The sequence below is a fragment of the Mesorhizobium sp. M1C.F.Ca.ET.210.01.1.1 genome (assembly GCF_004791585.1).
Classification (GTDB): Bacteria; Pseudomonadota; Alphaproteobacteria; order Rhizobiales; family Rhizobiaceae; genus Mesorhizobium.
This window is the reverse complement of the sequence record NZ_SRUU01000035.1, coordinates 1-54,364: the sequence shown is the minus strand read 5'-3', so window position 1 is coordinate 54,364 and position 54,364 is coordinate 1. Positions and strand designations below refer to the sequence as shown.

Below are 54,364 nucleotides of genomic sequence, written 5' to 3'. Positions count from 1 at the left end.
TCGGCCTCGCGCCAGACGTTGCGCGGCGCGCCGTCAACACCGTGCTCACCGGAGCCGGCCGGTTGCTGGAGCTCAAAGACGCCTCGCCGGCCGATACGGTGAAAGCGTTCCTCGACTATCGCGGCACGACGGCGGCCGCGATCGAGACGATGCGCAAAGCGGGTTTCGACGAGGCGGTGGCGAAGGGGCTGGCGGCGGCGTTCGAGAAGTCGATCGCGATGGGCAAGGCGTGAGTGGTTGGCGGTCTTTCAGCACCACTATCGATTCGCCGATCTCCAACCGTCGGCCAGATTAGACGTTGCAGGAATGCGTTCATCCGCGGCCGCATGCCTAATAATTCAGCATAATTCAGACAATATTGTATAAAATTGACCAGGCTTCACGCCTCTAAATTGCATTAGCTATCCCTTATTCTATCTACTCTGAAGAGTTGATCGAGAAATGGAGATTTTCCTCTGTACTATATGGTTATTCCTTGGAACTATCATGTGAATTAGAAGTTGGTCGAAAGCGGCCGATGGAACCCGCATAGCGGGTTCCACGGGCCAGGCAGCACGGAGAGATTGTCCGATGACCTCCATCGTCAACGCAGTAGGCGTTCCTCTTCCCTATAGCGGCTCGTCCACCCATTGGTTCTCGGCATCGGGGTCTGGGCCGGACTTGTGGGGCACCTCCGGCAATGACTCCTTCTATGGAGCCTCCGGTGTCAACGTCACCATGCACGGTAGCTACGGGGATGACATCTATTACCTCTACGCCGCGGGCAACAAGGTGGCCGAGGGCTATGGGGCAGGCATCGACACCATCAGCACCTGGATGAGCTACAAGCTCCCCGACAATGTCGAGAACCTCATCGTCACCAATGCCAAGAACTTCGCGTTCGGAAACGGGTTGGACAACATCATCACCGCCAAAGCCGGCCACCAGACCTTGGACGGCGGCCTGGGAAACGATGTGCTGGTCGATGGCGGCGGCGGCTATGACACTTTCATCGTCTCGAAAGGCAACGGAAGCGACCTGATCGCGAATTTCGCAGCGACTGACACCGTCCGCCTCAACGGCTATGGCTTCACTTCGTTCGACGCCATCCACTCGAACATGATCCAGGCGGGATCGAACGTCATCCTGAACCTCGGATCCGGCGAGATCCTCCAGTTCAAGGACACGACCATCGACAAGCTGCAGCCCAGCCAGTTCGAGCTGCCGATCGACAAGTCCGGAATGACGCTGTCCTTCAGCGACGAGTTCAACACGCTGAACCTTCACAACAGCCAGGGCGGCACCTGGGACACAAACTTCTGGTGGGGCGCGCCGAACGGCAGCACGCTCACCCAGAACAACGAGCTGCAGTGGTATATCGACGCCAGCTACGCCCCGACGAGCTCCGTCCATCCATTCAGTGTGAACAATGGCGTGCTGACCATCACCGCGGCGCAGGCGCCCGCGGACATCAAGCCGCTGATCAACAATTACGAATACACGTCGGGCATCCTAACCACCCACGATAGTTTCTCGCAGACCTATGGCTATTTCGAAATGCGGGCCGACCTGCCGGAAAACGCCGGCGCCTGGCCGGCCTTCTGGCTGTTGCCCGAAGACGGCTCGTGGCCGCCGGAGCTGGACGTCGTGGAGATGTACGGCCAGAGCCCGAACTCGCTTCTGATGACCGCGCATACGAATGAGACGGGGACCCACACCACGGTCGGGTCGACAGTGAACGTCTCCGACACCGCGGGCTTCCATACCTATGGCCTCCTGTGGACGCCGGACAAGCTGGTGTGGACCTATGACGGCGTGCAGGTCGCCGAGGCGGCGACGCCGTCCGACATGAACAAGCCGATGTACATGCTGGTCGATCTCGCGGTCGGCGGTCAGGCGGGTGCGCCGCCGGACCATCTGGCGACCCCGGCCCAGATGAAGATCGACTACATCCACGCCTACACGCTGGACAGCGCGCCGGCGACCGCGCTGAACGTCACCAGCACCAGCACCCCGACATTCAGCACCCCGACAATCAGCACCGCGACATACAGCGCCGCCGGCAGCACGCTGCACGGCGGTTCCGAGTTTGGGGGCCACGCGTAAGGTCTCGGGATCATGCAGCGGGGAACGCGGGAATGACTGGACCGTCGGGCCTGCGGCCGGTCTTCCTGCGCGCCATCGCCGATGTCGGCGCCTTCTCAGTGCTGATCAACATCCTGTTGCTGGTGATCCCGCTCTACCTGCTGCAGGTCTATGACCGCGTGCTGCCGTCCTCCAGCGTCGAGACGCTGTTTTACCTCTCGCTCATCGCGGTGCTGGCTCTCGCCTTCCTCGGCTTCCTCGACGCGGTTCGCGCCATCTACACGCAGCGCGTCGCGGCGACCGTCGACCGGAAGCTGGGTGCCGGAACGTTCGCCCTTTCGCTTGCCGCCAAACATGCGGGCGGCCTGTCGCCGCTGCGCGACCTCGCCTCGATCTGCGCCTTCATCCGGTCGCGCGGCGTGGCGGTGCTGTTCGACCTGCCCTTCGCTCCGGTCTTCCTCGCCTTGCTCTATCTCATCCATCCCGTCCTGTTCTGGGTGACGCTCGCCGGCACGGTGCTGCTGGTTCTCCTGGTCGTCGCGAACCAGCTTGCCATCGGCCGAAACGATGCCTTGTCGGTGGAACGTTCGGCTCTGGCTGCCCAAGCGGAACAGGTCTTTGCCCGCAATGCCGAAACGCTGCGCGCCATGGGCATGGTCGACAACGCCGCGCGGGTCTGGGGGCGGCACGTGGGCGAAGCGCTCATCCTGCACGACCGCTCCGCGAGCGCCAACGCGATCTTCAGCGGTGCCTCGCGGGCGCTGCGCATGATGCTGCAGCTGGCGATCCTCGGCGCCGGTGCATGGCTGGTGGTCGAGGGGCAGATGACCGCCGGCATGATCTTCGCCTCCTCGCTGGTGTCGGCGCGGGCGCTGCAACCGCTCGACCAGCTGATCGGCGCCTGGCGGCAGATCACCGATGCCCGCCGAGCGTGGACACGGCTCGAAAGGGCGCTGGCGGCGCAACCGGCGCAAGCGCGCAAACTCGCCCTGCCCGACCCATCAGGCGCGATTGCCGTGCAGGACGTTTTCTTCATGGCGCCGAACGCCCAGCCCGGCACCGAGCCCATCCTCAAGCGCCTGAATTTCCAGATCGGCGCCGGCGAGGCGGTGGCGATCGTCGGCCCGAGCGGCGCCGGCAAATCCACGCTGGCGCGGCTGCTCGTGGGCGCCGCCCAGCCGACCGGCGGCTCGGTCAGGATCGACGGCGCCGACCTCAGGAGCTGGGACGAAAACCAGCTCGGCAGAAAGATCGGCTACCTGGCGCAGGAGGTGGAGCTCTTTCCCGGATCGATCGCGGAAAATGTCGCCCGCTTCGACCAGCAGGCGGACGACAGCGCGATCGTCGAGGCGGCGAGGCGCGCCGAGGCGCATGAGCTGATCCTTTCGCTGCGCGACGGCTACCAAACCGGGATCGGCCCGTCGGACAGGACGCTGTCGGGCGGCGAGCGCCAGCGGATCGGGCTGGCGCGCGCCTTCTACGGCAGTCCGCAGATCCTAGTGCTCGACGAGCCCAGCGCGCATCTCGACGGCAGCGGCGAAGCGGCGCTCGAGGCGGTGCTTGCCGCCGCACGCGCCGCGGGCGTGACGACGATCGTGATCACGCATCGCCCTTCGATTGCCGCCGCCTGCGACCGCGTGATGCTTTTGCGCGGCGGCATGATCGAGGCCTTCGGTCCAAGCAGCGAGGTGCTCCGGCAGCCGGCTGCCGGCAAGGGCGTGCCGGCGCAGCAGGGCACGGTGGTGACCGGGTCGTTCACGCCGACGATCCGCGCCCACGGCATCCGCTTCGGGTCCTAGGCGATGACAGCCGGGAGCCTCACCTTCGACGGCCAGCCACGCACCGACTTCCGGCGCGTGGCATTCGCCGGATATGTGGCAATCGCGATCTTCGCGGGCTGCTTCGGCTACTGGGCGGCGAGCGCGCCGCTCTCCGGCGCGGTGATCACGCAAGGCACGATCTCGGCGACCGGCGGCAACATCCTCGTCCAGCAGCCCGAAGGCGGCATCATCCAGCAATTGCTCGTCCATGAAGGCGACCGCGTGCGGCAGGGCGAGGACCTGATCCTGCTCGACCGGACAGCCGCGCAAGCCGACCTCAACCGGCTGACCAGGCAGTCGATCGCGCTCAAGGCAACCGCGGCGCGGCTGGAGGCCGAGCGCGACGGGCTGGACAGGCTGGCGCCGGTCGCCGAGCCGGCGCCCGCGCCGTTCCAGCAGGACTTCCAGAACCTCATCCGCGAACAGCAGAAGGAGTTCGACGCCAGGCTCGCCCGCTTCCGCTCCGAACAGTCGATCATGGCGCAGCGGGTCGCCATGCATCGCGAGTCGGTCGTCGGCCTGAACGCCCAGAAGCTCGCCATCGAGCAGCAGTCGGAAGTCGTCAAGAAGGAGCTCGGCATCAAGACCGGCCTGCTCGACAAGGGCCTCACCAACCGCACCGAATATTCGCAGCTGCTGCGCTCGGAGGCCGACCTCGTCGGCCAGGCCGGCGCGCTGGAGGCAAACCTCGCCGCGGCCAACTCGCAGATCGTCGAGGCGCAGGTGCAGGTCGAGCGGCTGACCACGCAGCGCGTCGAGGAAGCACTGACCAAGCTGGACGACGTCCGCACCAACCTCGCCGACATCGAGGAGCGGATGCGGGCGGCCGAAGCGGTACTTCAGCGCACGACGATCAAGGCGCCGGCCGCCGGCATCGTGGTGTCGTCGACCTATAATTCGAAGGGCAGCGTGATCGCGCCCGGCGAGAAGATCATTGAGATCCTGCCCACGGCTTCAGGCCTCAACGTCGACGCCAAGCTAAGGCCCAAGGACATCGACCAGGTCCGCGTCGGCCAGCCGGCGAAGCTCAGGCTTTCGGCGCTGAACATGCGCCTGACGCCGGAAGTGTCGGCGACGGTCAGCGAGATCTCCGCCGACCGGCTGATCGACCCGGCCACGCGCGAGCCCTATTTCCGCGCCAGGCTGAAGATCGCCGACGCCCTACCCCCCGGCGTGAAACCCGAGCAGATCTATCCCGGAACGCCGGTGGAGGCCTTCATCAGCACCGGCGACCGGACCTTCCTCGAATATCTGGCGCGGCCGATGATGGATTCCTTCGCGCGGGCGTTCGCGGAGAGGTAGGGCGGACGGCAGGCCGCCGACTGTTCCTGCCTGTCGCCGATGCCGGCTCTTCTGCAACGGCAAGCATATCGGCCGCTTCAATTGAACCCTTTCGATGATTGCTTCGAGCCAGGAGACAACTTGGGTCGGCGATCGCGCAATGTCACGTTTGGGCCGGAAGGAGACTGACCGCTATTGGAGCGAAGATACCAGCAAGCAGCCGTTTGACTGAACGTCTCCGCCTGGCGCAATTCGGCAAAGATGTTAGTGCCCCAGTTCCTTCGATCTACCTGCATATCTAACAGACGGTCGCTGCGGAAAGCCCTTTCAGCGTGCCCTAAAATCCAGTTACATCATTCGCCTAGCGGAGGCGCGGGTTGTTTTTGTAAGCAGGTTGCGATGCAAAACACGACCAAATCGCGGGCCGGAAACGGACAAGGGAGCGGACCGATTCGATGATCGCCGTCTCTGCCTCGAGGCTCTCTACTGCCGACCTCAATAACCTCATGCAGGCGCTTGAGATCGACGTCGTGGCGTTGACAGAAGTCCTCGTTCCTCGCGGCCACCGGGCCGAGATGGGAATGATCGATGTGCCCGCGATCCACTACAACCTCAAGGGTTCTGGACGGATATCGATTAATCGCGGCCCAAACATGCAGTTGATGCCGCATCTGCTCATCATCGTTCCCCCGAATACGCCCTTTTCGATCGAGGTCGATGACGGTGACGGCACTACCCGCCTGATCAACCGCGATTGCTGGAAGCGCGACGAAGACGGCCTGTTGCGCATCGCTGTTCCGAACGAAGAGCCCGAGGTCGTGCAAATTTGCGGCTTCTTCAATGCGTCCTTTGGTCAGTCGGTTGGTCTGTTTCGCGACCTGCGAGAACCAGTCGTCGAGCAATTCGAACCGTCGGACAAGATTGATGGCAAGCTCCGTGAGGCCATGAATGAACTCTTGTCGCAAGAGATTGGCACGGGAGCGATGACGGCGTCACTTCTGAAACAAGTCATCATTGCGTTGGCTCGGCGCTCGCTGAAATCATCGCAGAGCTGGACGGACCGTTTCTCCATCCTTGCTGACCGCCAGATCACGCGCGCGTTCGCCGACATGGTAGCCCGCCCTGGCGCTGCACACACCGTCCAAAGTCTTGCTCACAGCGCAAGCTTGAGCCGTTCAGCCTTCATGGCCCGCTTCTCCGAAATCTTTGGTCGGTCGCCCATGGCCATCCTTCGCGACCTCAGGATGCGGCAGGCTGCGCTCGATCTGACGACAACTACGACGCCCGTCGATGTTGTGGCCCATAACGCGGGATACGAGAGTCGCTCAAGCTTCGTGCGAGCATTCCGCAAAGCCTACACCGTTGATCCAAGCGAGTACCGGCAAAGTGTGAAGAATGATAAGGGCGCGTGAGCCAAATACCGCGCTCCGAGGTACCCCTCCCGCCAGCGGTGCGATCTTAAAGGGCGCGCGGTTGGCGACATCCGTCATCTGGTTCGTCGGGCTATCAACGCTAGCTAATCTCGCTGCGTGAGCTCGCGCACATCCGACGCTGCACCAAGTTCGCGCGCCTGGCGCACTGATCCTCGGCGCCGGCCAGCTCTGGATTCCGGAATGCGTGTCCGCTCGTCCAGAGATGCCTGGCGCGGGGTTTCATCGCGCCAGCAGCAGTGGCAACGTGGCGTCAGGATAACGCTCCCTTCGAAGTGAGAAGCAGGAATTGGATGATGACGACCGACGACACACAGGCAGGTGGACGATGAAGGCAATCGTTGTGACGAACCGGGCCGCGGGAACTGCCGGGATGAAGCTGGTGGAGCTGGCCGACCCGCCAACAGCGATAAATGACGTCATCGTTCAGATTCACGCGTCGGGATTCGTGCCGACCGAGATGGAGTGGCCCTCGACCTGGACCGACCGCCGGGACCGCGACCGAACACCGTCGATTCCTGGGCACGAGCTCGCCGGAGTGGTTAGCGCTCTCGGCTATGGCACGACAGGTCTGTCGGTTGGACAGCGGGTGTTCGGCCTCGCGGACTGGTATCGCGACGGTACTCTGGCCGAGTATGTGGCGATCGAGGCACGCAACCTTGCGCCGCTGCCGGGCGACGTCGACTTCACGGTGGGCGCGAGCCTGCCGATCTCGGGCCTCACCGCATGGCAAGGGCTGTTCCAGCACGGCCGCCTCCGAGCGGGCCAGAGCGTCCTCGCGCACGGCGCGGCCGGCGCAGTCGGGTCGATGGTGACACAACTCGCACGAGAGGCTGGCGCCCACGTCGTCGGCACCGGACGCGCCGCCGACCGCCAGAAGGCGCTCGACTTCGGCGCGCACGAGTTCATCGACCTCGACAACGACCTCCTGGAAGACGTCGGTGCAATCGATCTGGTGTTCGATGTCATCGGCGGGCACATCGGGGACCGGTCCGCGCGCCTGATTCGAGCCGGAGGAACACTGGTGTCCATCGTCGGGCCAAGCGAGACGCGGCCCGACGACGGCCTGTCGGTCGACTTCGTTGTCGAGTCCGATCGTGCCCAACTGAGTGAGATCGTCCAGCGGGTGCGGGACGGACGACTGCGGACGAACATCGGAACCGTCTCGACCCTTGAGGATGCCGTCGCCGCCTTCAACCCGACCGAGCGGATCAGCGGGAAGACGGTCATTCGCGTTCGTCCGTGAGCGGCACGCCTCCATCGATTCAAGCCGCTGGCCGCTGTTGTCAGATCGGCCGGCTGCGCCCTATCAGCCGTGCGCCGAAGGTAACCTGGGAAGCTACCCAGAGTCGGCGAGCACCACCGGTTGTATGGACTCGGCGGACGATAGGATCGCAGCGCAAGCGATTTTGGAAGGCACAAAGCGGTTGTCCGCGGCAGCTCGTCAAATCTCAGCCGCCTGTCAGGCCGCGCTGCCGCTTCGGGTACTGCGCAACGCCGGAGGATCGAAGACGGCGTCGGTCGCGGCAGAGCCGTCCAAGCGTCCGGCGTTGAAGGCAAGCGCGTCACGCGTCTGAAGCGCTGCCGAGAACAGATATCCTTGCGCGATCATGCAGCCGAGCGATCGCAGGATCAGGCGGTCGGCTTCCGTTTCGACCCCTTCAGCCATGACCTCGATGCCCAGCGTCCGTCCGAGATCGATGACCGCCTTGACGAGGGCCTGGTCGGCAACCGACTTGGCAAGGTCGCGCACGAAATCCTTGTCGATCTTGATCTTGCGAATGCGGCTGTCCTTCAGCGAGGCCAGGGTCGAGAACCCGGTGCCGAAATCGTCGAGCACGATCGATATGCCGGCATCCGCGAGGCGCCCGACCTTCTCGTCGACCCTGGCGCGATCGACCGGCGCTTCCTCGGTGATCTCGATCTCGAGCATCGCCGCCGGGACATTCCTCGCCTTCAGGATACCCAGGATCATGTCGTCGACATTGCCGACCTCGAGCTCGCGCGGCGACAGGTTCATCGCCACCCGGACATCGCGGCGGCCTTGCCGCACCAGCTCTTCGATCATCGAGCAGCAATTGCGGAACACCGTCTCTGTCAGCAGGGACAACAGGCCCGTCTCGCGCGCCGCGGTGACGATCTCGGGCGGGGAAATGGCCCCGTGGAGCGGATGCTGCCAGCGCAGCAGCGCCTCGAAGCCGACGACCGCGTCGGTATCCAGGCGCAGCACGGGCTGGAACCACGAGCAGAGCGCGCCTGCTTCGATGGCTCCGCGCAGATCGCGCTCGATGCAGTGCCTGCGTTCCAGCGCGCTGTCGAGCTCGGTGTCGAAGCGGCAATATTCGTTCCTGCCGCCGCGCTTGGCCGCGTAAAGCGCGAAATCCGCCTTGAGCAGCATCTCCGTCAATCGCGGCCTGTCCGACTGATAGATGCCGATCGATGCGCCGACACGGACCGAGTTCAACTCCGGGTCCGGATTGGCGATGGCCGCGATGATGGCGGAGGCAAGCTCGCCGGCCGAATGCGGGGAGCTGCCGGCGGGAAAGAGCAGCACGAACTCGTCGCCGCCGATGCGCGCGATCGTCGCGCCTTCCGGCGCGTGGCCCTCAATGCGGCGCGCAACCTTGACCAGCAGGTCATCGCCGATGTTGTGACCATAGGTGTCGTTGACGGATTTGAAGCCGTCGAGGTCGATCAGCATGGCCACGAACGGACCGTCGGCCAGTCCAAGCCGGGAGATGGCGTGCTCGAGCCCATGCCGGTTGAGCAGGTTCGTCAGCGGATCCCGCCTGGAGTTTCGTTCCATCTCGGCGGCGAACGCCCTCGCCTCGTATTTGAGGCGGCTCGCCTCGCGGAAGCGGGACTGTCCGAGCAGCGCGCCCCTGACCATTCCGGCGAGGAAAAGCACGATCGTGAAGGCCAGGATATCGTTCTCGGTACCGCCGTTCGCCAGCACGCATCCGGCGGCGATGAGAAGCGGCAGCGTTACGAAGTTGATCGAGGCCGGCGCGTATGATGTTCCGTATGTGACCGAACCGGCCGACGCACCTGCGAGCACGATCAGATAAAGCGGCGCCTGGGGCGTGGTGTATCCGTTCGTCAGCAGCGCCAGGCAGGACCAGGCGATGCCCGCCGCGAGCGACAGCATCCCATAGAGGGAAAGCCGGGCGCCGAGCGCCTCCGGGCTGCTGTCGGCAGTGTCGGACCGGGTCAAGGCAAGCACCAGGCGCGCGCCATTCAGCGCGCTGATCGCCGCAAACCACAGCACCGCCGCGAGACCGCCGCCCGACAGCATCTGCACGGCCAGGATCAGGGCCGACAGCACCGTGCCGACGGGCATGGAAATGAAGATGCCCTTCCTCAGGTCGGCCAGTTGGTCGCGCAGGATGCCGGCCTGCACGGCTTCGCTCCGCCCCTCGGGAGGAGGGCCTGCAACCAACCGCTCGAAATGCCGTGCCATGGCATAGTGGTTAGGGCAGCGGAATGAAAATCGTGTTAAGGATTTCAGCGGTTTACGGCGGGCTCCCGATTCCAGGCCGACAACGCTCACCTCGGCAGAACGCTCCCTCAAAGGTGTCCGCATGCACAACCTTGGCCCGACCGAACTCGCCAAGCGCATGCTGGTCGCCTGCCTCGGCGCGCCGGCGCACGCCGCTGCCCGCAACATGTACCACAGCGTCGGTTTTCGCCCGTTCACGCGCGACCTGCCGCAGATCAAGCGCGCGCTATAGCGGATTTCGTAAGGCGCCATCTTCTGCGGGAGATTGTTCTCCATCAACAGCAAGGCCAGCTTCACCGCGCGGCTCGCTGCTTCGGGCGCTTTGAGCGACGAGTTCGGCAAAGGCGCTCAGTCGGCGCCTCAGACACAATTCAGAAACACACCAGAAAAACTCCAGAAATCGTTCAGGCGTAAAATCGACTGGAGAGGGTCGATCATCGGCTGCAGCACTGCAGCACTTGTTCGGATTGGCGACAAGCGATGCAAAGGTTCTCGATCAGCTTCATGGGTGCGTTGCTCGGCATGTCGCTCATCACCGGCCCGGTTGAAGCTGGCGGGGCAAAGGTTGCGATTACCCGGACCGAGCGCTGCAACAATCTCAGCCGCCAAGTTGACGAAGCCCTCGAAACTCATGCCGCGTCAACGCAGGTCACCGCGGCGAAAGCACTGCAAAGAAGGGGAAACCGGTTCTGCGCCAACAAAAAGCAGGCACAGGGAATCCGCATGCTCGCGAACGCTCTGAAGCTGCTTGGAGTAACACCGATCGACCCGGATGCAGTGACACCCAAAACCGACCTGCAAGGTAAGGAAACGAAGCCATGAAAAAGTCCCTCCTTTCCGCCCTCGGCCTCGCTGTCGCTGTGGCGTTCTCGATGCCGACTCTTGGCAACGCCGCTGCCACGACGACCGCTGCTCCGGCCGCCTCGACCACGGCCGCCGCTCCGGCGAAGACCGCTCCGAAAAAGGTCTCCACCAAGAAGGCCTGCAAAGTGACCAAGCACCACAAATGCCCGGTGAAGCACAAGAAGCACGCCGCAAAGGCTGCAGCGCCAAAAAAAGCCTACTGAGTCCATAGTGCCACGAGAAGGCCGTTCCACCGCATTCACCTGGGACGGCCTTTTCCAGGCCCCGGCGCACCAAGTGCGACCGGCCTTCAGGCCTGCCTTTGCGGGCCAAGCGGCGGTTGTCCAAGAGCAAAAATGTCAAGATCGACAGCCTCTACCGCGTTCTCGGAGGCAACGAGCAGGCCCTGACCATGCAATGGCTACGCTCGCCGGCCTGCGATAACGGGTGAACGTTGGGTCACTCATCCCGAGGGCATCTCGACTGGGACGCTGTCACAGCGCGCGGCGTGGCGAGTTGGAAACATCTCCCGCATCGCCGCGCTTTTGGAGAGGATTGCCGGCCATCTCGGCGAAGGGTCGGCCTTGGAACGGATTGTCCCCTTTTCAGCCAGCCATGTCGGAGACGTCACTGAGGAGCCTGGCTTCGGCGAGCCCGAGCGCGAATTGATGATCATCGAATCCAGCCCCGACGCATGGGTTCGGGAACGCGCCCATGGACTATCGGAATTGATCGGCATGGCACGGCACGAGCAAAACCCTATTGTGTTTGTGTGAGCTGGGCCCAAGCGGAGTCGGAACCATGACCCTGACCAATCGAGACCTGATCGAGCTGACAGCATGGCGGCGCAAGCTGCACCGGCAGCCGGAGATCTCCAACGAGGAGGAGAAGACCGCGAAAGAGGTCGTCAGCTTCCTTGCCGATACCGGGCCGGACAAGGTCCTGACCGGATTGGGCGGGCATGGCGTGGCGGCGGTCTATGACAGCGGGCAGACCGGGCCGACAGTGCTGTTCCGCTCGGAGCTCGACGCGCTGCCGATCGAGGAGCTTTCGGGGGCCGAGCATTCCTCGCAGGTGCCGGGCAAGTCGCATATGTGCGGCCATGACGGACACACCGCGATCCTCGCGGCGCTCGGCCGCCAGCTCGGCCGCCAGAGGCCGGCGCGCGGCCGCATCGTTTTGATGTTCCAGCCAGCGGAAGAGACCGGCAATGGCGCGGCCGGCGTCGTCGCCGATCCGCGCTTTTCAGAGATCGCGCCGGATTTTGCCTTCTCGCTGCACAACCTGCCGGGCGTGCCGTTCGGCGAGGTGCGGCTCAAGGCAGGCACCGTCAACTGCGCCTCGCGCGGCATGCGGATCGTGCTCGAGGGCAAGACCGCGCATTCCTCCATGCCGGAAACAGGCGTGTCGCCGATGCTGGCGGTGAGCGAGTTGATGCCGCAATTGCCGGCGCTCGGGCGCGGCACCTTCGCCGACGACGATTTCGGCATGGTCACCGTCACCCATGCCGAAATGGGCGAAGCGGTGTTCGGCATCGCGCCCGGTCACGCGGAGGTGTGGGCGACGCTGCGCACCAGGCGCGACGAGCGCATGGCGGAGCTGGTCGCCGCGGCCGAGGCGCTGGCCACGAGGATCGCGGCCGGGCATCGCCTTGCCGTGCGCTTCGACTATCACGAGATCTTCGTCGCCAGCGTCAACGCTCCGGATGCTGTTGAGCATCTCGCGCGGGCGCTGGATGAAGAAGGCGTGCCGCATGGCCAAGAAGCCCTGCCGATGCGCGCCTCGGAGGATTTTGGCATCTTCGGCCACAACGCCAAGTCGGCGATGTTCTTCCTCGGCGCGGGCGAGCGGCACCCTGCGCTGCACAATCCCGACTACGACTTTCCCGACGACCTGATCCCGATCGGCTCAAGAATCTTTATGCGCACGGCGCGCAATCTTTTGGGCTGATCGGCTGGCTTCTGCTTCGACAAGCCTTAGCTATAGCGCGGCGGGAGCCAAATTCCGGAAATCGTGCCAGCAGCAGGGAGCAGGCCATGTCGCGCATCGTCGTCATCGGAGGCAGCGGTCACGTCGGAAGCTATCTGGTGCCTCGGCTCGTCGAGCTCGGGCATGAGGTCGTGAATGTCAGCCGCGGCAAGGCGGTGCCCTATCGTGCCCATTTCGCCTGGAATTCGATCGAGAACATCGCCATCGATCGCGCCGCCGAAGAGAAGGCGGGACGGTTCGGCGCGATGATCGCGCAGCTGCGTCCGGAGATCGTCATCGACATGATATCGTTCGATCTGCCAAGCGCCCAGCAACTGGTCGAGGCGCTGCGCGGCAGGATCGAGCATTATCTGTTCTGCAGCTCGATCTGGGTGTACGGCCGTTTCTTGACCATCCCGTCGACCGAGGCGGACCCGCCAAATCCCATCGACACATACGGGGCGAACAAGGCCGCGATCGAGTCCTGGCTGTTGCGGCAGGCACGCCTGACCGGTTTTCCGGCGACCTGCTTTCGGCCCGGCCATATCGTCGGCGAGGGATGGAACCCGATCAACCCGCTCGGCAATGCCAATCCCGCTGTCTTTTCCTTGATCGCGCGCGGCGATGAGCTGGTTCTGCCGAATCTCGGGCTCGAGACGGTGCATCACGTTCATGCCGATGACGTCGCCCAGTGGATCATCCGCGCGATCGAAAACCGGGCGGCCTCGATCGGCGAGGCATTCAACACGGTTTCCGAGCAGGCGGTCACGCTGCGGGGCTATGCCGAAACCGTCTATCGCTGGTTCGGCAAGGAGCCGCGGATCGCGTTCAAGCCCTTCCACGAATGGATCCGCGATCTGGAAGGCGACGATGCCGTGGGCTCGCGAGGGCATGTCATCCGCAGCTCCTGCCACTCGATCGAGAAAAGCCGCCAGCGCCTTGGCTACAAGCCCCGCTATACGAGCTTCGAGGCGATCCAGGAGTCCGTCCGGGCGCTGATCGCGGCTGGCAAGGTTGCCGTCCCGGGTGCCGGCTTGGCGGAGAAGGGCCGCTGACCGTTCTGCCGGGGAGACTTGTCAAGCGAGCAGCGCCAATTCCAGCTTCACCATCATCATCACCGCCATCGGCCCATGCGGTTGATCCGGCAGCCTTAGCCGCCAGCTTGCCGGAAGCCGAGTTCTGTGCTCTCTCCGGGCCCAAATTAGGAAAGGCTTGTGAATGAGAATCGCAATGATCGTCGCGCTGAGCGCGGCGGTGGCCGGGTGCGTGAGCTCTCCGGTCGACTACGGAGCGAAGCTTTCGCAGCAGGACCCGAAATGGACCTCCCCGGAATGCCGGCAGGCACGCACGGCGGCTGCCGACTATGCCCAACGCGAAAAGGACCACCCCGGCTGGAGTTTTGGCGTGCTGCTCGGGCCCTACAGCATGGGGATGGTGGCGGCGGTGAAGGAGCATGAACGGCAGCAGCGAAGGCTTCTCGCCCGCCAGATGCATCTGCAATGTTCCAGCCAGCCGCTGCCGAAGGAGCTGGATTTCGACCCGGCGATCTACGCGCCCAAGAAGGCGAAGTATCCATAAACGTCCCCCTTCCAAACCAAGCGGGAGCGAAGCCTTCAGCCTTCCTGCCACGCGCTGAGCAGCGGGCCGTTGCTGCCATGGACTGGATCCTTCTCCGGACGCCCGACGTTGGGGATGGTGCGCAGCGCCTCTTCATGCTGTTCGGCCCGCGTGCACAGATCATAGGTGCCGAAGGGCGGATAGGCGCCGACGACCAGGAGATCAGATGACGAGGACAGGCGCTGGTGCCCGGTACCGGCGGGCAGGATCGCCACGTCACTTACCGCGCCATTGAGCGGCACCCGGTCAGGGTCCGGCACCGCCACTGAGAGGCTGCGGGTTCAGAGATCGATGTTGCGCCGTTATTGACTGATCAGCCGCAAGAATTTCCGCGGTCATGCAAAAATAAAACTGGCGGCAACCTTGTTTAACCGGCAATTCCGGCCTAGATATTAAATTCGTTGATTTGGCCGATTTGGCTTGAGCGGTGTCAGAGACCCGCCATTTTACTCCGAATTCTCGATGAGCGTGTTGCCTGGCCGGCACACCCGCTCGCGCGTCTCGACCCCGGAACAAACTCCTGCTTACCACGGATGTACTGGAGCAGGCATTGACTGTCGGGGCGGTACCGCTTTCCGGCCAAGCGAACGCGGCTCGAGGCCGATCGATCCGGGTCGATCGAACCGGCCACCTCGAAGGCGCGGTCGAATAGGGAGGAGCAAACAACATGATCTCGATACGTTCTGAGAGGCCTAACAGCCGTCTGACCCGCCGCGAGACCGCAACCCATCGCTATTCCTTGGGGCAGAGCGTAAGGCTGAAGCGCAGCTTCAACACCGTTCAGGAATCCCGCGAAATCTATCAGATCACCGCGAGGCTGCCGCCTCGGGGAGATTCCCTTCAGTATCGCATCCGAAGCGAGGCCGAGCGTCACGAGCGCATGGCGACAGAAGACAGCCTCGAACCCGTGCACGCTTCACGCAACGATGAAGGTGCAGCTCTTCTCGAAAGGACATTCGGCGATGGCCAAGGGACAAAAGCGTAGCAATCGCGAGATCCGAAAGCCGAAACAGGGCAAGGCGGCCCCGAAGGCCGCCAGCCCATTCGGTAATCCGATCAAGCTTGGGGCGAACACCAACGGCCCCCGCGCGGCAAAAGCCAGAACTGACAGGCAACGGTGAAGATCGTGGTCGAGTTCTACCGCACCCGCGCGCAGGACGATGCGCGTGCTGTTGTCGCACGGGAGGTGCGCGAAGCAGCCGATCTCGATGAGGCCATTTGCATCGCGCGAGCCCTTTCGCTGACGCTCGACATGCCGCAGCTTCCCGATGCGATGTCGATAGCCGATATCTGCGGGAACAGGCTCTATTCCGTCCAGCTCGGCGCGAACGACAACCCCAAGAAAGATGCCGCCATGAATGGCTATGCCGACGGCCTTGAAGTTGAATCCACTGCGGCTGTCTTTTGCGAAAACGAAGGCGAAGCATCCGGGCGGGACACCACGGATCGCCTGTATGGCCGTCGGGTCGAGCAGGATGGCTCCTGGAGCATCTATCATGTCTTCACCGGCGTTCCGGCGGTGATCCTGGGCCGTCGCATGACCGGAATGAGCCAGCCGATTGCAACGCGCTGTATGTTATCCCTCAATCGCCGCAACGAAGGGCCGCGCTCGAACGCGCGCTGCCGGGCCGTCGTCTGGCCGGTCGCGGGAGCCGATGGAGAGTGACCATGCCGCTCGAATTTCCCAATCCAAGCCGAAGTTTCGACGAAGCGCGCAATGCGGTCCGTTTCATCGGTCACGACGGCATGTTTGAAGTGCCATTCCTCATCGAGGCCGATGCATTGACCGCAACCGGCCGCAACGGGTTGGAAACGGCGGAAGCCGCGTGCCTGGCGGCCTTCGACGCGGCGCGGCATTCCATCCACGCCAGTGCACGGAAACTCTACGCGGGTGGGAAGCGGACCATCTACACCATAACGGCCGCCAATATGCGCTGATGTGCGACATGAGCAGTGAACGGGGCGGATGCCCGTCCACCCGGTCGCATCTATCGGAAATATGGGTCTGGGTGGGCCAGTCCCGGATAACAGCCGCAGCCCCAGGGGGCTGCCGGCAGCTGAGGAGATGAATTGCGAGTTGACGTGCGGAACAATGACGTCGATCAGGCCCTGCGGGCGCTGAAAAGGAAACTGCAGCGTGAGGGTCTGCTTCGGGAACTGAAGCGGCGCCGGGCATACGAGAAACCCTCGGAACGACGTATCCGGGAAAGGGGCGATGCCATCCGGAGGGCGCGTAAGCTCGCCCGCAAGCAGGCGCAGCGTGAAGGGCTGCTTCCTGCTCCGAAGAAAAAGCTCCCGACTGTCGCCCGTCATGAAAGGAACGGTCCTGCCCGATCGGGCTGAATCGGTTTCCTGTCAATCTGTTGGGCGGCTCAGCCGAGTCTCGGTTTGAAATCCAAGCCGATCTCGTTGTGCGGACCGTTTATTTTCCCGAACGTCTTGGTCCGCTCGCTGGCCGCCCTATAATGGAATCATCACCGGCAACGAACAAAAGGACGTCGGCGGCTGAGAGACAACGAACTGCGCTCCCGTCTGCATGAGGACCGGAAGCCAGCCATGCCCGGACGATATCCTCAGCATCCTGAAAGTCTTCCCGTGATTGAGAGCGCGCAACAGCGCGCCGAGCGCGTGAAAGCGGAGAAGGGATTCCAGGCCCGATTCCCCTTGAGGGAAGTCGGCATTACCGAAGCCCAAGCACTCGACCTTATCGAGCTGATCGGCAACGATACGAATTCGCTTCTGCGCGAGGCGCGGCTTTTGAAGAAGTAGAACCGCGCCTATCCGAAAGGAAAAAACGGCGCACAGTGAAATCTCGCTGGTGCGGCGAGGACAGTCCGGCTTTGATCCCTTGCTGTTAGGTCGGGCTGTCCGGGAGCTGCCTGCCTTGCAGGGACCGAGCCTGTCCGGCTTCGGCGCGTTGGCATCCATCTGGTTGGCGATCGCAGGCGCGATCTCCAGCGCCTTTTGGTGGATAGCGACCATATGCGCGGTGGTTTCGAACTGAGCCACTACAGACGAATTTAAAACTCCCTGGAAAGTGCCGTCGCTAGTCCCCAACCTACGTGGCCCGTCCCGTGCCGGGGGCGATCTTGCGGAAGTTTCGGCTTTCAATGTCGACAATGGCTCCGCAGCCCATGCATTCCGCCTGCGTATGCGCGCGAAGCCAGCGGACGCTCTTGCGCGTCTCATAGGCGCACTCCGTGCAAACGACGCCTATCTCGTCGTCTTCGAATGATCTGTCGGTCTCCACGGATTTGTTCGCTCAGATCAACCGGTGACGCGCTGCAGTCTCGCGGTCGCGCCGTCGCATTCCACTTGTGTCGTTGTCGATCCAGCGCCGCGCTTCGGTTCGCGGCGCAGTTCCGACGGCGCCGCCCTCACTTTTCCATTGAGCGAGTGCGCTCTGATGCGAGTCCAAGCGTTTCACGTATGCACTCAGGATCGCGCGCAAATGCATTTCCGATTCTTTATCGAAGCGTTCAGCAAGAAAGCATGCGGCAGCCGTTCGACGGCGGCTGCCATGGATCAAAGCCGGGCGAATCTCGCCGAGAATTTTCTCGATCGCCGTCATCTGCTCGGTCGTCGGGTGCGTGGAAGACACAGCGCCCTCCCTCTTGTTGGGGCCAGGGCACTCTGGCCGCCCTCGGTCGGCATCGCCCGTTGCAGAAGCTGCCGATAAAGGAGGGTAAGCCTGTTGCGAATGAATGGCGATGGCCAATCGGGAAATAGTTGGCGGAGCAGGCAAGCTCCGGTCCCGATGAAGGAGCCGCTCACAATTCCTGTCGGGCAGCCGGACCGCTTCGGTATGCCAGGGACAGGGTGCCGGCGAGACCCCGCAGCCAGCCGTCAGCCTTCCTGCCACGCTGTCAGCAGCGGGCCCTCGCGGCCATGGACCGGATCCTTCTCCGGCCTGCCGACCTCGGGGATGGTGCGCAGCGCCGCTTCGTGTTGTTCGACGCGTATGCACAGATCGTAGGTGCCGAAGGGCGGATAGGCGCCGACGACCAGAAGATCGGATGACGAGGACAGGCGCTGGTGGCCGGTGCCGGCCGGCAGGATCGCCACGTCGCCGGCCTTGACCGTCAGCACCTTGCCCTTGTCGCCGCCGAAGCGGACCTCGGCCATGCCGCGCGCGATGCCCAGCACTTCGTGAATGCGCGAATGGTAGTGGGCGTAAGCGAAGATGCCGTTGCGCCAGCCGTCGCCCCAGCCGTTCGAGCGGAAAAGCTCCTCAAAGACGGACGCCGGATCGACACCGTCCGGCAGCGTCACGGCCGCAGGGTAGACGAGCATCGGCCAGCGCGGATGGTTGGGCATAAAACCGTCATCCGCGAAACGAAAGGCGAGCGGTTCACGCCGGTTGACCAGTTCAGCAAGCTTCGCCCGTCCTGGCATGGCGTGACCTTTCCGCCGCTTCTGCGCTGACGGCAGCCGATGTCTTCGGATGGACCGGCAGGGCTCGATTGTCGTCAGGTCTCAACCGGTGGCGGCGTCCTTTGTTCCCGGATTGTGGCTCGCGCGCCGCGCCGGAACAAGGGCACGAGAGCCGAAGCGGAAAGCGCTGGCACCGGCCGTCGGCGGCCTACACCTCAAGCATGACCTTGATGGCACGGCGCTCGTCCATGGCGCGGTAGCCTTGCGCCACCTCGGCCAGCGGCAGCTTGAGGTCGAAGACCTTGCCGGGCTTGATCCTACCCTTGAGCACCCGGTCCATCAGGTCGGGCAGGAAGCGGCGCACCGGCGCCGGGCCGCCCAGCATGCGCTTCTGGCCGAAGAACAGTCTTTGGCCGTCGAAGCTCACGCCATGCGGCACGCCGACATAGCCGATCGTGCCGCCGGGGCGCGAGCAGGCCAGCGCCTGGTCGAAGGATTCCGAGGTGCCAACGCATTCCAGCACCGAGTCCGCACCGACGCCGCCGGTCAGCTCCTTGATGCGCGAAACGCCTTCCTCGCCGCGCTCGGCCACGATGTCGGTCGCGCCGAACTCGCGGGCGAGTTTTTGGCGGCTCTCGTGCCGGCTCATGGCGATGATGCGCTCGGCGCCCATCTCCTTTGCGGCAAGCACACCCATCAGGCCGACCGCGCCGTCGCCGACGACGACAACCGTCGATCCTTCGCGGACCTCCGCCGCGTCGGCCGCATACCAGCCGGTACCCAGCACGTCCGAAACCGCCAGCAGATCGGGCACCAGTTCGGTCGGCGGAACCTCTGCCGTCGCGACCAGGGTGCCGTCAGCCAGCGGCACGCGGGCGTAAGGCGCCTGCGCGCCCGACATGAACTCGCGCTGCACGCAGGAGGATTGGAAGCCGAACCGGCAGTGCGGGCAGGTGTTGTCGGAGAGGCAGAAGGAGCCGACGACGAACTGGCCGGGGCGGACATTGCGCACCTCGCTACCCACTTCGACAACGATGCCGCAATATTCGTGGCCCATATGCTGGGGGGCGTCGACCGGCTGCAGCCCGCGATAGGGCCACAAATCCGAACCGCAGATGCAGCTCGCCGAGAGTTTTATGATGGCGTCCGTCGGCCGCAGGATTTTCGGATCGGCGACCTCCTCGCAGCGAATGTCGCCGGGCTTGTGGAGAACAGTTGCGAGCATTTTGCTTCCTTTCGTTTGATAGCGAGAAGACCGGGCCAGAGTAGACGGGGCGTGAGAAGATCAGGCGCCGTAGTCGGCGTCGCCGACCTGTTCCAGCCAGTCGACGGCCTTGCCATCCTTGACCTCCTGGACGGCGATATGGGTCATGGCGGTCTGAGGCGACGCGCCGTGCCAATGCTTCTCGCCGGGCGCGAACCAGACGACGTCGCCCGGCCTGATCTCCTCGACCGGCCCGCCCTCGCGCTGCACCCGGCCGAGGCCGGAGACGACGATCAGCGTCTGCCCTAGCGGATGCGTGTGCCATGCAGTGCGGGCGCCCGGCTCGAAGGTCACCTGCGCGCCCTGCACCCGCGCGGCGTCGAACGGGTTGAAGAGCGGATCGATCCGCACCGTGCCGGTGAACCACTCGGCTGGGCCCTTGCCGGAAGGCCTCGTGCCCGCGCGAAGAATGTCCATGGTGATCTCCTGTCAGATGCGTCGATGCAGGGCGGAACCGGCCGCGCCGCTAAGGGGGTCCTGACCCTTGTCCAGCAAGGAGGGCGAGCCTGACCGAGGCGCGGACTGACCGCACCGACATGCGGGAAAGATATTGCAGCGAAGCCCGTTCGATTAGCCGGGATAATCCGCATGGACTTATCGGTGTGTGATATAAATAGAATTCAGGAGATTCCCGATGCAGCGCGATGACATGAAGGACCTGCTGTGGTTCCTGGCGGTTGCCCGGGAGCGCAGCTTCACCAAGGCGGCAGCGGAGCTCGGCACCTCGCAGTCAACGCTCAGCCACACCATCAAGGAACTGGAGGCGCGGCTGGGCGTGCGGCTGCTGACCCGCACGACGCGGAGCGTGGCGCCGACGGAAGCCGGAGAGCGGCTCTGCCAGGCGCTCGCCCCGCGGTTCGAAGGGATCGAGTCCGACCTTTCGAGCCTGGTGGCATTCCGCGACAAGCCCTCCGGCACTGTCCGCATCACGCTGTCCGACCATGCGCTGCAATCGACCGTCTGGCCGAAGCTCAAGCCGGTGCTTCGCGACTATCCCGATCTGCGCGTCGAGCTCTACAGCGACAACGGCATGCGCAACATCGTGGAGGAGCGCTTCGACGCCGGCGTGCGGCTCGGCGAGAATGTCGACAAGGACATGATCGCGGTGCGCATCGGCCCGGACTGGCGGCTGGTGGCCGTTGCCTCGCCGGACTATTTTGCCCGCCGCCCTGCCCCGAGAACTCCGCAGGATCTGGTGGGACACGACTGCATCAACCTGCGCATGACGACCTTCGGCGGCCTCTATGCCTGGGAGTTCGCCAAGGGCGGGCGCGACCTGCGCGTGCGGGTCGAGGGCCAGCTCACCTTCAACTCGACCATCCCCATGATCGACGCCGCGCTGGCTGGCTCCGGCATCGCCTACGTGCCTGAAAGCCTCGTCAGCGGCCACATCGCCGAGGGGCGCCTGACGCTGGTGCTCGGCGACTGGAGCCCGCCCTTCGCCGGCTACCACCTCTACTATCCGAGCCGCCGGCAGCTTTCGCCGGCGATGGCGGTGATCGTCGAGGCGCTGCGGCATCGGGGCTGAGATGCTGTCGCGGGACGCCGTTGAGCCGTCACAACAAGGAGGCATGCCTCGCGGCCTGAAGTGAGATTGCCCCTAGAACCGATAGGCCAAACCCAGCATCCCGAACGGCTGCACATCTTTCTTCACGATCGGGCTGTCCTTGGCATCACCCATAAGAAAGCCGGCCCCCGCCGCGCCGGTGACCATCCAGTTATCGGTCAACATGTAAGTGACGGACGCCTTGACGTCGACGCGCTTGACACCGGCCTTGGCGTCATATTGCGGCAGACCAGAGCTTGCCGACTGGGTGGCCGTGACACCAAAATAGGCTTCCATGTGCTTGTCGTCGGCCCAGGTGCCGGAAACGTCCGCCGAGAAGATGAAGCGTTCGTACCGATAGGACGCTTTGGCGCCAACGGTTCCGGTCAGGCCATCACTGCCGCCAATGGTCTTGTCCAGTTTTCCGTAAATCTCGAACGGCCCATAGCCATAGCTGACGATACCGCCGATCACCCCACCTGGGTCCACATCGCCAAGGCCCTTGAGATAGTCCGAATCGTCTTCCTTGCGCCCCAGTTCATAGCCGCCTTTGACGCCAATCTTGAAGCCGTCATATTCAAGCAAATCGACCGTGACTCCTGTGATATCGACACTCACCCGCTCCCCGAAGCGCGCGGAGAAGAGTGGGAAGGGTTTGACGTCGAATTTGTCCGAACCCTCGTACTCGGGCATATAAATCGCGCCGGCGCCGATGGTGACCTGCCAATCGTGGAGACTGTCGCGAAAATCTCCGTAGCGGGCCGGATCGATTTCTTGCGACGGGTTGGGAGTGGCCTCGCTTTCAACCACATCAGCCGCGGAGGAAGCGAACGGAGTCATAGCGAGCGCAATGGCTAATGCCGTCAGGCCGGCGTTTCTCATTTTATGCGCGTGCCCGAATGCTGACGGTGCGCTTGCTGTGAGGGACTTCACTGAAAGACTCCTGTTGAAAGGATTTGTGAGAACCGGCCCCGGTTCGGCAGGTTGGCGCAAACTGTCGTTGAAGGATTGCCGCAACATTACGGGGTGGGAGCAGCGCGGACGGAGGGAGTCGGACTCCAGTGGTGCCTGAACCGATCAGTCGTCCAACCGAAGCTCAGCCAACGCCGCCCACCGTCGTGCGGCGGCCAGCAGCCGGATCACATCACTTGCGTGGCTGCCTGCCGGTAAGGGTTGCAACAAACTTACACCGGCACACCGGAAGAACTGGTGGCCGGATGTTCAGGAAGGGCAATGGTTACGCAAGTCCCGGACGGCCCGCTTTCCAGCCTGATTCCGCCGTGGTGATTGGCGACGATCTGCTTTACCAGATTGAGGCCGAGACCGGCTCCGGTGCTGCGGGGCAAGACACGATAGAAGGGCTCGAAAACCAGCTTCTGGTGATCTGCGGGAATGCCAGCTCCCTCGTCCTTGACCATGATGTCGCCAAGCCTGGAAACGGCAACGGAAATGAAGCCGCTTCCCCCGCCATGATCGATCGCGTTGCGGACCAGATTGCTGATCGCGCGCGTCAGGGACGCGGGGTGGCAGCGGCGCTCCAGCCGCTCCACTTCGGCCGAGAAGGAAATTTCATAGCCGGCACCAATCGCAATCGGCGCAAGATCGGCAACGACCGATCGGGATAGCTCCACCAGATCGACCGTCGAGAAGGCATGATTTGTCTGGGTGTTCTTTTCAAAATCGAGAAGCTGCTCTGCCATTTCCCGCAACCGGGCAACATCATCCAGAAGGCGCCGTCGCTCCTTGCCGGGCTCCATTCCCTCGATCCTTGCCTGCATGATGGCGACCGGCGTGCGAAGTTCGTGGGCGGCGTCGATCAGAAATCGCCCGCGCGCCTGAAACTGCTCCTCAAGCCGTTCGAGAATTCGATTGAAGGCCAAGATCAGCGGCACGACTTCCTTTGGGACATTTTCGAGCGGCAAGCGCGAACCGGGACGACGGGGATCTATGTCCGGCACCTTCCTCACGACAACGTTCAAGCCCTGCAACGCCTGACGCACGATATGCGGCACCGTTAGGAAGAGGGCCGGCAGGGCGATCGCCAACAGTGGGAGGTATATAGGGTTCAGCTTGAAGAGCAGCGTGAGGATGTTGCCGCCGGCACTGGTGTTTCCCCCGTACATCACCCTCACTCGTCCGAAAGAGATGTCGATGGTGTCAATAGCGGCCATTTCGTCGACGTTTCCATCCTCTCGAATGTCAGCGTCTTTGATGAAGCGAATGTAAGGTGACATGCCTTCATAACGAGCCGGGACGGCGCCGAATGAGACGGTTTCACCTTGGGACGTTGCGACCACGAACCAGAGCTTGCTGTTTTCCGATTGAAAGGCGCGAAGGCGCGGCGTGACCTCGAGAGCGAACCGGCCTTGAGCATCCCGGTGCAAGGCGCCCTCCAGCGCGGCGGTCAAACTGTCCTTTATTCCAATGTATGGGTTCAGTGTGAACGCCGCGTACACGCTAAGCCCGACAGTCACCAGCGCCACGACGGCAACGAAGACAAGGCTTATCCGCCAGCTCAGATTCCACCATAGCGACGGATTTTGATTGGCCGCCCTGCTCATCCGTCCTCCCTCAGGAGGTAACCTACGCCCCTGATATTGTGTATGGTTACCCCTGCCGCGGCGTCAGAAAGACGTTTGCGGAGCCTGGAGATGTGAGCATCCAGCGCATTCGACTGAATTTCCTCTTCGTAATTGTAGACAGCCGCCTCCAGTGTGGGCCGTCCGACGGTCTTGTCTTTTCGCTTGGCCAATGCGACCAGCACCAGAAGCTCACGCCTGGGAATATCAAGGAGGGCGGAATCGACACTGACGGTCAGATGCAGTGGATCGATGATCATCCGCCCGGCAGTGATCTGCTGCTCGACGATAGTGACGGGGCGGCGCAGCACCGCGCGAAGCCTGGCAAGCAGTTCCTCGGTGAGGAAGGGTTTTCCGAGATAGTCATCGGCGCCAATGTTCAAGCCTTCGACGCGCTCCAATGGTTCGTTACGCGCCGTAAGCACGATGATTGGCGTATCTCTGCCCATTCTGCGGATGTTCGGGATGAACGTGAGCCCCTCTCCATCGGGCAGACGACGATCAAGGAGGATCGCGTCATAATCGTTTTGCCGTATGAGTTCGAGCGCATCGCCGAGCAGCACGGTGTGATCGATCACGATCCCCTGCCTGGCAAGCGTCGCCGCAAGCGCGTCGGCGAGTTCCATTTCATCTTCGATCAACAAGAGCCGCATCGCCGTCCCATCCGTTCTCGCTCTGCTTTACCAACAGTGTTGCGGCAGCATTACGGAACCGGGCGGCTGACGCCGTCGCGCAGCTTACGGCACGATCGCTTGATTGGCGGCCAGCCCGACGGTCAAAACGTCAGCGCCGCGCCGGAAGCAGCAGAGAGACCTTGAGCCGCGGCGCGAAAAAGCAGCGCAGATAGGGCTGATTGGTTATGACGTAGTGGTTCTCGCAGATATGAAATTGGTCGTCCGGCGATTCCTGCACGCGGTCTCGCGGGATGTTGAAACCGTCGGGCAGGTAGGTATAGCCGCCATCAACCCTGGACCGCACCGAAGACCGGGGTATGGCGCGGCAATCGGTGCCGCCGCAACACTTGAATTTCGTTACCGGGTCAATCTTGTCCGTGTACCAATCATGGGCGTTGGCGCCTGCTGCGGCGGCAATGCACATGGCTGTGAGGATGAACCTTCGCATGGCATCCCTCGAGCACGCGGAGGCGCTGCTCATTCGAGCGTCATGTATATTAGCGTTCCTCCAAAAATGCCATTGCCGCAGCGGGATTCAGCGCACGTGCCTTGGAACCAATAACGGGGCGAGACTGTTCAGCTATGTCTTTGATACGATGCTGGCCTGCCCGGCCGGTTGGGCAAGCGGCGCTCTTGTGGAGGTCTCTCATCATGAAGATTTCGTCCAGGTTTCGTTCAGTCGCTCTTGCCGTCATCGCGGCCACGGGCGTGAGCTTTGCCGGTGCGGCGCATGCCGACAGCGGTTCGATCCGCTTTTCCGTCTACAAGGCAGCCTTCTTCATCGGCGGCTCCGGAGGCGAAGGCACGCTGACCTTCCACGGCCGCCGGTATCCCATCTCCATCGGCGGCGTCTCGGGCGGCCTCGCCTTCGGGGCCTCCAAGACCTATTTCCAAGGCACCGTGCGCCACATACGCCGCGCCCGGGATGTGACGGGCGTGTATGGCGCGGCGGGCGGCGGCGGCGCACTCGGCAGAGGGGCCCAGGTGATCGTCATGACCAATGACAAGGGCGCCCGGCTCGAGCTCACAGGCAGGCAGGTAGGCCTGCAGGTCAACGCCGATCTCAGCGGCATGAGCATCGCGTTGAGGTAAGGGCCGCAAGTCAAACCAATCTCTGCCCGCCATCGATGTGGATGGTCTCGCCGGTCATGAACTGGCTCTGCATCAGGTAGAGATAGGCGGGCGCGACGTCGGCCGGCGTCGCGACCCTCCCCGCCGGAATGCGCGCGCCCATCTGGTCGAAGTAGCCCGCCTTGGCCTCGCCGACGATCTCGTCCCACATCTCGGTGTCGACCCAGCCGGGCGAGACGATGTTGACGCGGGTCGGCGCGAGCTCCAGCGCCAGCGCGCGGGCGAAATAGGTGAAGGAGCCGGCGATCGCTGAGACGACCGAGCCGCCGGGAACCGGCGGGCGGTCCTTGTTGATGCCGGAGGTGAAGGTCATGGAGCCGCCTTTGTTCAGCGTGCGCACGGCATGCTTGGCGAGCATCACCGCGCCGATCAGCTTGCCGTCGACGAATTGGCGCACGAAATCCATGTCGGTCTCGCCGATCGGATCGTTGGGCGGCGGCGGTCCGGCCGTCGCCACCAGATGATCGAAGGCGCCGACCGCGTCGAACAGGCGGGCGACATCCGCCTCGTTCGCCATGTCGGCGGCAATGCCCGTCACTCGCCCTGCCCCGGCGAGCCTTTGCTCGGCCGCCTTCAGTCTGTCCGCCGAGCGGCCGGCGATCGCCACCTGAGCGCCGCTTTCCAGCGCGGCCGCCGCCACGCCGAAACCGATGCCGGAGCTGCCTCCGACGACAATGATCCTTTTTCCATTGAGTGAAGTCATAGGGAGCGTAGCCATGAGGGTCCTCCGTCTTTGAGCTATGGGGTTGAGAATTAGGCGCGGCCAGCGTGGGCCGCTTCGATGTCGGCGAGGATGATCTTCCGCATCGAGTACATCGCCTGCCGCGCCCGGGCGGCCTTCTCGCGGTCCGGGTCGTTCATCAGGCGCAGCGCCGGCTCCGGGATGACCTGCCAGTAGACGCCGAACTTGTCCTGCAACCAGCCGCAGGGCTTTTCCGCGCCGCCGCCGGCCGTCAGCGCGTTCCAGTAATAGTCGGTCTCGGCTTGGTCCCTGGTCTCGATGTAGAGCGAGATCCTTTCGTTGAAGGGCGGCACCCCGCCGGCGTTGAGCGCGGTGAAGCGCTGGCCTTCGAGCTCGAAGTCGAAGATCGCGTGCGGCGTATCGGTGCCGGCGACATTGTCGGTGAGGGTGATCGTCTCCAGCGCCCGGCCGTTCTTGAACACCGAAAGATAGAAGTCGCGCGCCTGTTCGGCATCGAGATTGAACCACAGGAAGGGATGAACCGTAGCCATTTTGTCCTCGCAGGTTTTGCACTTAAGTGAGCGTTAGTCACAGATGCCGTGAGGATTTCTGGCTGGAAAGCTCTCGACAGACAAACCAAAGTTTGGCAATGATTTGTTACCAACACTCACAAATAGATTTGCGCCATGGCTCGCAGACTGCCGCCGCTCAATGCCCTGCCCGCCTTCGAGGCCGCCGCCCGGCATCTCAACTTCTCCAGGGCGGCGGACGAGCTCAACCTCACGCATGGCGCCATCAGCCGCGCGGTGAAACATCTCGAGGACCAGCTCGGCGTGCAGCTTTTCGAGCGCGCGACGCGCTCGGTGCGCCTCACGCCTGTCGGCGAGCCCTATGCGCGGTCAGTGCGCGAGGCGCTCTACCAGCTTGCCCTGGCCACCCAGGCGGCGACGTCGCGCCATTCGGGATCGACCTTGAATGTCAGCACTTCGGACGGATTCGCCGGCAAATGGCTGGTGCCGAGGCTCTACCGCTTCCACCGCGCCCATGGCGATATCGACGTGCGCGTCTCGACCACCGGCAGGCTCACCAACTTCCGCGGCGACGGCATCGACGTCGCGATCCGCTACGGCGCCGGGAACTATCATGGGCTGACCTCAGAGTTCCTCACCGGCGAGGAGGTGTTTCCGGTCTGCAGCCCGAGGCTGCTGGAGGGACCGCATCCGCTTCGGACCCCGCAAGACCTCAAGCATCACACGCTGATCCGCGACGGCTACCGCATCGACTGGGCGGCCTGGCTGGCCAGCGCCGGCGTTGAAGGCGTCGACCCGAACAGCGGGCTCACCTTCGATTCCGCCACCTTCGCGGTGGAGTCGGCCGTGCAGGGCGAAGGCGTGGTGCTCGGCCGCACGATGCTGGTTTCAGCAGACCTCGCCACCGGCAGGCTGGTGCGGCCTTTCGACCACGCGCTGAAAGCCGTCTCCAGCTTCTATCTGGTGTACCCGCCCGAGGCGATCCGCCAGCGCAAGGTCAAGGCGTTTCGGGACTGGCTGCTGTCGGAGATCGAGGCGGGCTGAGTTCAGCGCGTGTCCACGCACCGCCCTGCGCGGCAGCGCCTTCGGGACTGGCCTCGAATGGGCAACCGACGGCATGGGCGGGGGCTTCGGGGAACCGTCGGTTACCAGGATGGGGGGCCATGAAATCAGGAAATGCGCAGGCCCTGGCACGATAATGCCAGTTATCCGTGTTCGTGGGAACTGGTTTCCAGCTTAAAATTCAAACGTATATGGGAGGAAGCGCACAATCACGATGATCTTCGCGGCTGCCCGCGACAGGAACCACATCGGCCGTGCCGCGTCATTAAGACAGATGCATGCGAGACAGGTTCTTGTCGCGGTCATGGAGTGACATCGATGGTCAGGCTCCTTCTTATCGTTTCGGTGACGCTAACGCTCGCATGCGGCGGGACGCAGGCAGCCAGGCTGGAGCTCGACGCGGTCAACCACGCGCAATTCAGCGAGGGCGAGCCGAGCGGCGTCGATCCGATGCTGATCAAGGCGCAGGTCCTTCTCGATCGCGCCCGCTTCTCGCCTGGCCTGATCGACGGCCGCCTTTCCGACAATTTTGCCAAGGCCGTCGCGGCCTTCCAGGCGGCGAACGGACTGCCCTCCGACGGCAAGCTGACGCGCGAGACCTGGGACAAGCTCGCGGCGACCTTCGCCGGCCCGGTGCTGATAACCTACGACGTCACGCGCAAGGATGTGCGCGGGCCCTTCACCAAGCGCATCCCGGCTCGCATGGACCGGATGGCGCATCTAAGGCGGCTCGGCTACCGCAACGCGCGAGAGAAACTGGCGGAGCGTTTCCATGTCAGCGAAAAATTGCTGATGATGCTCAATCCCAGAGCCGGTTTCAGGAAGGCCGACACCACCTTGGTGGTACCCGATGTCGGCCGCGGCGATCCTCCAGCAGCCGTCGCCAGCGTCGAGGTCGACAAGGCAACTCGGCAGGTGCGCGCGCTCGATCCGTCAGGCAGACCGCTCGCGGTCTATCCCGCTTCGATCGGCAGCGAGGAAAAGCCGGCGCCGAGCGGCACGGCGGAAGTCAGGCGCGTGGTCCACAATCCGACCTATCACTACGATCCGAAATTCGCCTTCAAGGGCGTCAGGAGTAAGCGGCCCTTCACCATCGCCAAGGGACCGAACAATCCGGTGGGTTCGGTCTGGATCGACCTCTCGATCGACAGCTACGGCATCCACGGCGCGCCGGAGCCCGGCAAGATCGGCACGACCTTCTCGCATGGCTGCATCCGGCTGACCAACTGGGACGCCGAAGACCTCGCCGCCATGATCAAGCCGGGCACGAAGGTCGACTTCAAGGACGAGACCGCGCAGGGCGGAAGCGTGCAGTGAACGGCCGCCTGCGGGCGAGGCTGGCTGCATAAGCCCAATTTATCATCATCCCTAGTTTTTGAAGGCGTTACACGGCGTTTTGCCGCCTGTAGCTTCGACAGCGCTTTTGAAAACGATATGGATCTGGTGGTTCGATGCAAGCACATGCGCGGGTGGTGATCGTTGGCGGGGGCTGTGTCGGCGCCGGCATCCTGTATGGCCTGGCCAAGCGCGGCTGGACCGACGTGGCGCTGCTCGAGCGCACGCAGCTGACCGCAGGCTCGACGTGGCATGCCGCGGGCCTCATCCCGTCCTATGCCCGCAACATCAATGTCGGGCGGATGATCAAGAAGACCATCGAGATCTACGAGGGGCTCGAGGCAGAGACGGGGCAGCCGGTCGGATGGCACAAATGCGGCCAGTTGCGCATTGCCAATTCCAGGGACCGGCTCGACGAGTTCAAGAGCTATATGAGCGTCGCCGATGTCCAGGGCATGCGGGCGCATTTGCTGACACCGGCCGAGGCCAGGGAGCTTTGCCCACTGCTCGACAACAAGCACATGCTGGGCGCCCTCTACCACCCGGATGACGGGCATATCGCGCCGGCCGACGTGACGCATGCCATGGCCAAAGGGGCGCGGGATCTGGGCGCCAAGGTCCATCTCAACACCGAGGTCATCGGGTTCAAGCGGACGCCGGGCGGCGAGTGGTTGGTTGAGACGAACAAGGGTGACATCACCTGCGAGCACGTGATCTGCGCCACCGGCAACTACGCGCGCCAGACCGGCGCGTTGCTCGGCCTCGAAATCCCGGCCATCCCGATCCTGCACCAGTACTGGATCACCGAGGCCGTGCCGGAGGTGGTGGAGCGTAAGCGTGAGGGACGCCCCGAGATGCCGATCCTGCGCGACGAAGGCTTCGAGGGCTATCTGCGCGAAGAAGGCGACGGGCTGATGTTCGGGCCCTACGAACGCACCGAGCACCTGAAACTGTTCGCCGAGGACGGCGTCCCGGCCTGGTTCGGCGCAGATCTCGTCGAAGAGGATTTCGAGGCGGTGGCGTGGAACTGGGAGCAGGCCTTGCAGCTGGTCCCGGCGCTCGGACGGGTGGGCATCAAGGCCAATGTGCGCGGTCCGTTCCAGATGACGGCCGACGAGCTTCCCTTGATGGGGCCGGCCTGGGGCCTGCCCAATGTCTGGCTGGCCGAAGGCGTGCCGGGCGGCATCCTGTGGGGCGGCACGATCGGCTACTATTTGTCGGAGCGGATCGTCGAAGGCGGCAACAGCCTCGACACGTCCGACCTCGATCCGCGCCGCTTCGGCGACTATGCCAACAAGGCGTGGACGCGCGAGAAGGTCCGCGAGGCCTGGGGCACGCATGCCGAGCAGAAATATCCGGGACAGGACATGCCCGCCGCCCGGCCGCAGAAGACCGCGCCGTCCTACGACAGGCTGACGGAGCTCGGCGCCGTCTGGGGCGTTCTCAACGGCTGGGAGATGCCCAACTGGTTCGCGCCGAAGGGCGTCGAGGCCAAGGACCAGTACAGCTGGCGCTGGACGGCCAAGGGCGTTTACGTCGCCGAGGAAGTCCAGGCCGTGCGCAACGCCGTCGGCCTGGTCGAGATGACGCCGATGACCAAGTTCGAGGTGTCGGGACGAGGTGCGGCCGCATGGCTCGACCGGATCCTCGCCAACCGACTGCCCGCGACCGGCAAGGTGACGCTGGCGCATCATTTGACAGCAACCGGCGGCGTGCAGGCGGAATACATGGTGGCGCGCCTCGCCGAAGACAGCTTCTACCTGATCTCGACGCCGCGCGCGGAGCGCTGGAATTTCGACGATCTCTCGAAACTGTTGCCCGCCGACGACAGCGTATTCTTGAAGAACGTCACCAACGAGCGCGGCTGCTTCACGGTCGTCGGGCCGAAGGCGCGAGACGTGCTGCAACCCCTGACCGCGATCGACCTTTCGAACGAAAGCTTCCCTTGGTTCAGCGTGAAGACCGGCAGCGTCGCCCTGGCGAGCGACGTGCGGCTGCTGCGCGTCAGCTGCGAAGGCGAGCTGGGCTGGGAGCTCTACCATCCGCTGCCCTACCAGCGGCAATTGCTCGATGCGCTTCTGAAGGAAGGCGACAAGCACGGCATGCGGCTGGTCGGGCTGCATGCGCTGGAATCACTCAGGTTGGAGAAATCCTATCGCGCCATGTATCGCGACATGAACCCGGAGCTCAACGCGCTGGAGAGCGGGCTTGAGCGCTTCATCCGCCTCGACAAGGGCGATTTCGTCGGGCGCGAGGCTGTCTTGAAATACAAGGCGAGGAACGACCAGCGCCGGTCGGTGACGCTCAAGGTCGAGACCGACGGCGCGAGCACGCTTGCCTCAGAAGGTCTTTACCTGAATGGCGAATTGGTCGGGCGCATCACCTCGGGCGGATACGGCTATGCGCTCGGGCATGACGTGGCGCTGGCGCTGCTGCCCGAGCGTCTCGGCAAGCCCGGCACGAAGCTCGACGTCGCGATCCTGGGCGAATGGAAGGTCGCCGAGGTCATTGCGGATTCGCCCTACGATCCCACCTCGGCCAGGGCGCGGATGTAGCAGGCATGCGGATCGACCGGATCAACGTCTACTCGGCGCAGCTTCCCGTCAAAGGCGGCGTCTATCGGATGGCGAGCGCCGATGTGGAGGCGCTGGACTCGACGCTTGTCGAGATCGTGACCGATGACGGTTTGACCGGCTGGGGCGAGACCTGCCCGGTCGGACCGGTCTACCAGCCGCATCACGCGCTGGGCGCTCGCGCCGCGATCGCCGAAATCGCTCCCGGGCTCATCGGTTGCGAGATCGCCTCGATCAGGCTTCTGGCCAGACAAATGGGCGAGCGGCTGAACGGGCACGGCTACGCCAAGGCGGCGTTCGACATGGCCTTCCTCGACCTGCTCGGCCAGAAACTCGGCGTGCCGGTCTCGACGCTTCTGGGCGGCGCGCTGACGGACCGCGTGCCGGCCTATTATTCGCTGATCGTCGGCGCTCCGGACGAAACGGCGAGGATCGCCGCCGACAAGGTGAATGCCGGCTATCCGCGCCTGCAGGTCAAAATCGGGGGGCGCAATCTCGAGGAAGACGTGGCCGTCGTTCACAAGGTCTGGGAAGCGGTCGGCTACAAGGCGCGGATCGCCGTCGACGGCAATCGCGGCATGACGGTCGCCTCGGCGATCCATCTCGACCGGCTCTGCCAGGCGATCCCGTTCGTCTTCGAGCAGCCCTGCAACACGATCGACGAGATCGCGACGCTAAAAGGTCGCGTGACGCATCCGGTCTATCTGGACGAGAGCACCGAGGACCAGAACACGGTGCTGCGCGCGATCTCGCTCGGCATCGCGGACGGCTTCGGCTTCAAGGTCACCCGCCTTGGCGGCCTGAGCAAGATGACGACCGTGCGCGACCTTTGCGCGATCCGCTCGCTGCCGCACAGCTGCGACGACGCCTGGGGCGGCGACATCATCGCCGCGGCCTGCGTGCATCTCGCCGCGACCGTGGAGCCGCGCCGCATGGAAGGCGCCTGGATCGCCCAGGAATATATCGAGGGGCATTTCGACGCGAAGAACCCGGTCGTCATCCGCAACGGGCATATCGCCGTGCCGCAATTGCCCGGCCTCGGCGTGAAGCCGGAGCCCGGCCTGTTCGGCAAGCCGATGGCCACATACGAGGCCTGAGCGACGCCCCGGCCAACCCGGTTCCGGCCGGGAAGCAGCCGCCGATCACTTCTCGAACAGCGCGGATCGTTCCGCCCTGCCCTGCGTTGAGTGAAACGCAAGGAGGAAACCGCGATGGACGACGATCGGATCGAGAAGATCAGACAGCGCGCTTATGAGATCTGGGAGCGCGAGGGCAGCTTGCAGGGCGATCACGAGCGGCATTGGCATCAGGCCGAGATGGAGATCGACCGCGAAGCGGCCCTTCCCCTCACGGCCGACGATGCGCTGCCCGAGACGCGCGAGGGCGCCAGTTCAGATGTGCTGACAGTCGAAGCCCTGGCTGCGCGCACAGGCATATCGGGCGACGAGGCGCAGGAGTTGATCGACAGGCTGGGCAACGACCGTGCCGCGATCGAGCAGGCGGCGCGCGGCCTCAGGGCGAAGCGACAGCGCTAACTGCCGGGCAGTGGTGGGGTCCTTTTCCCTTCGCATCAGAGCTGCGCGGGAATCCGCTTGTTTGTGACACGCGTCTGCATTGTACTTTCCGGATCGAAACCTTGTTTGAGGAGGCAAGGGGATGACCTGGAAAGCGGCGGCGGTTTCCTGGACGGCGACGATTTGGGTGAGCTTGGCGACATGCGGCCAGGCGCTGGCCTGGGGCCAGGAGGGACATGCGGTGATCGCCGAGATCGCGCAGCACAGGCTGAGCAAAGACGCCTATGAGGTGATCGAGCAGCTCCTGCGTTCGCATCTCAAGCTCGAGCCGCCGGCGACGGTCTCGCTGGCCTCGGTCGCGAGCTGGGCCGACGACTACCGCGCCGAGAACCACAAGGAGACGTCGAACTGGCATTTCGTCGACATTCCGCTGGCGTCGAGGCCCGGCGACGCGACGGCCGCCACCACCGCCTACGACCCGGCGCGCGACTGCAAGGACGATGCGACCTTCGGCACCTGCCTGATGAAGGCGCTGCCGGCGCAGGAAAAGATCCTTGCCGATCCGAAGAAGAGCGACGAGGAGCGCTGGATGGCGCTCGCCTTCGTCATCCATCTGGTCGGCGACCTGTCGCAGCCGCTGCACTGCGTCGAGCGCCTGGACGGCAGCCAGGGCGACCAGGGCGGCAACACGCTGACGGTGACCTTCAACGTCTCGCGGCCGAAGCCGGACGGCTCGACCTATCGCGACCTCACCACCTTCCACGCGGTGTGGGATTCGAGCCTGATCCTGTTCAAATACTATGACTGGGGCAAGGTCGCGCTCGACCTCGAGACCGACGTCATCGCCAATCTCGCGCCGATGCCGGCCGCCGACCAGACGCCGCAAAAATGGCTGGCCGCGTGCCACGAGGCGGCGGAGGACGCCTATCGCGCGCTGCCCAAGGGCACGTCGATCAAGGCGGACAACCCGCACGCGGTGATCCTCGACCAGGCCTATTTCGACAAATTCTCGCCGCTCGCCGTCAAGCAGCTCGCGCTCGGTGGCCTGCATCTGGCGGCCGTGCTCAACGAGACGCTGGCGGTGGACAAGTAGGCGGCGTGGCGGACACCGGCAAGCGCAGGTTGCCGGGCGGCCCGCGCGGATGCATGGTGGCAGGGTGGCAATTGCGCCCGGTCGGAACCCGCGGAAATGGCCATGAACGACGAGAAGGACAATCCCGGCGTCGCGGTGTTCCCGCCGCTGCTGTTCCTTGTGACGGTGATCCTGATGCTGGCGCTGCGCTATGTCTGGCCGCTGGCGATCGGCGGCAGGCCGCTGACCATGGTGCTGGGCATCGTGCTTGCGGCGCTTGCGATTGCCGTCATCGCCTGGGGACGCATTACGATGCAGCGCGGCGGCACCAATGTCGATCCGACGAAGCCGACGCTGGCGATCATCACCGGCGGCCCGTTCGGCTTCAGCCGCAATCCGCTCTATGTCGGCCTGATGGGCCTGCTCTTGGGGATCGGGCTCATCTTCGACACCTGGTGGGGCGTGGTCGCTCTCGTCCCGGTCTTCCTCATCCTGCATTCCGGCGTGGTGCTGCGCGAGGAGACCTATCTGGAACGCAAGTTCGGCGAGCCCTACCGCGCCTACAAGGCAAGTGTGCGCCGCTATCTTTGACGGAGGGCGCCGACGCCCATTGGGGCTCCTTGCTCGGTCGGAGCCATTTGGGCATTTTGGTTCGCCATGCTAACTCAGTTAGATGGTTTTTCTGATCTTCTCCTTTGTAGCAGTCGCCATCCCATACGGCCTTGAGCGATTCTATTTTGCGAGCCGATTTGGGTTCTTTGCCGCGATTCTCTGGTTGTTTGTGTTTCAAGCCAGCGTTTTATTCGGCGCAGAAATTATCCTGGAAGATCACCTGGGCCAATCGTTACCCGGCTGGATCAAATCCATCGGTTTTGCGGTTGAAGCAGTCGCATACCTGACGATTGGCTTGACGCCTTTCGCTGCCGTCGTAGCCGCATTGGGATTCGCGACAGTGATCGCAGCCAACCGGTTCTCGAGAAAGCCAGGGGAAAGCTGACCGACGGGCCGTGTCGAGGCCGTCAGCCCTTCATCGAATTGCTGAAGATCTGCACGCCGACGCGCTCGTTGCGCCGCCAACGCACCACGGCGCGATAGACGGCATCGTCGTCGGGAACGACGAGCGTGAAGCCGTCCGGTATCTGCACCTGCGCACCGATGCGCAGCTCGGCGCCATGCTCGTGCTGGTTACGGATGGAGCACCTGATGCGAGCGTCGGCGGTGACGATCGTGGCCTCCTTCAGCACGAATTCTCGTGAATGAAGACGGCGCTCAGTGTGGGGAAAGGTGGCCATTGTGCACTTGTCCCGGAACTTCCTCGGCGGGCTCAGCCTCCCTCACCCGAGGCCGCACCATAACAGCGAGGCGTTTCCTTTCCGTTAGCGATCCCTAATCGCCACAGGCTGGCCAGTCCCGTTTCCGCACCGGCGGCGTCTCTACCGGCACCTGCTTCGACGATCGGCCGGCGCCCGGGCGCCCGCAACCTGCAATAGGCTTCTAAAGCGCGTTGCGCTGAAACGGTTCCCAAAACCGCTGCACATTTTTCTGCGACTTGCGCCTGTATCATCCATGCGCGTGCTCGTGGTGATGCCCTTCCGGCTCGGCCATGGCGAAGGGCAGGTCCTCGCTGTCGGCGCCGGCGGCCAGTTGCAGCCTGGCCGAGAACTCGTGCGGCTCGGCCGGAGCGACGAGGCTCTGCAAGTGATGGTGATCGCCGCCGACCGGTGACAATGGGAGCTGCTCGACCATCCCTCCTGGCCGTTCGATGGCGACATTCGCCTTCAGGCCCTCGGCATGGCGCGACAGACGCAGGCGCATGCGCTCGCCCTGCGGCGTGTCGACGATCTCCAGCAGCCCGCTCGCAAGCTTGCCCGACACCAGGAACGGGTCCGGCGCATGATGATGGCTGCCTTCGGCCTGCGGGCCGGCGAAGCGGATCGTGGCGACATCGAGCGCCGGAATGTGGGCATGAAGCTCGGTTCTCAGCGATGCGGCGATGTTGTTCGCGGCAGCAAGCAGCAGCCCGTCATTGACAGCGATCGCCACGTCGACATGCAGCTTGTGGCCGAGCCAGCGGGCCTTCGCCTCGACCACCTTGTCGATGCCGGGAACATGTTCGGCGGCATGGCTGATCTCGCTCACGATGCCGGGCTCGACGCCGTCAAGCATCCGGGTCAGCACCGAGCGCGCCGACTGCCACACGATGCCGAGGATGGCGGCGGTGATGAGCAAGCCGATGACCGGATCGGCAAGGGGAAAGCCGAGCCAGACGCCGATCGCGCCGGCGACGACGGCGAGGCTGGTGAGCCCGTCTGTGCGGGCGTGATAGCCGTCGGCGATCAGCGCGGCGCTGTTGATCTGGCGGCCGACGCGGATGCGGAACACCGCTACCGCTTCGTTGCCGAGGAAGCCGATGACGCCGGCAGCCGCAAGCCAGCCGAGGAACCGCACCGGCTGAGGATCGAGCAGGCGGTCGATCGCCTCGTAGCCGGCCACCAAGGCGCTGGCCAGGATGATGAGCACGATGGCGATGCCGGCCAGGTCCTCGACCCGGCCGAGGCCGTAGTTGAAGGTACTTGTCGGCCGGCGGCGCGCCAGCGCGAAGGCGATCCAGAGCGGTATCGCTGTGGTCGCGTCGGCGATGTTGTGGATCGTGTCGGCGAGCAACGCCACGCTGCCGGAAAACGCCACGACGACGATCTGCAAAGCCGCGGTGATCGCGAGGATCACGAACGACCATTTGATCGCCCAGATGCCGCGATCGGTCGTCGCGATCGTGGCGTCGATCACCCCATGCGTATGACCATGCGGCCCGTGGTGATCATGGCCACCATGGTCATGGCCATGCGCCCCGAACCCGAACCAGTCCAGAATCCTTGCCCACATGGTGGCCTCACAGATATTTGGTGAGCTGTTTCAGCTCCTTGAGCGTGTCCCTGGTCGGCTCGCCGCCTTCGACAAGGCAATGTTCCATATGGTCGTGGATCAATTCGCGCTTGGCGTTGCCGATCGCGCTTTCGACGGCATGGAGCTGTTGCGCCAGGTCAAGGCAGGAGCGCCCCTGCTCGAACATGGCGAGCACGGCGGCGAGATGGCCGTGCGCGCGCTTGAGGCGGGCGATGATATCGGGATGGGAGCTGTGTATCGTCATGACCGGTATCCTATCCCCCAGGGTAGGATATTAATGAACGACAGGCGAACTGTTCTGGTGGGCCCGCGTGTCCATCCCGGTTAGAACTGTCTGAGGGAACTAATGCCGCTTGAAGTACTGGACCTCGCGCTCGTGCTTCTCGGCCGCCTCCCTCGACTTGAAGGTGCCGAGGTTGCGGCGCTTGCCGGTCCTCGGATCGATCTTGCGCGAATAGAGACGGTATTCGCCGGACTTCAGCTTGCGGATCATGGCGACCTCCTCGGCGTTCTCATAACTCTAACCAATTGGAGCTATCCGGGTTCCGGCCGGGCCGAACGTGATCCATTTCACGGAAGCGCCAGGCCGAATGTCGGAATCGGCGTGGCAGCGACACAATTCGGTCGGATTATTTGTACTCAAATGACTTCCGCGACGTTATCTGTGCGTCGCGAGCGTGCCGGACTGGAGGAGGATGAGATGGCGACGGCGAAGCTTCACGGTGTTGAACTCGTCAAGGGCCGGAAGTGGACGGTGCGCGTCACCGCCTACGGCACCACGCTGACCTTCCCCTTCGAAGCCGAGCAATATGCGCGCTCCTATGCCGATGGCCAGGCCTTCCGCCTCGGCGTCGAGGTGATCGAGCTGAAGGACTGCGCGTGACTATGTCCGGCGCACAGACACCACCAGGCAGACACAGAGCCCCACATTGAGCGTTGCGGCGACCGCTAGCGTCGTCAGGACGAGGTTGCCGCCGCCCGCGCCGAGAAGCAGCGCCCCAATCGAGGGAGCTGCCGCCTGGACGATCAGGCTCGGCGTCGCGAGCCTGCCCATGAGCGCGGCGTATCGTTGCGGATCGAACAGGACGAGCGGCAGGGCGCCGCGCGCGATCGTATGGATGCCGTTGCCGGCGCCATAGAGGATCAATGCCAGGGCGATGAGGGCCGGGCTGGTAAGCAGCAGCCAGACGCCGGCCGCAAGTAGCGATACGGATCTCAGCATCGTCCAGATCGGGTGATGCCGGTTGCGGCCGATCAGCATCTCGGCCACGCGCGCGCCGACTTGTGACGGACCGACCAAAGCTCCAAGGCCGACCGCGGCCGCCAGGCCCACCCCGCGAAGCTGCAGCAGGGCAAGGAGGTGGACTGAGAGCGTGGATGCTATCAGTGCCGCCACGGTCTGGATGGAGGCGAGCAGGATGAAACGTGTCCTCGTCCGGCCGGTGGTCGACGGCTGCTTCAGCCCGGCTGCAGCCGACGCCGGCGTCGGCAGCGGCGGAGGCGGCGGTATCGCCCAGAGGTGAAGCGGCAGGCAGAGCAGAAGGTGGATCGCGGCGTAGCAAAGGCACGCGATGCGCCATCCTTCATGCTCGACGAGGAAGGCGCTGAGCGGCCAGCAGACCGTGCTGGCGAAGCCGCCGAAAAGCGTCAGGTTGGTGATCGCGCCGCGCGCGCCCTGTCCATAGAGGCGCCCGAGCGTGGCGAAGCCGGCATCGTAAAGCCCGCTCGACATGCCAAGTCCCATGAACAGCCAGGCAGCCAGGTAAAGCGGATAGGCGGTGGCGGCCGCCATCAGCAAATGCGCGGCCGCCAAAAGCAGCGAACTCGCGGCAAGCACCGGCCGGCCGCCGTGACGCTGAATCAGCCGCCCGGTGATCGGCGAGACCAAGCCCGCAAGCAGAAGCCCGCAGGAGAGCCCGGCAATGACCGACGCCAGCGACCAGCCTGTGTCGGCGGCGATCGGCGCGGCGAGCACCGCAGGCAGATAGAAGGAAGATCCCCAGGCGAGGATCTGCGTGACGCCAAGCGCCGAGACGAGGACATGGCGATTGCGGGCGACAGGTGCCGCGGCTTCCAATCAGGCTTGCCCCGGCACGTAGCCGACCTTCTCGCCATCCTCCTTGACGAACTCGCGCACCGGATTGTCGAGCAGCGGCAGCACCGCCTCCGACGGCCGGCAGAGCCTTGCCCCCTTGGGCGTCTCGACGATCGGCCGGTTGATGAGGATGGGATGGGCGAGCATGAAATCGACCAGCTGGTCGTCGCTCCATTTCGGATCGCCAAGGCCAAGCTCGGCATATGGCGTCCCCTTTTCCCTGAGCAGCTCACGCGGGGTGATGCCCATCGCCGCGATCAGCTCGAGCAGCCGCTCGCGGGTGGGCGGGGTCTTCAGATATTCGATCACCACCGGGTCCTCGCCGCTGGCGCGGATCATGGCGAGCGTGTTGCGCGAGGTGCCGCAGGCGGGGTTGTGATAGATCGTGACGGTCATGGTTTGGCTCTCGGGCTCGGCTTTCAGGGGCTGGGATGCTCGATAGTTTCGGGCCGCAGCAGCCAGCCCATCAGCGCCAGCGCGATCAAGGCGCCGAGCAGCTCGGCGACGATGAAGCCCGGCAGGTCGGCCGGCCTAATGCCGGAAAACGTGTCGGTGAGCGAACGCGCCAGCGCGACGGCCGGATTGGCGAAGGAGGTGGAGGCGGTGAACCAGTAGGCGGCGGTGATGAAGAGGCCGACGAGCCAGGGCACGGCCCGCCGCTCGAAGCGAATGCCGGCGAGGATGACGGCGACCAACCCGAAGGTCGCGACAACTTCCGAGAACCATTGCGCCGGTCCGGCGCGCAGCTTCGTCGCGAACTCCAGCACCGGCAGCGCGAACATGAGATGCGCGGCAATCGTGCCGGCGATGCCGCCGGCGACCTGCGCGGCGAGATAGGCCGGCAGATCGCGGGCCGGCAGCGTCCGGTTCAAACAGAAGACAAGCGAGACGGCCGGATTGAAATGGGCGCCGGAGATCGGCCCGAGGATGGTGATCAGCACCACCAGCATGGCGCCGGTCGCGAGCGTGTTGCCGAGCAACGCCAGGGCCGTGTCGTGCGTCAGCGTCTCGGCCATGATGCCGGAGCCGACCACCGTCGCCACCAGGAGGCCGGTGCCCAGGACTTCGGCAACGGCGCGGCGCGCAAGATCGTAAGCGGTCACTGCCGGCTCCCCTCGCCCGGCCGGCAGCAAGGCGCGGCAAGCGCCGGCGCGCAGATTTCCGGGCGGCCCGAGCAGCAATCCTCCATCAGGAACCGAATCAGGCCGGACAGCGCGTCATATTCGGCGCTGTAGACGATCGAGCGCGCGTCGCGCCGCGCGCTGACCAGGCCGGCGCGCTCGAGTTCCTTGAGGTGGAAGCTGACATTGGAGGGCGAGACCTCGACCTGCTCGGCGAGCGAACCGGCGGCGATGCCGTCCGGCCCGGCGACAACCAGCAATCGAAGCAGCCTCAGCCGCGTGTCCTGCGAGAGCGCGCCAAAGGCGATCAGGGCTTGACGTTCATCCACGTTTCAATAATCCTTGAAATGTTGAAATGAGGAATAGCCGACATGCTCTCTCCTGGCAACCGTAAAATCGCCCCTGCCCCCGCCATCGACCCGTCGGATCTTACCATCGGCGACCTGCTCGACGCGCTGGCCGACCATAAGGACAAGCCGCTGGTGTTCCGCTATGACGGACGGCCGGTGAAGCCGGGCTACCATGTGACCGAGGTCAAGGCCGGGCAGTTCTCGGCGCTGGATTGCGGCGCCAACCCGGAATCCTGGTCGGAAATCTTCGTCCAGCTATGGGACGTCGACGAAGGCGGGCCGGTGCACATGCCGGCCGGCAAATTCGCCGCCATCATCCGCAAGGTCGCCGACCACGTGGCTCTCGATCAGGCCGCCAGGCTGACCTTCGAAGTCAGCGACGGCATCCGGCCGATGGAGCTTCACCGGGCAACGCAGCCGGCGCTGGTCGGCGGCACCGTCGAGGTCGAGCTGTCGCCGCGGCCGGCAAGCTGCAAGCCGCGCGACCGCTGGCTGGAGGAGCAGAAGGTGGCCAGCGCATCATGCTGTTCGCCCGCGAGCGGCAAGGCCCGCTGCGCCTGACCGGATTGCCGGCGCCGGTTTTCCGGAGCAGGAAAATTAGGGTCGTGTCTCAGTTTGAAATTTGACTGGCTTTCATCCGCCGGTCGCGCCAAGCGCCGGAAGACGGGTAAGCGCGGTCCCTACAAAAAGCGCAATCCTGACGCGTGATTGACGGCATGACCGTCATCCTAGGCATCCAGGTTCCCTCAACTGATCCGGTCTTTCTGTGGATCGTCGGCTTCCATATTCTGGTCGGAATCAGCACGGTGATCGTAGGTGCGTTTGCCATCCTCAGCCGCAAGGGTCGGGGCCGACATTCCAACTTCGGGACAACCTACTTTTGGCTACTAGCCGTCTTGGCTGGCAGTGCGGCTATCCTTTCTGCGATGCGCTGGGTGCACAATTATCACCTGTTCATTCTCGGGCTTCTGGCGTTTGTGGCGGCGTTCCTCGGTCGAAGCGCCGCGCAGCGCCGCTGGCGGCAATGGCCGCGCCTTCACCTATCCGGCATGGGCGCTTCCTATATTTTGATGCTGACGGCATTCCTCGTGGACAACGGACAATTTCTACCGGGCTGGCGCGAGCTTCCCCATCTTGCACTGTGGTTTGTACCAAGCGTGCTAGGGCTACCATTTTTGATGAATGCGCTGATCCGGCACCCGCTGGTCGTTGGCTACGATCAAATTTCGAACTGAGACACTGCAAAAATTAGCGATCCCTTGTATTTCCCGCAAATCAGGATCATGCTTGGTTTAGCGCGTGGCAACCTGATGCGCAGCGGGTGGGGGTATAGATAAAAAGGGTAAGGCGTCATGGAATTTGCAGTCTGCTATGACCATAGCGGGATCGATCTGGCATGGTCGATCTTCCTCGGCATCACGGCGGTTTTCATGATCCTGGCGCCATTGGCCGCCGCGCGGCTGGTCGCGATATCGCGCGCGGATTCGGTCGGGCGGCTGCAGTTGGCGTAACGGCCAAGCGCTCGCTCCTACCCCGGGCGGGGGACCTTTGGCATCGGCATTTCACCAAACAGCGCCGAGCAGTCGATCTCGTCGCGGAAAAGCGCATCGGGATCCAGCACCAGCCACGACGTATGCGTACGAAGGCTCCTTAGCCTGGCGTTCTTTTCCGCGCGCGCCCGGCGCTCCGCCTCGGCAAGCGAGGCCAAGGATGCCCTTTCGGCCTTGTCAGACCCCTTCGACATAGCGACATAGAACGCGGCCGCACACTCTTGCGTTCCGTCGAAAGCGACGCATTTCCTCGATGAGCGGGCCAGCCGATCTGGACCGGCGTTAACCGTCCACCGGGCGCCGGACCAAGGTCGGTGTCGCAATCGCCGCGGCTGGCCTATAATCTTGGCCAATGGTGGGGTGAATCGCGCATATGCTCAGGGAGACTTTGAGACGACTTGTGCAAAACTGGAGCGGGCTATCGCTTGCCTGGCAGTTTGTGATTGCCGGGGGCATCGGACTTTTGGCCGTGATGCTCGTGGTCGGCCTCTGGGTGACGTCGCAGATCCGCGAGGGGGTGATGCACAACTCCGCCGCCACCACAGCGCTCTATGTCGACAGCGTGATCGCACCGCTCTTGCCTGACCTGCGCAAGAGCCGCGAGCTCGACGACACGGTCAAGCGGGCGCTTGACGAGACGCTCGGCCAGGGCGCGCTCGGCAAGAGGCTGGTGTCGTTCAAGCTGTGGCGGCGCGACGGCACGGTGCTTTATGCCGACGACTCGTCGCTGATCGGCAAGAGCTTTCCTCCCAACCCCAATCTCGTCTCGGCCTTCGCCGGCAATGTCGTGGCCGAATACAACAACCTCGACGACGATCCCGAAGCGGGCGACGAGAAAACGGTGAACGCGTCGCTGTTCGAGATCTACAATCCCGTGCGCGAGCCATGGTCGGGCGAAGTGGTGGCGGTGTCGGAATTCTACGAGATCGCCGACGATTTCCAGGAGACGCTGAATTCGGCGCTGAGATGGACCTGGCTGGTGGTTGCCGCCGCCACGGCGACCTCGCTGGCGCTTTTGTCGGGTATCGTGTTTCGCGGCAGCCGCACCATCCAGACACAGCGCGCCGCGCTTGAAGCCAAGGTCACCGAGCTGCAGTCGGCACTGGCGCAGAATTCGTCGCTGCGCCAGCGCGTGCAGCGCGCCTCGCGCCGCGCCACCGCGATCAACGAGCGCTATCTGAGGCGCATCGGCGCCGACCTGCATGACGGCCCGGCACAGTTGGTGGCGCTCGCCGCGCTCAGGATGGACAGTCCGGTGCTCGTCGACCCCGCCACGCCGAAACCGCAGCGCGAGGCCGAGATCGCCGGCATCCACAAGACGCTCGGCGAAGCGATGCGCGAGATACGCGGCATCTGCAACGGCCTGGTGCTGCCGCAGATCGAGACGCAGGCGGTGGCCGACATATTGCGGCTGGCGGTGGCCGAGCATGAGCGCCGCACCGACACCAAAGTGTTGCTGACGCTGCCCGAGCGCTTGCCGGAACTCGGCACCTCGGAGAAGATCAGCATCTATCGTTTCGTGCAGGAGGGGCTGAACAACGCCTACCGGCACGGCAAGGGCAAAGGCCAGCAGGTGAGAGCGACGATGAAAGGCGGCAAGCTCCTCGTCGAGGTGCAGGATGCCGGTCCGGGCTTCAATCCCGCACGGAGCGAAGGCCTCGGACTCGCCGGCCTCAGGGAGCGTATCGAAAGCATTGGCGGGCAATTCGAGACGCTTTCGGGCCCTGGAGGAACGAGACTTGTAATCACATTGTCTGTCGAGGAGCAGCCGTGACCACACCCATCCGTATCGCCATTGTCGATGACCATCCGCTGTTTCGCGAGGGCGTCGCGCGCAGCCTCAGCGAGATCGGCGGCTTCGAGCTTGTGGGCGAAGGGGCCAGCGCCGAAGACGCCGAAAGGCTGGTCCGCGCCAGTACGCCCGACGTGCTGCTGCTCGACATCAGCATGCCCGGCGGCGGCCTCAATGCGCTGGCCGCCATCCTTGCGGCGGCGCCCGAGCAGAAGATCGTCATGCTCACCGTGTCCGAGACCAATGCCGACGTCGCCCAGGCGCTGAAGACGGGCGCGCGCGGCTATGTGCTGAAAGGCGTCGGCTCCAAGTCGCTGGCCGAGATCCTGCGCGACGTCGCCAACGGCCAGAGCTATGTCTCGCCGACACTCTCGGCCCGACTGCTGTCAGACCTCTTGCAGCCGACCAGCCGCAAGCCGGACCCGCTCAGCCAGCTCACCGGTCGCGAGGCCGAGATCCTGAGGCTGGTGGCCGAGGGCCTGAGCAACAAGGAAGTCGCCGCCCGGCTGTCGCTGCAGGAAAAGACGGTAAAGCACCACATGACCCGGGTGCTGGCCAAGCTCAACGTGCGCAACCGGACGGAAGCGGCGCTGCTGATGCATGAGGCGAGGGAGAGGGAGTAAGGGAATAGGCAGCAGGGATTGGGCAGTAGGGAAAAGAACCCCCTACTCCCAAATCGCAATCACCCCCGCCTCCGGAAGGCGGGGGTGACATGCGAGGGCACGGAAAAGGGGGTAGCTTCTCTCAACCCTCACAAGCTTAGCAGGCGGGTCAGGTCGTCCTGTGTAGCCCAGCGCTCGACGATGGTGCGGCCTTGCGCATCGGTCATCTCGAAGCGGCCGTTCTCGATCTCCTCCTTCATGCCGTTGCGGTGGATCACGGTGATCTTGTTGCCGTCGACCTCGACGGTATCGCCTGTCGCCGCATTGACATGGCTGGAGGACTTGCCCGGGTTGGTGTTGCCTTTGCCGCTGTTGTTGCCAGGCCCGGCATTGGCATTGCCGCCGCCGGCATTGCTGTTGCCTGAATTGCCGCCGCTATTGCCGCCGCCGCCATTGCCGCCGCCGCCATTGCCACCGCCGTGGCCGCCGCCATTGCCGCCGCCGGCATAGGCGGCGGGCACCAGGAGCCTGGCAGCGCTATCGGGCGTGAAGTGACCAGTCGCGACAACGAGCGCCAGCGCGGCCGTGACGCGCAGCGTAAGGCGGACAAACCTATTGGAGGTGGGTTCGTGCATGCTGTCCCTGGTTGATGCCGGTTCCGCCTCGGCCCTGCCGAAGTTCCGCTCTCAGCCTGGCCAAGGCGGAACCGGTGTCTTGACCAGGAAAAGATTCACGGTTTGGTAAGGCTACGGAAGCGGCCCACGACCCTTGCCATGTGCGGTCGGACCTTTTTGCGGCCGCTGGGGGACCATCGTCGCAACCAGTGGGCGAAAATTTCGAAGGTGCCGCTGCCGCTGCGTTAACCAAATCACTTGGAAATTGCCCGGCAATTCATTATGACTGTGGCCTGCGAGAACCGCGCGGACGCCCAACGAGCCGCGGCATGCTACGGCGCAGGCGTCTCTACCTGGACGCGAAAAGCACCGTAACACTTTGATTTGCGTATGGATTGTTTCCCCGGCCTGCGGGGTCGTGCGCCAAGAGCCCGCCTTACCCGGCAGCCTAGGGCCCAAAAAAGTACCCCCGCCAAAAGGCGGGGGCAAGGTGAGTAGCGGGAGTTCTGTCATAAGATGATCAGGACCGAAGAGACGAAGCAAAAGGTGGCAACCTGATTTTGCAGCGCTGGCCTTTGGTCCCTTAAAGATCTAATCCAGATAGAACCTCGCTCTCACAAACTTTGCTTTCACAAACTTCTCAGGCGATTGAGATCGGCCATTGTGGCCCTGCGCTCGACGATGGTGCGACCAAACTTGTCCTCCATCCTGAACCTGCCGTTCTCAACCGTCTCCTTCATTCCGTTCCGGTGCGTGACCTGGATGCTGTTGGCACTGACCTCGACCTTGTCGCCGGTCGCGGCGTTTACATGATCCTCGACATCGGCGGTGCTGCTTGCGGCGCTGTTGGAGGCGCTGTTCGTCGCGCCCTTGCTGTTGCCGCGGTTTCCGCCACTGTTGCTGTTGCCCCCAGAATTGCTGTTACCGTTGTTTCCGCCGCTGTTGCCGCTATTGCCGCCCGAGTTGCCGTTTCCGCTATTTCCGCCGCTACTACCGTTTCCGCCGCTGTTGCCGTTATTGCCGCCCGAGTTGCCGTTATTGCCGCCCGAGTTGCCGTTTCCGCTGTTTCCGCCGCTGTTTCCGCCCGAGTTGCCGTTCCCGTTCCCGCTGTTTCCGCCGCCATTGCCGTTGCCGCCTTTACCGGCATAGGCCTTGGTCACGACAGGACCGTCGATGGAGAGATGAAAGGGCGCGACAACAAGCGCCAGCGCAATGAGCGCTCGCAAGACAAGCCTGCAGCCCATGCGCGACACGCGCATCCCATTCTCCCCATGCCAGCCATCCGACCCTTCGGCCAAACTACCCCACTGGCAATGTCGCAGCATTAGCATCCCCAATCAGCGCCTCGCGGGGAAGTGGCCCACGACCCTTGTCTTGTTTGATCAGACCTTTTTGGTGGCGATATCAGACCTAAGTCTTATCTCAACCACCAGATGTGGTCTGGCACGGCTGCGCGTACAGCTTTTTTTCCAGCGCGGCCAGCAGTTTAAAGCAGGTCGCGCCGAAAAGGATCCAGGCGGCACGGCGCTTTGAGTCCCTTGTTCTGATGCATGTCGTCCCCCCAAGCCGCTGCACGCTTCTGTGTCAGCCTGGCGACGGAACCGGCGCTCTCGCCGTCACGGCCGCGCCGAAGGCAGCGGCGATCACAGCGGCGATGCCGGCGCATTGCAGGGCGCTCAGGCTCTCATGCAGGAAGAGGAAGCCTGTGACGGCGGCGCCCGCCGGTTCCAGACAGACGATCATGCCATAGACTTTCGCCGGCATCCTGGCGAGCACCATCATCTCCAGCCAGAAGGGCAGCGCGCTGGAGAACAGCCCGACGACGACCGCGCCAGCCATGACATGCGGATCGGTGAGATAAGGGGCGGCGGCGGTGAAGCCGAAAGGCAGCGCAACGAGCGCCGCGATAGCCATGCCATAGGCCGAGGTGCGGGCGCCAAGCTCGGCGCCGGCCTTCGGCGCGAAGATGATGTAGAGCCCCCAGCAGGCGCCCGCGGCAAGCGCAAGCAGCACGCCCGCCGGATCGAGTCCCCGGCCGATATCGGCCCCATAGTTGACATCGGCAAACGGCGAGAGCAGCACGATGCCGGCGATCGCCAGCCCCACCCAGACGAGGTCGAGGAAGCGCCTGGAGCCAAGTGTGGCGACGAAAAGCGGGCCGGTGAATTCGAGCGCCACGCAGATGCCCAGCGGAATGCGCTCGAGCGCGGCATAAAAGAGCAGGTTCATGACCGAAACGGTGACGCCATAGGCGGCGAGCCAGGGCAGTCCCCTTCGCGTCGGCAGCACTCTCCACGGCCTGAGCACCGCCGCCAGCAGGAGCGCGCCGATGGCGAGCCTGAGCATGGTCGTGCCCTGCGCGCCAAGCACAGGAAACAGACCCTTGGCGAAGGCGGCGCCCACCTGCACCGAAAGAATGGCGCCGAGCAGGCCGAGGACGGGCAAAGCGCCCACCCGCGCCTGCGGCTTTGCGATCGGCGTCGACGTCACTTCCTCTCGATCCTCCCTGGCCGCATGCATGGATGCTGGGATAGTGCCCGACGGTCGCGCTGTCGTGAGGCAGCGAACGGGGGATGGTGGGACAAGGCGCCCGGCGCCTAGCCGGCGGGCCCTGCTGCACTGCACAAGAGTTTGAAATCGAAGCCCTTTTCTCTCGTCGGCTCAAGGCTCAAAAACCGCTCCGAGTTCATTCCATTCAATATTCCTAACGTTCTCGCAATGGTTGTCTATATTATTTTTCGGCATCCTTGACGATAGTTACTTCGTGAAAATCAGACCAACTGCCTATGAATATGGGGGACCATTGGACAGCTATGGGAATAGCCTGGCAATACAACTATTCCTCCTGGTTGTCGGTATCACGGCTTTATTTCAGAGTCGTAAGGATTTTGTGTTGCGCTGCAACATCGAGCCGAGACAAATCCGTCGCGGGGACGTGCACAGTGGAGGATGCCGCGACATTGGCTCTGATGGGCATTCCGCTGACCGGTGACGACAGCGCTTCGGAAAAAGATTCGCCGACGGGCGCAGCCTGCGGGCTTTGCGCGTCCATGGTCGGTTCCTGGCCCGGCTCTTGCGTCAGACTTCGCGTGAGCCGCTGATGGCTAACGCGCGCGATATCCAGTTGGACACGCTGCGGGCGGTTGCCGTGACGCTGGTGCTCTATGCGCATTTCCTCGCGCCAAACGGCACCTCCTTCCTGGGCCATCTTGGCGTCAGGCTGTTCTTCGTGCTCTCCGGCTTCCTGATCACGCGGCTTTTGCTGGAGGCACGGGACGCGGCGGCATTCGAGGCCGGGCCGGCGCTGCGCTCCTTCTATGCCAGGCGCGTGATCCGCATCTTCCCGCCCTATTTCGCGGTGCTGGCGCTGGTCTGGTTCACTGACCTGGAGCAGTCCAGGGCCTCGCTCGCCTGGCACGCGCTCTACCTGTCGAACTTCTGGTACGCGCTGCGCAATGACTGGAACCCCTGGCTGCTCTGCCATTTCTGGAGCCTCAGCATCGAAGAGCAGTTCTATCTCGCCTGGCCGCTGATCGTGCTTCTGGCGCCGCGCAAACGAATCGAAGCGATTACCATCGGCGTCATCGGCTTCTCGCTCGCCTACCGCTTCTATTGGCCCATTGCCGCCGACCCGGCGCTGGCGCGGGACCTGTTGCCACCGGCCTCGATGGATGCGCTTGCCGGCGGAGCGTTGCTTGCCGTCCGCCGCGCCAGGGGCGCCGACCTGCCGCGATGGATGCGGCTCGGCTGGCCGGCCTTGGCGGCGCTCTTCCTGCTCGTCGTCTGGTCCGATCCGGGGCCGGCCGATTCGACTTGGGAGTGGCCGCGCTGGATGCTGGTGCAGGTGCTGCCGCTGGTGCCGCTGATGGCGATCGTCTCCGCCTGCTCGAGCGGCCTTGGCGGCGTGCTCGGCCGGCTCGCCGAACTGCCACCGCTGCTTTTTCTCGGCCGCATCAGCTACGGCGTCTACCTCTATCACCCGATCCTGCTCGCCTATGCCGTCAAGGCGCAGCCATGGATCCCGCTCAACGTCTCGGAACAGGGGCCTGGCCGGTTCCTGGTCGCCGGCGCCGCGACGCTCGTGGTCGCCTCGCTCTCCTGGACCTTCTTCGAGAAGCCGCTCAACGGCCTGAAGCGCTATTTCCCCTACGTGGCGCGGTCAGGCGCGTCGGGCGACGTCAAATGGACCAGCCACACGGCCGGCGCGCTCGACCTTCAGCGGACGGAGGCAAGGCGATAATGGCAAGCGCGCCCCTCATCTCCGTGCTTTTGCCGGTCTACAATGCCGAGCCCTATGTCGCGGCCGCGATCCAATCGATCCTGCGGCAGGACCACGGCCGGCTCGAGGTCATCGCCATCGACGACGGCTCGACCGACCGGTCGCTGGAGATCCTCGAACGCCACCGCCGCGACGACAGCCGCGTATCCATCATCTCGCGCGAGAACCGCGGCCTCGTCGCCAGCCTCAACGAAGGGCTGCGGATGGCACAAGGCGAGCTCGTCGCGCGCATGGACGCCGACGACTTCGCCTATCCGTGGCGGCTGTCGCGCCAGGCGGCGCTGTTTGCAGCACAGCCCGAGCTCGGCTTCTGCGGCTCGCTCGTCGACGTGCTGGTGCATGGCCGCATCGCCCGGGGCCGGCTGGATCCGGTGTTCCGTCTCAGCCTCCCCGTGCTTGCAAAGTTCTTCACCATCTTCATGCACCCGACGGTGGTCTACAACCGCCGCGTCATCGGCGAGGCCGACCTCTATTACGACGCCGCGTACCGGCATGCCGAGGATTTCGACCTCTTCCGGCGGCTCGCCGACCGCTATCCGGCGGCCTTGGTTGAGGAAAGCCTGCTGGTCTACCGCGTCCACCCCGGCAGCGTGACCAGCCGGCACGTCGGCGAGATGCGGCGCACGCATCTCAGGATCGTCGGCGAGAATCTCGAGCGCGAAGGCTTGGCGGAGGACACAAGCGACCTGCGCGCCATTGGCGATGCGGTTTCACTCGAGACTGTGCGCCGGGTGGCCGGCTTCATCCGCGCGCTGGAGGAGAGGATCGCCGCCCTGCCCGCGGACATGCGGCCGAGCTTCGCGGCCGGCGCGCTCAACCTGTTCTATTTCCTCTACCAGCTCGTCAATGACGAGGAGCGGCCGGCGCTGACGCATGAGCTGTTGACGGCGACGGCGAAATGGAACGCGATCCGCCGCCGCGAGAAATACGCGCTCAGCCCCGGCGCCTGGGCGCCCTGGCTGAGCCAGGCCTCGATGTGGGCGGGCAAACGCGCCGACCGGATGGCTTACCGTTTCAAATCCGCGCCGGCGGCGTCGGTGCTTGCGCCTTATCGGGTGGGGGCGGCATGAGCGACCAGCGCCACCCTGTCCGCCCGACCCTGCCGGCCCCGCCCTGGCCCAGGCAGCGGCCGGAGGTTTCCTTCATCGTCTGCACCCGCGACCGCCTCAGGGTGCTCGCAGCCTGCATCGCCTCGATCCGCGCCGCCTGCCGCGCGCATCCGGCCTTCGCGGCCGAGCTGGTGGTGGTCGACAACGGCTCGCGCGACGGCACGGCCGAATATCTTTCGCGGATCGCCAAGACGTCCGGCATCGCGCTGACGGCGCTCCGCGAGCCGCAGCCGGGACTGGCGGCGGCGCGCAATGCGGCGCTGGCGCGGGCGCGCGGACGGGTGCTGGTCTTCGTCGACGACGATTGCCGGCTCGACCGCAACTACCTCGCCGACCTCGAACGGCATTATGCGAGCGGCGAGAAATGGGTGATCCGCGGCGGCCGCGTCGAGATCGGCGACGCGCGCGACCTGCCCTTCACCATAAAACGCTGCGAGAAGCGCGAGCGGCTGACGCCGGCCGTCCATCCGGGCGGCTTCGTGCTAGGCTGCAACATGAGCATGCACCGCGACGTTGCCGCCCGCATCGGCCGCTTCGACGAACGCTTCGGCGCCGGCGGCGCGCTGCGCTCGGCCGAGGACACCGACTATCTGGTGCGCGCCATGCTCGCCGGCATCGCGGTGGAATATGTGCCCGACATGACGATCTTCCACCACCATGGACGGCGCGACCGCAAGGCGATCGGCCGGCTGCACCGCGACTATCATTTCGGCAATGGCGCGCTCTGCCTGAAACACATCCGCCGCGCACCCTGGCTGCTGCGCCATTTCTACTGGGCGGCCCGGGCCGCCATGCGCGAGCTCGCCGGCGGCCCGCGTTTCGACCGGGAGCTCAGGCTGTCGCACTGGCCGATCGTGCTGATGAACCTGGCGGGCGCGGCGAAGTTCGCGCTGCTGGCGATCACCCGACGGCCGGACCGGCAGCCACGGCCTGCCCCGGAGACCAGCGAGGCCGGTGCCGAGGCCGGCGCGCGATGAGCGGGCGCCAGATGAGTGGGCGCAAGATGCTGGGGTTGTCGGTGCTGCGCCAGGCGCTTGGCCGCAGGCAACTTGGCCTGCTGCCCGCGGTGGTCCTGCTCGGCCTTGCAAGCGCTGCGCTCGAAGGCTTTGGCATCGGGCTGATCATTCCGCTGCTCGGCATCATCATGGGGCATGGCGATGCGACCGGCATGGCCGGCTTCTCGGCGCTGCTGCAGAAGGTCGGTGCCGGACTCGGCGAGCGCGAGCGGCTGATCGCGATCGCGGCCGCGATCCTGGCGTCGATCCTGCTCAAGAACCTGCTGGCCTTCGCCAATTCGGTGCTCACCGCCCATATCTACGGCAAGGCCGGCCAGGCGATCCGCGGCGCGCTCGCCGGGCGCCTGCTCAGCATCGGCTATCCGTTCTTCCTGAAGGAGAGCCCGGGACGCCTGCTCAACATCATCTCCAACGAGTCCTGGCGGGCGTCGGACGCCATCCAGGGGATGCTCGCCGCCATCGTCAGCGCCTCGGCGGCTTTCATCCTGCTTGCGTTCCTTTTGCTGCTCTCCTGGCAGATGACGCTTTTGGTGATGCTCGGCCTGGCGCTGGTGCAAGTGGCGCATATGGCGCTGTCGGCGCATCTGAGAGCCCCCAGCCGCAGCGTTTCGGCGCGCAACAGCGCTTTGGCCTCGCGGATGCTGCATCTGGTGCATGCCGGCCGGCTGATCCGCATCTTCGGGCAGGAAGCGCGCGAGAAGGCGACGTTCGACAAGGCTTCCGACGGCGTGCGCCGGGCGGCCTTCCTGCTTGCCAGCCGCCAGGGCGCGCTGGCGCCGCTGACGGAGGTGCTGCACGCCGTGCTGTTCCTGGCGGTGGTGATCGGCGCCTGGCTGGCGGGCCTGAGCTTCCCGCTGGTCGCCGCCTTCCTCATCCTGCTCTATCGCCTGCAGCCGCATGTGCGGGCCCTGCAGATGACCTGGAGCCAGCTGCAGGGGCTTTCCGGGTCGCTGGAAGAGGTGACCTGGCTGCTCGACCCGACGGACAAGCCGGCGCCGCCCGAGGGCAGCCGGCCGTTCGCCGCCTTAAGCGAAAAAATCGCCTTCGAGGGCGTGAGCTTCAGCTATGCCAATGAGGAGCAGCGCGCGGCGGTGCTGCATGCCGCGAGCTTCGACATAAGAAGCGGCCGCTCGACAGCGCTGATCGGCCGCTCCGGCGCCGGCAAGACGACCATCGTCAACCTGCTCTGCCGCTTCGTCGAGCCGGACGGCGGCAATATCCTCGTCGACGGCGCGCCGCTCGGCGAGATCGACCCGGTCGCATGGCGGGCGCACATCGCGCTGGCCAGCCAGGAGCTGGAGCTGGTGGATGGCACCATCCTCGACAACATCACCTACGGCAAGGACACGGCGAGCGCCGAGGAGGCGCGCCGCGCGGCCGCGCTGGCCGAGGCACATGAGTTCATCGAACGCCTGCCGCAGGCTTACGAAACCGTCGTCGGCTATCGCGGCGTCAACCTGTCGGCCGGGCAAAGGCAGCGCATCGCGCTCGCCCGCGCGCTTGTGCGCGACCCGGATATCCTGATCCTCGACGAGGCCACCAACGCGGTCGACGGGCTTTCCGAAGCGGCGATCGTGGAAACGCTGAAGTCGCGCGCCGGCCGCCGCACCACCATCGTCATCAGCCACCACCACTCGACGATCTCGTTCTGCGACGACCTGGTGATCCTGGAGCATGGCCGGGTGAAGAAGCAGGCGCCGTTCGCGGAGCTGGCGGCGCGCAGCATGGATGAGCTGTACCAGCCGGAGTGAGGGGGAAGGACGGCGGCCTGGTGCCTTCGTCATCCTAGGGCGGAGCAAGGAGCGAAGCGACGCGCGCAGGCCCTAGGATCCATGCCGTTACTTGCGAGCGTTGCAGCAGTGCAGAGGTCTGAGCCGCCGCGTGCTTCGGCGCGCGTCACGGCATGGCAACTGTGTTCATGCGAAGGCGGTTTTGTCGCGGATGATTGCATTGAGTGTGACGAGAAGCTTTCTGGCGACGGCCACGATTGCGAGTTTCTTCGAACCGGATCGAGCCGCGAGCGCGGTGTAGAAGGCTTTGAAGCGATCGTTGGCGCGAATGGCGCCCAGAGCAG

General features: G+C 64.3%; 64 protein-coding genes (1 of these 64 cut by a window edge). 39 read left to right on the top strand and 25 right to left on the bottom strand.

Annotated features, from left to right (window positions below):
• From EN853_RS28350 to EN853_RS28325, 6 genes are all read left to right on the top strand, one after another.
• On the top strand, window positions 1-233 hold the 3' portion of the coding sequence (locus tag EN853_RS28350; protein WP_127862298.1) for a pyrroline-5-carboxylate reductase dimerization domain-containing protein. Its footprint begins 559 nt before the window's first position; the window shows 233 of its 792 coding nt (coding positions 560-792); its start codon lies off the left edge, out of view; its stop codon occupies window positions 231-233.
• Window positions 234-570: 337 nt separating this feature from the next.
• Window positions 571-2,085 (top strand): family 16 glycosylhydrolase, encoded by a 1,515-nt coding sequence (locus tag EN853_RS28345; RefSeq protein ID WP_127862299.1) that lies wholly within the window; start codon window positions 571-573, stop codon window positions 2,083-2,085.
• Window positions 2,086-2,117: 32 nt separating this feature from the next.
• Window positions 2,118-3,863: a type I secretion system permease/ATPase gene (locus EN853_RS28340; RefSeq protein ID WP_127862300.1), complete on the top strand. Its 1,746-nt coding sequence runs from the start codon at window positions 2,118-2,120 to the stop codon at window positions 3,861-3,863.
• A 3-nt stretch (window positions 3,864-3,866) separates the two neighbouring features.
• Window positions 3,867-5,186, top strand: coding sequence for an HlyD family type I secretion periplasmic adaptor subunit (locus EN853_RS28335; protein WP_127862301.1), 1,320 nt, complete (start codon window positions 3,867-3,869; stop codon window positions 5,184-5,186).
• Window positions 5,187-5,620: 434 nt separating this feature from the next.
• Window positions 5,621-6,577 (top strand): helix-turn-helix transcriptional regulator, encoded by a 957-nt coding sequence (locus EN853_RS28330; protein ID WP_127862302.1) that lies wholly within the window; start codon window positions 5,621-5,623, stop codon window positions 6,575-6,577.
• A gap of 346 nt (window positions 6,578-6,923) precedes the next feature.
• Complete coding sequence (locus EN853_RS28325; RefSeq protein WP_127862303.1) at window positions 6,924-7,841, top strand: NADP-dependent oxidoreductase; 918 nt, start codon at window positions 6,924-6,926, stop codon at window positions 7,839-7,841.
• 216 nt (window positions 7,842-8,057) lie between these two features.
• Here the strand turns inward: EN853_RS28325 and EN853_RS28320 are convergent, their stop codons facing one another.
• Window positions 8,058-9,995: a GGDEF domain-containing phosphodiesterase gene (locus EN853_RS28320; RefSeq protein ID WP_245517217.1), complete on the bottom strand. Its 1,938-nt coding sequence runs from the start codon at window positions 9,993-9,995 to the stop codon at window positions 8,058-8,060.
• Window positions 9,996-10,176: 181 nt separating this feature from the next.
• On the opposite strand from EN853_RS28320, the gene EN853_RS28315 reads away from it, so the two are divergent.
• From EN853_RS28315 to EN853_RS28285, 7 genes are all read left to right on the top strand, one after another.
• Window positions 10,177-10,326 carry a hypothetical protein gene (locus EN853_RS28315; RefSeq protein ID WP_210234817.1) on the top strand — a complete coding sequence of 50 codons (150 nt, stop codon included), beginning with the start codon at window positions 10,177-10,179 and terminating at the stop codon, window positions 10,324-10,326.
• Window positions 10,327-10,574: 248 nt separating this feature from the next.
• A complete protein-coding gene (locus tag EN853_RS28310) occupies window positions 10,575-10,916 on the top strand; it encodes a hypothetical protein (RefSeq protein ID WP_127862305.1) in 342 nt (113 codons plus the stop codon).
• Window positions 10,913-11,161 (top strand): hypothetical protein, encoded by a 249-nt coding sequence (locus EN853_RS28305; protein ID WP_127862306.1) that lies wholly within the window; start codon window positions 10,913-10,915, stop codon window positions 11,159-11,161. Before EN853_RS28310 ends, EN853_RS28305 begins: the two co-directional genes overlap by 4 nt.
• Window positions 11,162-11,521: 360 nt before the next feature.
• Entirely contained in the window at window positions 11,522-11,713 is a 192-nt protein-coding gene (locus EN853_RS28300) for a hypothetical protein (protein ID WP_127862307.1), read from the top strand.
• A gap of 25 nt (window positions 11,714-11,738) precedes the next feature.
• Window positions 11,739-12,887 (top strand): amidohydrolase, encoded by a 1,149-nt coding sequence (locus tag EN853_RS28295; RefSeq protein ID WP_127862308.1) that lies wholly within the window; start codon window positions 11,739-11,741, stop codon window positions 12,885-12,887.
• 86 nt (window positions 12,888-12,973) lie between these two features.
• The gene (locus tag EN853_RS28290; RefSeq protein WP_127862309.1) at window positions 12,974-13,960 is read left to right on the top strand and encodes an NAD-dependent epimerase/dehydratase family protein; all 987 of its coding nucleotides are present in this window, start codon (window positions 12,974-12,976) and stop codon (window positions 13,958-13,960) included.
• Window positions 13,961-14,135: 175 nt separating this feature from the next.
• Entirely contained in the window at window positions 14,136-14,483 is a 348-nt protein-coding gene (locus tag EN853_RS28285) for a hypothetical protein (RefSeq protein ID WP_245517216.1), read from the top strand.
• Between the two features lie 35 nt (window positions 14,484-14,518).
• On the opposite strand, the gene EN853_RS28280 is transcribed toward EN853_RS28285, so the two are convergent.
• Window positions 14,519-14,788 carry a hypothetical protein gene (locus EN853_RS28280; RefSeq protein WP_127862311.1) on the bottom strand — a complete coding sequence of 90 codons (270 nt, stop codon included), beginning with the start codon at window positions 14,786-14,788 and terminating at the stop codon, window positions 14,519-14,521.
• 401 nt (window positions 14,789-15,189) lie between these two features.
• On the opposite strand from EN853_RS28280, the gene EN853_RS28275 reads away from it, so the two are divergent.
• The 5 genes from EN853_RS28275 (at window position 15,190) to EN853_RS28250 (ending at window position 17,291) form a co-directional block, all read left to right on the top strand.
• On the top strand, window positions 15,190-15,507 hold the full coding sequence (locus tag EN853_RS28275; protein WP_127862312.1) for a hypothetical protein: 318 nt from the start codon (window positions 15,190-15,192) through the stop codon (window positions 15,505-15,507).
• 132 nt (window positions 15,508-15,639) lie between these two features.
• Window positions 15,640-16,188: a hypothetical protein gene (locus tag EN853_RS35370; RefSeq protein WP_348631617.1), complete on the top strand. Its 549-nt coding sequence runs from the start codon at window positions 15,640-15,642 to the stop codon at window positions 16,186-16,188.
• Between the two features lie 2 nt (window positions 16,189-16,190).
• On the top strand, window positions 16,191-16,460 hold the full coding sequence (locus EN853_RS28260; RefSeq protein WP_127862313.1) for a DUF1488 family protein: 270 nt from the start codon (window positions 16,191-16,193) through the stop codon (window positions 16,458-16,460).
• Between the two features lie 132 nt (window positions 16,461-16,592).
• Entirely contained in the window at window positions 16,593-16,865 is a 273-nt protein-coding gene (gene rpsU / locus EN853_RS28255) for a 30S ribosomal protein S21 (RefSeq protein WP_127862314.1), read from the top strand.
• 213 nt (window positions 16,866-17,078) lie between these two features.
• Entirely contained in the window at window positions 17,079-17,291 is a 213-nt protein-coding gene (locus EN853_RS28250) for a hypothetical protein (protein ID WP_127862315.1), read from the top strand.
• A 493-nt stretch (window positions 17,292-17,784) separates the two neighbouring features.
• Here the strand turns inward: EN853_RS28250 and EN853_RS28245 are convergent, their stop codons facing one another.
• From EN853_RS28245 to EN853_RS28230, 4 genes are all read right to left on the bottom strand, one after another.
• Window positions 17,785-18,123 carry a hypothetical protein gene (locus tag EN853_RS28245; RefSeq protein ID WP_127862316.1) on the bottom strand — a complete coding sequence of 113 codons (339 nt, stop codon included), beginning with the start codon at window positions 18,121-18,123 and terminating at the stop codon, window positions 17,785-17,787.
• A gap of 245 nt (window positions 18,124-18,368) precedes the next feature.
• Window positions 18,369-18,917 (bottom strand): cupin, encoded by a 549-nt coding sequence (locus tag EN853_RS28240; protein ID WP_127862317.1) that lies wholly within the window; start codon window positions 18,915-18,917, stop codon window positions 18,369-18,371.
• Between the two features lie 187 nt (window positions 18,918-19,104).
• On the bottom strand, window positions 19,105-20,121 hold the full coding sequence (locus EN853_RS28235; protein ID WP_127862318.1) for a zinc-dependent alcohol dehydrogenase family protein: 1,017 nt from the start codon (window positions 20,119-20,121) through the stop codon (window positions 19,105-19,107).
• A 60-nt stretch (window positions 20,122-20,181) separates the two neighbouring features.
• Window positions 20,182-20,577, bottom strand: a complete 396-nt coding sequence (locus tag EN853_RS28230) for a cupin domain-containing protein (protein WP_127862319.1) — start codon at window positions 20,575-20,577, stop codon at window positions 20,182-20,184.
• Between the two features lie 217 nt (window positions 20,578-20,794).
• On the opposite strand from EN853_RS28230, the gene EN853_RS28225 reads away from it, so the two are divergent.
• Window positions 20,795-21,688 (top strand): LysR family transcriptional regulator, encoded by an 894-nt coding sequence (locus tag EN853_RS28225; protein ID WP_127862320.1) that lies wholly within the window; start codon window positions 20,795-20,797, stop codon window positions 21,686-21,688.
• Between the two features lie 72 nt (window positions 21,689-21,760).
• On the opposite strand, the gene EN853_RS28220 is transcribed toward EN853_RS28225, so the two are convergent.
• The 4 genes from EN853_RS28220 to EN853_RS28205 form a co-directional block, all read right to left on the bottom strand.
• Entirely contained in the window at window positions 21,761-22,639 is an 879-nt protein-coding gene (locus EN853_RS28220; RefSeq protein WP_245517215.1) for a MipA/OmpV family protein, read from the bottom strand.
• Between the two features lie 251 nt (window positions 22,640-22,890).
• Window positions 22,891-24,267: a HAMP domain-containing sensor histidine kinase gene (locus tag EN853_RS28215; protein WP_127862321.1), complete on the bottom strand. Its 1,377-nt coding sequence runs from the start codon at window positions 24,265-24,267 to the stop codon at window positions 22,891-22,893.
• The gene (locus EN853_RS28210) at window positions 24,264-24,938 is read right to left on the bottom strand and encodes a response regulator transcription factor (protein ID WP_127862322.1); all 675 of its coding nucleotides are present in this window, start codon (window positions 24,936-24,938) and stop codon (window positions 24,264-24,266) included. The genes EN853_RS28215 and EN853_RS28210 overlap by 4 nt, the downstream gene beginning before the upstream one ends.
• Window positions 24,939-25,068: 130 nt before the next feature.
• Window positions 25,069-25,407, bottom strand: a complete 339-nt coding sequence (locus tag EN853_RS28205) for a hypothetical protein (protein ID WP_127862323.1) — start codon at window positions 25,405-25,407, stop codon at window positions 25,069-25,071.
• Between the two features lie 203 nt (window positions 25,408-25,610).
• Between EN853_RS28205 and EN853_RS28200 the strand changes: the two genes are divergently transcribed.
• Complete coding sequence (locus EN853_RS28200) at window positions 25,611-26,051, top strand: hypothetical protein (protein WP_127862324.1); 441 nt, start codon at window positions 25,611-25,613, stop codon at window positions 26,049-26,051.
• Window positions 26,052-26,061: 10 nt separating this feature from the next.
• On the opposite strand, the gene EN853_RS28195 is transcribed toward EN853_RS28200, so the two are convergent.
• Together EN853_RS28195 and EN853_RS28190 are read right to left on the bottom strand one after the other, a co-directional pair.
• Window positions 26,062-26,808, bottom strand: a complete 747-nt coding sequence (locus EN853_RS28195; RefSeq protein WP_210234816.1) for an SDR family oxidoreductase — start codon at window positions 26,806-26,808, stop codon at window positions 26,062-26,064.
• Between the two features lie 35 nt (window positions 26,809-26,843).
• On the bottom strand, window positions 26,844-27,323 hold the full coding sequence (locus EN853_RS28190; RefSeq protein ID WP_127862325.1) for a VOC family protein: 480 nt from the start codon (window positions 27,321-27,323) through the stop codon (window positions 26,844-26,846).
• Between the two features lie 135 nt (window positions 27,324-27,458).
• Here EN853_RS28190 and EN853_RS28185 point away from each other — a divergent pair, with 135 nt between their 5' ends.
• From EN853_RS28185 to EN853_RS28150, 8 genes are all read left to right on the top strand, one after another.
• Entirely contained in the window at window positions 27,459-28,346 is an 888-nt protein-coding gene (locus EN853_RS28185) for a transcriptional regulator GcvA (RefSeq protein ID WP_127862326.1), read from the top strand.
• A gap of 336 nt (window positions 28,347-28,682) precedes the next feature.
• Window positions 28,683-29,681 (top strand): L,D-transpeptidase, encoded by a 999-nt coding sequence (locus tag EN853_RS28180; RefSeq protein WP_127862327.1) that lies wholly within the window; start codon window positions 28,683-28,685, stop codon window positions 29,679-29,681.
• Between the two features lie 134 nt (window positions 29,682-29,815).
• A complete protein-coding gene (locus tag EN853_RS28175) occupies window positions 29,816-32,254 on the top strand; it encodes an FAD-dependent oxidoreductase (RefSeq protein WP_127862328.1) in 2,439 nt (812 codons plus the stop codon).
• 5 nt (window positions 32,255-32,259) lie between these two features.
• On the top strand, window positions 32,260-33,369 hold the full coding sequence (locus EN853_RS28170; protein WP_127862329.1) for a mandelate racemase/muconate lactonizing enzyme family protein: 1,110 nt from the start codon (window positions 32,260-32,262) through the stop codon (window positions 33,367-33,369).
• Between the two features lie 114 nt (window positions 33,370-33,483).
• Window positions 33,484-33,807: a DUF2934 domain-containing protein gene (locus tag EN853_RS28165; protein ID WP_127862330.1), complete on the top strand. Its 324-nt coding sequence runs from the start codon at window positions 33,484-33,486 to the stop codon at window positions 33,805-33,807.
• Window positions 33,808-33,928: 121 nt separating this feature from the next.
• The gene (locus EN853_RS28160; protein WP_127862331.1) at window positions 33,929-34,879 is read left to right on the top strand and encodes a S1/P1 nuclease; all 951 of its coding nucleotides are present in this window, start codon (window positions 33,929-33,931) and stop codon (window positions 34,877-34,879) included.
• 102 nt (window positions 34,880-34,981) lie between these two features.
• On the top strand, window positions 34,982-35,449 hold the full coding sequence (locus EN853_RS28155) for an isoprenylcysteine carboxylmethyltransferase family protein (RefSeq protein ID WP_167524639.1): 468 nt from the start codon (window positions 34,982-34,984) through the stop codon (window positions 35,447-35,449).
• Window positions 35,450-35,531: 82 nt separating this feature from the next.
• Complete coding sequence (locus EN853_RS28150) at window positions 35,532-35,855, top strand: hypothetical protein (RefSeq protein WP_127862333.1); 324 nt, start codon at window positions 35,532-35,534, stop codon at window positions 35,853-35,855.
• Window positions 35,856-35,877: 22 nt separating this feature from the next.
• Here EN853_RS28150 and EN853_RS28145 read toward each other — a convergent pair whose 3' ends face one another.
• The 4 genes from EN853_RS28145 to EN853_RS28130 form a co-directional block, all read right to left on the bottom strand.
• Window positions 35,878-36,150 carry a PilZ domain-containing protein gene (locus EN853_RS28145; protein WP_127862334.1) on the bottom strand — a complete coding sequence of 91 codons (273 nt, stop codon included), beginning with the start codon at window positions 36,148-36,150 and terminating at the stop codon, window positions 35,878-35,880.
• 268 nt (window positions 36,151-36,418) lie between these two features.
• Complete coding sequence (locus EN853_RS28140; RefSeq protein ID WP_127862335.1) at window positions 36,419-37,741, bottom strand: cation diffusion facilitator family transporter; 1,323 nt, start codon at window positions 37,739-37,741, stop codon at window positions 36,419-36,421.
• A 7-nt stretch (window positions 37,742-37,748) separates the two neighbouring features.
• A complete protein-coding gene (locus tag EN853_RS28135) occupies window positions 37,749-38,006 on the bottom strand; it encodes a metal-sensing transcriptional repressor (protein ID WP_127862336.1) in 258 nt (85 codons plus the stop codon).
• A gap of 99 nt (window positions 38,007-38,105) precedes the next feature.
• Window positions 38,106-38,255, bottom strand: a complete 150-nt coding sequence (locus EN853_RS28130; protein WP_112100506.1) for a hypothetical protein — start codon at window positions 38,253-38,255, stop codon at window positions 38,106-38,108.
• 207 nt (window positions 38,256-38,462) lie between these two features.
• Between EN853_RS28130 and EN853_RS28125 the strand changes: the two genes are divergently transcribed.
• Window positions 38,463-38,645: a hypothetical protein gene (locus tag EN853_RS28125; RefSeq protein ID WP_127862337.1), complete on the top strand. Its 183-nt coding sequence runs from the start codon at window positions 38,463-38,465 to the stop codon at window positions 38,643-38,645.
• Here the strand turns inward: EN853_RS28125 and EN853_RS28120 are convergent, their stop codons facing one another.
• Genes EN853_RS28120 through EN853_RS28105 form a run of 4 tightly spaced genes read right to left on the bottom strand, consistent with a single transcriptional unit; the run spans window position 38,646 to window position 41,307 of the window.
• Window positions 38,646-39,839 (bottom strand): MFS transporter, encoded by a 1,194-nt coding sequence (locus tag EN853_RS28120; protein ID WP_127862338.1) that lies wholly within the window; start codon window positions 39,837-39,839, stop codon window positions 38,646-38,648.
• The gene (arsC, locus tag EN853_RS28115; protein ID WP_127862339.1) at window positions 39,840-40,253 is read right to left on the bottom strand and encodes an arsenate reductase (glutaredoxin); all 414 of its coding nucleotides are present in this window, start codon (window positions 40,251-40,253) and stop codon (window positions 39,840-39,842) included.
• 23 nt (window positions 40,254-40,276) lie between these two features.
• Window positions 40,277-40,960 carry an MIP/aquaporin family protein gene (locus EN853_RS28110; RefSeq protein ID WP_127862340.1) on the bottom strand — a complete coding sequence of 228 codons (684 nt, stop codon included), beginning with the start codon at window positions 40,958-40,960 and terminating at the stop codon, window positions 40,277-40,279.
• Window positions 40,957-41,307 (bottom strand): metalloregulator ArsR/SmtB family transcription factor, encoded by a 351-nt coding sequence (locus tag EN853_RS28105; protein WP_127862341.1) that lies wholly within the window; start codon window positions 41,305-41,307, stop codon window positions 40,957-40,959. The genes EN853_RS28110 and EN853_RS28105 overlap by 4 nt, the downstream gene beginning before the upstream one ends.
• A gap of 42 nt (window positions 41,308-41,349) precedes the next feature.
• On the opposite strand from EN853_RS28105, the gene EN853_RS28100 reads away from it, so the two are divergent.
• The 3 genes from EN853_RS28100 to EN853_RS34195 all read left to right on the top strand — a co-directional run bounded on the left by EN853_RS28100 (window position 41,350) and on the right by EN853_RS34195 (window position 42,839).
• Entirely contained in the window at window positions 41,350-41,889 is a 540-nt protein-coding gene (locus EN853_RS28100) for a DUF6428 family protein (RefSeq protein ID WP_127862342.1), read from the top strand.
• 155 nt (window positions 41,890-42,044) lie between these two features.
• Complete coding sequence (locus EN853_RS28095; RefSeq protein WP_127862343.1) at window positions 42,045-42,563, top strand: DUF2306 domain-containing protein; 519 nt, start codon at window positions 42,045-42,047, stop codon at window positions 42,561-42,563.
• 117 nt (window positions 42,564-42,680) lie between these two features.
• Window positions 42,681-42,839, top strand: a complete 159-nt coding sequence (locus EN853_RS34195) for a hypothetical protein (protein ID WP_167524638.1) — start codon at window positions 42,681-42,683, stop codon at window positions 42,837-42,839.
• Window positions 42,840-42,856: 17 nt separating this feature from the next.
• Here EN853_RS34195 and EN853_RS28090 read toward each other — a convergent pair whose 3' ends face one another.
• Window positions 42,857-43,036 (bottom strand): hypothetical protein, encoded by a 180-nt coding sequence (locus EN853_RS28090; protein ID WP_167524637.1) that lies wholly within the window; start codon window positions 43,034-43,036, stop codon window positions 42,857-42,859.
• Window positions 43,037-43,251: 215 nt separating this feature from the next.
• On the opposite strand from EN853_RS28090, the gene EN853_RS28085 reads away from it, so the two are divergent.
• Together EN853_RS28085 and EN853_RS28080 are read left to right on the top strand one after the other, a co-directional pair.
• On the top strand, window positions 43,252-44,652 hold the full coding sequence (locus EN853_RS28085; protein WP_127862345.1) for a sensor histidine kinase: 1,401 nt from the start codon (window positions 43,252-43,254) through the stop codon (window positions 44,650-44,652).
• Entirely contained in the window at window positions 44,649-45,293 is a 645-nt protein-coding gene (locus EN853_RS28080; protein ID WP_127862346.1) for a response regulator transcription factor, read from the top strand. Before EN853_RS28085 ends, EN853_RS28080 begins: the two co-directional genes overlap by 4 nt.
• A 128-nt stretch (window positions 45,294-45,421) precedes the next feature.
• Here EN853_RS28080 and EN853_RS34190 read toward each other — a convergent pair whose 3' ends face one another.
• A complete protein-coding gene (locus EN853_RS34190) occupies window positions 45,422-45,907 on the bottom strand; it encodes a hypothetical protein (RefSeq protein WP_167524636.1) in 486 nt (161 codons plus the stop codon).
• Between the two features lie 608 nt (window positions 45,908-46,515).
• Window positions 46,516-47,145, bottom strand: a complete 630-nt coding sequence (locus EN853_RS28070) for a hypothetical protein (protein WP_127862348.1) — start codon at window positions 47,143-47,145, stop codon at window positions 46,516-46,518.
• Between the two features lie 115 nt (window positions 47,146-47,260).
• Here EN853_RS28070 and EN853_RS34185 point away from each other — a divergent pair, with 115 nt between their 5' ends.
• Entirely contained in the window at window positions 47,261-47,419 is a 159-nt protein-coding gene (locus tag EN853_RS34185) for a hypothetical protein (protein WP_167524635.1), read from the top strand.
• Window positions 47,420-47,470: 51 nt separating this feature from the next.
• Here EN853_RS34185 and EN853_RS28065 read toward each other — a convergent pair whose 3' ends face one another.
• Entirely contained in the window at window positions 47,471-48,376 is a 906-nt protein-coding gene (locus EN853_RS28065) for an EamA family transporter (protein ID WP_127862349.1), read from the bottom strand.
• 376 nt (window positions 48,377-48,752) lie between these two features.
• The gene (locus tag EN853_RS28060; RefSeq protein WP_127862350.1) at window positions 48,753-48,938 is read right to left on the bottom strand and encodes a hypothetical protein; all 186 of its coding nucleotides are present in this window, start codon (window positions 48,936-48,938) and stop codon (window positions 48,753-48,755) included.
• Between the two features lie 48 nt (window positions 48,939-48,986).
• Between EN853_RS28060 and EN853_RS28055 the strand changes: the two genes are divergently transcribed.
• The 4 genes from EN853_RS28055 to EN853_RS28040 are packed head-to-tail and all read left to right on the top strand — an operon-like array spanning window position 48,987 to window position 54,041.
• Window positions 48,987-50,126 (top strand): acyltransferase, encoded by a 1,140-nt coding sequence (locus EN853_RS28055; protein WP_127862351.1) that lies wholly within the window; start codon window positions 48,987-48,989, stop codon window positions 50,124-50,126.
• The gene (locus tag EN853_RS28050) at window positions 50,126-51,235 is read left to right on the top strand and encodes a glycosyltransferase (protein WP_127862352.1); all 1,110 of its coding nucleotides are present in this window, start codon (window positions 50,126-50,128) and stop codon (window positions 51,233-51,235) included. The genes EN853_RS28055 and EN853_RS28050 overlap by 1 nt, the downstream gene beginning before the upstream one ends.
• Window positions 51,232-52,251, top strand: coding sequence for a glycosyltransferase (locus tag EN853_RS28045; protein ID WP_127862353.1), 1,020 nt, complete (start codon window positions 51,232-51,234; stop codon window positions 52,249-52,251). The genes EN853_RS28050 and EN853_RS28045 overlap by 4 nt, the downstream gene beginning before the upstream one ends.
• A gap of 11 nt (window positions 52,252-52,262) precedes the next feature.
• Window positions 52,263-54,041 (top strand): ABC transporter ATP-binding protein, encoded by a 1,779-nt coding sequence (locus EN853_RS28040; protein ID WP_127862357.1) that lies wholly within the window; start codon window positions 52,263-52,265, stop codon window positions 54,039-54,041.
• Window positions 54,042-54,364: the final 323 nt, after the last annotated feature.

Excerpts from the sequence above, each read along its gene's own strand:
- EN853_RS28345 (WP_127862299.1), top strand. The coding sequence starts at position 571 with ATGACCTCCATCGTCAACGCAGTAGGCGTTCCTCTTCCCTATAGCGGC.
- EN853_RS28340 (WP_127862300.1), top strand. The coding sequence starts at position 2,118 with ATGACTGGACCGTCGGGCCTGCGGCCGGTCTTCCTGCGCGCCATCGCC.
- EN853_RS28335 (WP_127862301.1), top strand. The coding sequence starts at position 3,867 with ATGACAGCCGGGAGCCTCACCTTCGACGGCCAGCCACGCACCGACTTC.
- EN853_RS28330 (WP_127862302.1), top strand. The coding sequence starts at position 5,621 with ATGATCGCCGTCTCTGCCTCGAGGCTCTCTACTGCCGACCTCAATAAC.
- EN853_RS28325 (WP_127862303.1), top strand. The coding sequence starts at position 6,924 with ATGAAGGCAATCGTTGTGACGAACCGGGCCGCGGGAACTGCCGGGATG.
- EN853_RS28315 (WP_210234817.1), top strand. The coding sequence starts at position 10,177 with ATGCACAACCTTGGCCCGACCGAACTCGCCAAGCGCATGCTGGTCGCC.
- EN853_RS28310 (WP_127862305.1), top strand. The coding sequence starts at position 10,575 with ATGCAAAGGTTCTCGATCAGCTTCATGGGTGCGTTGCTCGGCATGTCG.
- EN853_RS28305 (WP_127862306.1), top strand. The coding sequence starts at position 10,913 with ATGAAAAAGTCCCTCCTTTCCGCCCTCGGCCTCGCTGTCGCTGTGGCG.
- EN853_RS28295 (WP_127862308.1), top strand. The coding sequence starts at position 11,739 with ATGACCCTGACCAATCGAGACCTGATCGAGCTGACAGCATGGCGGCGC.
- EN853_RS28290 (WP_127862309.1), top strand. The coding sequence starts at position 12,974 with ATGTCGCGCATCGTCGTCATCGGAGGCAGCGGTCACGTCGGAAGCTAT.
- EN853_RS28285 (WP_245517216.1), top strand. The coding sequence starts at position 14,136 with ATGATCGTCGCGCTGAGCGCGGCGGTGGCCGGGTGCGTGAGCTCTCCG.
- EN853_RS28275 (WP_127862312.1), top strand. The coding sequence starts at position 15,190 with ATGATCTCGATACGTTCTGAGAGGCCTAACAGCCGTCTGACCCGCCGC.
- EN853_RS28260 (WP_127862313.1), top strand. The coding sequence starts at position 16,191 with ATGCCGCTCGAATTTCCCAATCCAAGCCGAAGTTTCGACGAAGCGCGC.
- EN853_RS28250 (WP_127862315.1), top strand. The coding sequence starts at position 17,079 with ATGCCCGGACGATATCCTCAGCATCCTGAAAGTCTTCCCGTGATTGAG.
- EN853_RS28240 (WP_127862317.1), bottom strand. The coding sequence starts at position 18,917 with ATGCCAGGACGGGCGAAGCTTGCTGAACTGGTCAACCGGCGTGAACCG.
- EN853_RS28235 (WP_127862318.1), bottom strand. The coding sequence starts at position 20,121 with ATGCTCGCAACTGTTCTCCACAAGCCCGGCGACATTCGCTGCGAGGAG.
- EN853_RS28230 (WP_127862319.1), bottom strand. The coding sequence starts at position 20,577 with ATGGACATTCTTCGCGCGGGCACGAGGCCTTCCGGCAAGGGCCCAGCC.
- EN853_RS28225 (WP_127862320.1), top strand. The coding sequence starts at position 20,795 with ATGCAGCGCGATGACATGAAGGACCTGCTGTGGTTCCTGGCGGTTGCC.
- EN853_RS28215 (WP_127862321.1), bottom strand. The coding sequence starts at position 24,267 with ATGAGCAGGGCGGCCAATCAAAATCCGTCGCTATGGTGGAATCTGAGC.
- EN853_RS28210 (WP_127862322.1), bottom strand. The coding sequence starts at position 24,938 with ATGCGGCTCTTGTTGATCGAAGATGAAATGGAACTCGCCGACGCGCTT.
- EN853_RS28205 (WP_127862323.1), bottom strand. The coding sequence starts at position 25,407 with ATGCGAAGGTTCATCCTCACAGCCATGTGCATTGCCGCCGCAGCAGGC.
- EN853_RS28200 (WP_127862324.1), top strand. The coding sequence starts at position 25,611 with ATGAAGATTTCGTCCAGGTTTCGTTCAGTCGCTCTTGCCGTCATCGCG.
- EN853_RS28195 (WP_210234816.1), bottom strand. The coding sequence starts at position 26,808 with ATGGCTACGCTCCCTATGACTTCACTCAATGGAAAAAGGATCATTGTC.
- EN853_RS28190 (WP_127862325.1), bottom strand. The coding sequence starts at position 27,323 with ATGGCTACGGTTCATCCCTTCCTGTGGTTCAATCTCGATGCCGAACAG.
- EN853_RS28185 (WP_127862326.1), top strand. The coding sequence starts at position 27,459 with ATGGCTCGCAGACTGCCGCCGCTCAATGCCCTGCCCGCCTTCGAGGCC.
- EN853_RS28180 (WP_127862327.1), top strand. The coding sequence starts at position 28,683 with ATGGTCAGGCTCCTTCTTATCGTTTCGGTGACGCTAACGCTCGCATGC.
- EN853_RS28175 (WP_127862328.1), top strand. The coding sequence starts at position 29,816 with ATGCAAGCACATGCGCGGGTGGTGATCGTTGGCGGGGGCTGTGTCGGC.
- EN853_RS28170 (WP_127862329.1), top strand. The coding sequence starts at position 32,260 with ATGCGGATCGACCGGATCAACGTCTACTCGGCGCAGCTTCCCGTCAAA.
- EN853_RS28165 (WP_127862330.1), top strand. The coding sequence starts at position 33,484 with ATGGACGACGATCGGATCGAGAAGATCAGACAGCGCGCTTATGAGATC.
- EN853_RS28160 (WP_127862331.1), top strand. The coding sequence starts at position 33,929 with ATGACCTGGAAAGCGGCGGCGGTTTCCTGGACGGCGACGATTTGGGTG.
- EN853_RS28155 (WP_167524639.1), top strand. The coding sequence starts at position 34,982 with ATGAACGACGAGAAGGACAATCCCGGCGTCGCGGTGTTCCCGCCGCTG.
- EN853_RS28150 (WP_127862333.1), top strand. The coding sequence starts at position 35,532 with ATGGTTTTTCTGATCTTCTCCTTTGTAGCAGTCGCCATCCCATACGGC.
- EN853_RS28145 (WP_127862334.1), bottom strand. The coding sequence starts at position 36,150 with ATGGCCACCTTTCCCCACACTGAGCGCCGTCTTCATTCACGAGAATTC.
- EN853_RS28140 (WP_127862335.1), bottom strand. The coding sequence starts at position 37,741 with ATGTGGGCAAGGATTCTGGACTGGTTCGGGTTCGGGGCGCATGGCCAT.
- EN853_RS28135 (WP_127862336.1), bottom strand. The coding sequence starts at position 38,006 with ATGACGATACACAGCTCCCATCCCGATATCATCGCCCGCCTCAAGCGC.
- EN853_RS28130 (WP_112100506.1), bottom strand. The coding sequence starts at position 38,255 with ATGATCCGCAAGCTGAAGTCCGGCGAATACCGTCTCTATTCGCGCAAG.
- EN853_RS28125 (WP_127862337.1), top strand. The coding sequence starts at position 38,463 with ATGGCGACGGCGAAGCTTCACGGTGTTGAACTCGTCAAGGGCCGGAAG.
- arsC (WP_127862339.1), bottom strand. The coding sequence starts at position 40,253 with ATGACCGTCACGATCTATCACAACCCCGCCTGCGGCACCTCGCGCAAC.
- EN853_RS28100 (WP_127862342.1), top strand. The coding sequence starts at position 41,350 with ATGCTCTCTCCTGGCAACCGTAAAATCGCCCCTGCCCCCGCCATCGAC.
- EN853_RS28095 (WP_127862343.1), top strand. The coding sequence starts at position 42,045 with ATGACCGTCATCCTAGGCATCCAGGTTCCCTCAACTGATCCGGTCTTT.
- EN853_RS34195 (WP_167524638.1), top strand. The coding sequence starts at position 42,681 with ATGGAATTTGCAGTCTGCTATGACCATAGCGGGATCGATCTGGCATGG.
- EN853_RS28085 (WP_127862345.1), top strand. The coding sequence starts at position 43,252 with ATGCTCAGGGAGACTTTGAGACGACTTGTGCAAAACTGGAGCGGGCTA.
- EN853_RS34190 (WP_167524636.1), bottom strand. The coding sequence starts at position 45,907 with ATGCACGAACCCACCTCCAATAGGTTTGTCCGCCTTACGCTGCGCGTC.
- EN853_RS28070 (WP_127862348.1), bottom strand. The coding sequence starts at position 47,145 with ATGCGCGTGTCGCGCATGGGCTGCAGGCTTGTCTTGCGAGCGCTCATT.
- EN853_RS28060 (WP_127862350.1), bottom strand. The coding sequence starts at position 48,938 with ATGGACGCGCAAAGCCCGCAGGCTGCGCCCGTCGGCGAATCTTTTTCC.
- EN853_RS28055 (WP_127862351.1), top strand. The coding sequence starts at position 48,987 with ATGGCTAACGCGCGCGATATCCAGTTGGACACGCTGCGGGCGGTTGCC.
- EN853_RS28050 (WP_127862352.1), top strand. The coding sequence starts at position 50,126 with ATGGCAAGCGCGCCCCTCATCTCCGTGCTTTTGCCGGTCTACAATGCC.
- EN853_RS28045 (WP_127862353.1), top strand. The coding sequence starts at position 51,232 with ATGAGCGACCAGCGCCACCCTGTCCGCCCGACCCTGCCGGCCCCGCCC.
- EN853_RS28040 (WP_127862357.1), top strand. The coding sequence starts at position 52,263 with ATGAGTGGGCGCAAGATGCTGGGGTTGTCGGTGCTGCGCCAGGCGCTT.